Below are 57,671 nucleotides of genomic sequence, written 5' to 3'. Positions count from 1 at the left end.
CGCAAGTCCAGGTTTCTAACAGGTAAATCAGCTTATTTGTTGCGTCTTGTGATTAATAACACTTTTTTCGATCATTACCTTTATTTCTCGCTGCAAAGACGTATGCAATACGCCATGGACGAAATTGTTCTCGTCTTTTGGCAGTCGCACTTAGCAATAATAATTGCTAAAATGCCGCGAAGTTTAACCAATAGAGGCATTTGTATGTCAGTTATTAAAGTAGAAGATTTTATTCAAAGCGTTGCCGATGGATTGCAATTCATTTCCTATTATCACCCTAAAGACTTTGTACAGGCGATGTATCGTGCGTATCAGCACGAGGAATCAAAACCTGCCAAAGATGCTATTGGTCAGATCTTGATAAATTCACGGATGGCTGCCTATGGTCATAGACCCATTTGTCAGGACACAGGTATGGTGTGTGCTTTTGTTAAAGTCGGGATGGAAGCACGGCTTGATCACACCGATCGCACCATTACAGAGCTTGTCAATGAAGGCGTGCGCCGTGCCTATTTAAACACAGAGAATCCATTAAGAGCATCCATGGTGAGTCCACCACATGGTGCGCGCAAAAATACCAAAGATAATACACCAGCCATCGTACATATCGATATGGTGCCTGGGTCAAATATTGATATTGAGCTTGCGGCAAAAGGCGGCGGTTCTGAATTTAAATCTAAATTTAAGGTGTTAAACCCAAGTGACAGCATTGTTGATTGGGTAATTGAAACGGTACCAACAATGGGTGCTGGATGGTGTCCGCCTGGTATTGTTGGCATTGGGATTGGAGGTACAGCAGAAAAAGCAATGCTTTTGGCAAAAGAGTCTTTGGGCGAAGAAATCAACATGCACGAGATTCTTGAACGTGGCGCACAAACCGAGCTTGAGAAACTGCGTGTTGAGCTTTATCACAGGATTAATGCCTTGGGTATCGGTGCGCAAGGCTTGGGTGGGCTAACAACCGTGTTAGATGTGAAAATTCATGAATACCCAACCCATGCAGCATGTAAGCCCGTTGCGTTAATTCCAAACTGTGCTGCCACAAGGCATGTTCGCTTTAGCCTGGATGGCTCAGGCATCGCGAAATTACCTGTGCCGAAACTAGAAGACTGGCCAGTCATCACAGAAACAGATAAATCACAAGTCAGAAGAATTGATTTAAACACGATTACCCAAAAGGAGATTGAAAACTTAAAACCAGGGGAAACGTTGTTGCTCAATGGCAAATTATTAACGGGGCGAGATGCCGCACATAACCGTATCGTAGATATGGTGCAAAATGGCGAGCCATTAGCTGTCGATTTAAAAGGTAAGTTTATCTATTATGTGGGTCCTGTTGATCCCGTTGGTGATGAGGTTGCGGGTCCTGCTGGTCCCACAACGGCGACACGTATGGATAAGTTCACCGATTTTATGTTAGGCAGTGTTGGTATTGCTGGCATGGTAGGTAAAGCAGAACGCGGGCAAACAACCATTGATTCGATTAAAAAACACAAAGCTGTTTATTTAATGGCAGTGGGAGGTGCTGCCTATCTGATTTCTAAATCAATTCGCCAGGCAAAAGTCGTGGGGTTTGAGGATTTGGGCATGGAAGCAATTTATGAGTTTGAAGTAGAAGATATGCCTGTTACCGTTGCAGTTGACAGCCAGGGAATATCAGTACACCACACAGGACCCATGGAATGGAAGACGAAAATTGCTGAAATGAGCGCCAAGAAATGACAATCTTTCAGTCCATTGTCGGACTTTAGTGCCATTAGGACTTAGGGTTCTCCAACTTAATGACTGGGGTTATTCAATAAAAACAAGCATTTCATTTGTCAAGTTTCTCAAAAATCTTTAACATGCTAGCTTAATTAGCAAAGTAAGGAATTTCAGTGAACCATAACATTGTTATCTTAGGTAGCCAGTGGGGTGATGAGGGTAAGGGCAAAATTGTTGATTTTTTAACAGACAAAGCGGATGCCGTTGTGCGTTTCCAAGGTGGGCACAACGCAGGACACACTCTGGTGATCAATGGTGAGGTAACAAAATTGCGTCTTATTCCCTCAGGCATATTGCACGACGGCGTCAAAAGCTTTATTGGTAATGGGGTTGTGGTGTCGCTTGATGCCTTACATACAGAAATGGAAGAATTACTGGTGCGTGGAGTGCCCGTTTTTGAGCGCTTACGTATCAGTGAAGCCTGTCCTTTGGTCTTGCCCATACATGTGGCGTTAGATGAGATCCGAGAGAATGCCTTAGGAGACCAAAAAATTGGAACCACTAAACGCGGAATCGGTCCTGCCTATGAAGACAAAATTGCGCGTCGTGCCGTTCGCATTGGTGATTTGGCACACCCGCAAAAACTTAAGGCAAAACTTAAAGCTTTGCTGGATTTACATAACTTCACCCTTAAAAACTACTACAAAATCGAAACATATTTTGATTTAGATGAAACTTATGCAGCCCTCTTGAACTATGCAAAAACCATCTTACCGATGGTAACAGATGTTTCGGCAGATCTTAATGCGATCCGTTTGCGTCACGGCAAGATCATTTTTGAAGGCGCACAGGGTACGCTTTTAGACATAGATCATGGAACCTATCCTTTTGTTACCTCATCCAATACCATCTCAGGTACAGTTGCCTCAGGTGCAGGCTTTGGACCTTGTTATATTGATGCGGTAGTGGGTATTACCAAAGCCTACACAACACGTGTTGGCAGTGGCGCATATCCTACGGAACTGTTTGATGAAATCGGCGAACACTTAGGGACTAAAGGCTGTGAATTTGGTACGGTAACAGGTAGAAAGCGCCGCACGGGATGGCTTGATTTGGTAGCCTTGCGTCGCGCGATTGAGATCAATAGCATCACGTCGATTTGTTTAACCAAACTCGATGTATTAGATGGTTTAAAAGAAATAAAAGTATGCGTTGCCTATGAGCTCGATGGCAAAGAGGTATTTTATCCTCCTTATGGCAATGCCGATTACATTCGCTGTAAGCCAGTTTATAAAACATTTAACGGATGGTCGGAAGCAACCTTTAATCAAACCGATTACAATAGATTGCCTCAAGCAGCGCGTGATTATGTGAGGTTTATTGAGAAGACATTGAATGTGCCGATAGATATTATTTCCACGGGTCCTGAGCGCAATCAGAATGTGATTGTGAAGGGTATTTTCTAATACGACAAAAAATGAAGATAAAATTGTATTTGAATGCTGAAAAAATCACTCATAGCGCGTACAATGTGCCAAATTTTAAGATTCAAAATATAAAGTAAATGACATTATCTAACTCCTCTGACTCCCCAGCTAAAAAACAGTACAAGGCTGTTTCGCTTATTTCAGGGGGCTTAGACTCTATGCTTGCGACCAAAGTGGTTCTTGATCAAGGCATTCACGTTGAAGGTATTAATTTTTTCACCGGATTTTGTGTCGAGGGGCACACACATGCCATTCGTAAAAAAGATCACGCGAGACAAAAGCGCAATAATGCGTTGTGGGTTGCCGAACAGTTGGGTATAAAGCTTCACATTATTGACGTCATCGAAGAATATAAGGATGTGCTGTTAAATCCAAAATATGGCTATGGCGCCAATATGAATCCATGCCTGGATTGCAAAATATTTATGGTCAAAAAAGCCAAAGAGTGGGCGCTTGAAAACGGCTTTGATTTTATTATCACAGGTGAGGTAATTGGGCAACGCCCCATGTCACAGCGCAAAGATACGATGCCAGTTATTCAAAAACAATCGGGCATTGATGATTTATTACTGCGTCCTTTATGTGCTAAGAATCTGCCAGAGACAAAACCTGAACGTGAAGGCTGGGTTAAGCGTGAGCAATTATTTGGTTTTCATGGCAGAAGTCGCACACCTCAATTTGAGTTAGCCAAAGATTATGGTTTTGTGGATTACGCGACCCGAGCTGGTGGCTGCTGCTTTTTAACCGATAAGCAATACTCGGATAAACTGGTGGATTTATGGAAAGGACGTAATGGCGAGCGCGACTATGATTTTGATGATATTATGCTATTGAAAATAGGCAGGCACCTGCGTCCAAAGCCTGAGTTTAAACTCATTATTGCGCGTGAAGAAGGTGAGAGTAATTTCTTAAATGGCTATAAGCATCAGTTCCCAAGCGCCACGGTTGAAAGCCATGGAGGACCACTGACTTTGATCGACGGTCAGTTTACTTCCAAAGATGAGGCTTTTGTAGCTAAAATTATTGCCCGCTTCTCACAAGGACGTGATGCGGATGAGGTGAGCTTACGCTTTAGTTATCCTGACGGTGTCATGCGCGATCATACAGTCAAACCTTTTACAGTCGATGAAATCGACGAAACGTGGTATATCTAATGAGCATTGAGATTGAGTTAGATTTACGGCGCTTATTGTGCCCAATGCCCGTGATTAAGACGCAGAATGCGTTGAAGAAAATGAATACAGGTGAACATTTAAGGGTCATTTGTACCGACCCTGGGGTGAAACACGATATTCCTGCCTGGTGCAGGATTAATGAATACGTTATTGTGGAGCAATTTGAAGAAAACAACGAGTTTATCTTTATCATTAAGGCCTAAGAGTATGGATCAAAATCTATTGAGTATTTTAGTATGTCCTGTGTGTCAATCTCATGTAATTTATGACAAGAAAAACAGGCAGCTTGTGTGTAAAGCGGATAAGTTGGCTTACCCCATTATCGATGAGGTTCCAAGAATGCTGATTGAAGAAGCCAGAAAATTAACGCTTGAAGAAGTAAAACAATATGATTAAGCGACACATTATTATTCCAGCACGCCTGAAATCCACAAGACTTGCCAATAAATTACTGCTTGATTTGGCGGGAAAACCCATTATTGAGCATGTCTATCATCGGGCAGTCCAATGTCAGTTCGACCAGGTTGTCATTGCGACAGATAGTGAAGAAATTAGAAAAGTTGCCGAAAGCTTTGGAGCTCAAGTGTGTTTGACACGCGCTGATCATCCGTCAGGCACGGATCGCCTGGCTGAGGCGATCGAAAAACTTTCAATAGCAGATGATGACATTGTCGTGAACATTCAGGGTGATGAGCCATTGATTCCTGTTGCAAATGTCATTCAAGCGACTGATTTACTCATCAATAAGCCTGCGGCAGTCATGTCAACTTTGTGCGAGCAAATCACAGATGAATCAGAAGTGCACGATCCAAATTGTGTTAAGGTGGTATTCAATCACCACGGGTTTGCCCTGTATTTTTCACGCGCGCCCATTCCCTGGCAGAGAGGAGTGTTTGATCAAAACAAAATTAATCCAGGTGATCACTACCGCCATATTGGTTTATATGCCTATCGTGCAGGCTTTTTAAAAACATATACGCAAATGACCAAGAGCCCGCTTGAACAAATTGAGTCTCTAGAGCAGCTACGCGTACTGTGGCATGATCAAAAGATTGCGATCGCCACAGCAAACGCCAAAACTCCCCCAGGAATTGACACTTTGGCAGACTTAGAAAAGATGAGACACGTATATGAACAATTTCAAGCTCGATAGGCGCTTAGCGGAAACCAGTAGCTTAATCAAAGACCTGGGTGACATTGAGCTTCGACTGTCTAACAACGCGCTTGTGCCATGGTTTTTGCTTATCCCAAAAGTTCAGCTGACAGAATGGTTTGAGCTCGAAGAAGTCATGCAAATCAGGCTTAATAAACTGGTCAGTGCCTTATCGGCATTTCTTAAAACAGAACTTAAGGTCGATAAAATTAATATCGCTACGATTGGCAATGTCGTCTCACAAATGCACATTCACGTGGTGGGTCGAAAGCAGGATGATTTTTGCTGGCCTGATGTGGTGTGGGGAAAACAACAGTTTAAGCCTTATACGGATGATCAACGAAATGAAATCATTATGAGTCTGATTAAAAGGTGTTCAGCCTGTGTTCAAGCGTAAAGGACAGCCTCGTATTGCATTCATCGTTTGTTTAATGGAATTTTAATATGGCAGGCGTTCAATACCTTAATGTTGATGAAGATCGAAACGGTCAGCGCATTGATAATTTTCTGATGGGTCAATTCAGCAAACTCCCTAAAACTCTAATCTACCGATGGCTTAGGAAGGGTGAGTTGCGGGTTAATAAAAAACGCGTTAAGCAAACTTATCGTGTGAGTGCTGGAGACATCGTACGCATTCCCCCCTTTACTTTGGAAGAAGACGCCATTATTAGGGTGAGTGACGATCATCTGTCTTTCTTAGAATCTTTAATTCTATTTGAAAACGATGACTATATGATTATCAACAAGCCTTGTGGCATTGCCGTGCATGGCGGCTCTGGAGTCACCTCAGGACTCATTGAACGCCTAAGGCAATTGCGTCCCCACGCCAAGAAACTGGAACTGGCACACCGCTTGGATAAAGAAACCTCGGGTTGCATGATTATCGCCAAAAAATACAGCATTTTAACTTACTTCCATGAAGCACTAAAAAAACGCGAAGTGCAAAAAACCTATCACGCCCTGGTTCATGGCAACTGGTCAAATAAAATCAAACAGATTGACTTACCATTAAAGCGTCATTTACTCCCGCATGGCGAGCGTATCGTGCGCGTTGACAAACTCGATGGGAAAGAAGCATTGACCAGTGTACGCATTTTGCAAAAATTCGACGATTACACCCTGGTTGAAGCCATACCCCATACGGGTAGAACGCATCAGATCCGCGTGCACCTTACGGCATTTGATCACCCGATTGTATGCGATAAAAAATATGGTGTTGAAGCAAAGGATCAAGGACTTATCAGCAAAGGTTTTAATCGCCTGTTTTTACATTCGGCAAGACTCTCCTTCAAAGATCCTAAAACAACAGAAGAGATTTACTTTGAAGCGCCTTATGATCGGGAATGCAGTAAGCTTTTAGATTTACTGTAAATCCACAGGCAAGAAATCGTGGTCCATTAGTTGAGTCACGCTATAAGGACAGTGCTCTGGAAATGCTTTCTTAGCTATGCCTGTTTCCAAAGCGGCAATGTTCACTGCGCGAATATACAACCTATCTTCAGTCATTAATCCTTCAATTAATCGATATAAGCTTGGACTATCTTCCAGCACATCTTCTATCGAGTTACGCTGTTCTCTGATAGTTCCTTGCCAACTTGAGCTTCTTTGATTTTCTTGATATTCCCACCCCAATAAGTGCGCAATAAGCACAATTAAACGATTTTTTTAACTCTCTAAAATCACTCTTACCCATGCTTTCCACTTCCTCAGCTAAGTGGTCTATATCTAGATTATCAAATGCTCTTTCCCGCAATGCCTTTACTGTTTGCATGGTCCAAGCGTAGAAGTCTTTCTCATAAAGTGTACTGGTCATAGATTATTCTCCTAAAATTTAGATCAACCCAATGCAAAAATCAGGCAGGAACCATCCACCCCGTAATTTCTTTGAGGACTTTACCCATCTCAGCTGGGGATTTGCTTACGGCAACGCCCGCAGCTTCAAGGGCTGCAAATTTCTCCGCAGCAGTCCCCTTGCCACCAGAGATGATCGCTCCCGCGTGCCCCATGCGTTTGCCCGCTGGGGCCGTAACACCTGCAATATAAGATACAACAGGTTTTGTTACATGCTTCTTGATGTATGCAGCGGCTTCTTCTTCAGCTGAACCACCGATCTCACCGACCATAATGATCGCCTCAGTTTGCGGATCATTCTGAAACAAGGCAAGTGCATCGATAAAATTAGTGCCTGGAATGGGATCGCCACCAATACCGATACAGGTTGACTGACCAAAGCCCAAAGCGGTCGTTTGATTAACTGCCTCGTAAGTCAAAGTACCAGAACGTGACACGATACCCACTTTTCCTGGCATATGGATATTGCCTGGCATAATACCGATTTTACACTCACCAGGCGTAATCACACCTGGACAGTTTGGACCGATTAAACGAGAACCTGAGCGCTCCACATAAACCTTAGTTTCAAGCATATCCATCACAGGAATCCCTTCGGTAATACACACGATGAGCTTAATGCCCGCATCAGCGGCTTCAATGATTGAGTCCTTACAAAATGGGGCTGGGACATAAATGACCGTTGCATCAGGCTTTACCGCATCAGCGGCTTCTTGTACCGTGTTAAATACAGGCAAATCCAAATGCGTCGTGCCCCCTTTGCCAGGTGTCACACCGCCAACCATTTTTGTGCCATAGGCAATCGCTTGTTCAGAATGAAACGTGCCCTGCTTACCTGTGAAGCCCTGGCAAATAACTTTTGTGTTCTTATTAACTAAAACGCTCATACGTGAGTTACCTCTTTAACTGCTTCAATGATTTTCTTCGCACCATCGGTAAAACCACCTGCTGCAATAATGTTTAAACCACTTTCTTTTAATTTCTTGGCACCCAGTTCCGCATTGGTTCCCGCTAGACGCACAACCACAGGCACCTTAACACCAACTTCTTCAACCGCAGCCATAATTCCTTCAGCAATCATGTCACAACGTACGATTCCACCAAAGATATTCACAAATACACCCTTAACCGCTGAATCAGATAGAATAATTTTAAACGCTTCCGACACACGCTCTTTGGTCGCGCCACCGCCAACATCCAGGAAGTTCGCAGGACGCCCTCCGTGCAGTTTAACGATGTCCATTGTGGCCATTGCAAGCCCCGCGCCATTGACCATGCAGCCGATATCACCCTCTAAGGCAACATAGTTAAGCTCCCATTCGGCAGCGCGCGCCTCACGCTCATCTTCCTGAGTCAAATCACGCCATTCAGCTAATTGCTGCTGACGAAATAAGGCATTATTGTCTACCGAAACCTTAGCATCTAAACAGTGTAAATTACCCTCCTTGGTGATCACCAAAGGGTTGATTTCTAAAAGATCAAGGTCTTTTTCCTCAAACATTCTAGCAAGACCTAAGAAAATCTTAGTAAATTGCTTGATCTGATTACCCTCTAATCCGAGCTTAAATGCGATTTTGCGCGCTTGATAGGGTTGCGCACCGACCACAGGATCAATAATTTCTTTAAAGATTTTGTGCGGCGTGTGAGCGGCTACTTCTTCAATCTCAACACCACCTTCTGTTGAAGCCATAAAAATAATACGGCGTGTACTGCGATCAACAACCGCACTTAGGTATAACTCTTTGGCAATATCAGTACAGCTTTCAATAAGAATTTTACTAACGGGTTGACCATGCTCATCGGTTTGGAAAGTAACAAGACGTGTACCCATCATGTTTTTCACAAATTTAGCAACATCTTCTTTGCTAGAAACAAGTTTAACCCCTCCAGCCTTACCACGACCGCCTGCATGCACTTGTGCCTTAACAACCCACATGTCGCCACCAATTTTATCAACAGCAACCAACGCTTCTTCAACACTTTCAACAGCATAGCCCTTAGAAACAGGCAAGCCATATTCAGCAAAAAGCTGTTTTGCTTGATACTCGTGTAAATTCATATCTTTCTCACTATCTACTTTATGGTTTGTTTAACAATGTTTTCATGCTCTTAGCGACACAAAAACGAAAACATCGGCAAGTATATCTGATAATCTGGTGCTGGTTAAGCGCCAATTGGCAAAGTTTTTGTTTTAGGATTTGAGAATGTGTATATACTCATGTAAAACCAATGACGCCCACTAAAAATTATGGATCTGTTAATTTCCGCAAAGCCAATCCTCTTAACTTTTGCAACCATTATTGCAGTCTGTATCGGCAGTTTTTTGAATGTTGTCATTTTACGCCTGCCTAAAATACTGGAGGATCAATACAAACGTGAGGCACAAGAATTACCTGGCGTAAATAATGGCGAAGGTCTTGCAACTCAACAACAAGAAAATATTCACCGAAGCTCCGCTTGCCCAAACTGCCACACCACTTTAAAAGCCTGGCATAACATCCCTGTGCTCAGCTTTATTTTTCTACGTGGGAAATGCGCCTTTTGCCAGCATAAAATATCCCCTATTTATCCAATTATTGAAATACTTAGTGGTGCTCTCATATTGTTCATCTTGTGGTTTTTTGGTATTAACGCTTTTAGCCTCTTACTTTGTGTACTGTGTTTCTTTCTTATCCCCCTTGTCGTGATTGACCTTAAGCATTTCATGTTGCCTGATGTGCTAACGCTGCCACTACTATGGCTTGGACTCTTGGCAAATTGTGCTTTTGTTTTCACCACCCCCACAATGGCGATACTAGGTGCAAGCGCAGGCTATGGCATATTATGGCTGGTGTTTTGGGTTTTTAAATGGATAATCAAAAAGGAAGGAATGGGCTATGGAGATTTTAAGCTTATGGCAGCACTTGGCGCCTGGTTTGGTCTTCAGAGTTTATTATTTCTCATTTTTGTGAGTGCTGTGTTAGGCATTGTTTTTGCTTTATGCGCAAGCCTTATTCGTAAACAACAACAAAACCTGATTCCTTTTGGACCTGCAATTGCACTTACTGGGATTCTTTATCCGTTTATAGGGCAAGCGATAACAGCCACATATTTTCAAGTGACCCTAGCCTTGTTTTAGGGTAGTACAACTACAGCCCGCAGCCATAATCCCAACTACAGGTCTTGGCAAACTCGTCATAATAGTTAGTATTTTTTTTGATAGCGCTTAAATATTCGCCAAAGTCCTGATCGAACATTGGCAGTGCAATTTCATGCTCTAAAGCCGTGATACGTTTAATGTCTCTTGCTGAAAAAGTCAGCACGTCTCTTTGGGTTAAATGAATACACGGCTGGCATTCCAGTGAGCGGTGGTTTAATGGCGTTTTAAAAGGGGTCTTGGCAATCAACTGATTACGCTCGTCTTCACCCATATCCGCCAGAAGATAGCGCACCTTGCGATCATCATAGCGCTGTGATTCCTCTATCTCATAAGGCAAATCGGCTTGCGCCTTACTCATTGATCGGCGGTTTGCCAAAAGTATGATAGCCTCTAAATTTTCATCATTTTTCTCAAGCCAATTAAGTATTGCCATGCCTTTTAAAAACCCTGCACACCAGTGAAATTGTTGAGAAGGAAATTGCTTACGTGCCTTAACTAACGCACTAAAATCATGCTCTGGCTTTAAGTGATAATGCGTAAATCCAAGCGCTTTAATCCAGCTACTAGCCTTATCCACACGAGCTTGCCATATGCTTGCCTGCCACCCTGTGTCCACTGATAGCACAATAACGTCTGACAAGCTAAGCTCATACGCACGCTGTATGAGAGCAATGCTGTCATCACCAAAATTAGCGACAATACAATACATGCTATAGACCGATTTGTTGCTTTAGTTTGACTAGTAGCTGTTGTGCCTCTATGCGAACCTTCGCCGCACCTTCTGCTAAATACTCATCAATAATCTGTTTATTTTCCAAAAGATATTCATACCTTTCACGCATAGGAGTTAGCACAACATCCATTTTTTCAAATAAAATTTGTTTCGCCTCACCCCAGCCAATCCCAGTTTGATAGCGTTCAGCAAGGATAGAAACTTCAGTCTCATCGGCAAAATGTTTGTAGAGCGCGAAAACCATACAGTCTTTTACTTCCTTAGGTTCTTCTGGCAGCTGTGAATTGGTGACAATTTTCATCACCAGTTTTTTAAGCAACTTACTTGGCGCAAATAATGGGATGGTGTTGTTATAACTCTTAGACATCTTGCGCCCATCTAACCCCAGAATGGTTTGCGTACTTTTATCGACCAACGCCTCTGGAGCCTTCAACAGGTTACATCCATAAATGTGGTTTAAACGATTGGCAATATCACGCGCAATTTCAATGTGCTGAATCTGATCTTTCCCCACAGGAACAAGATCCGCACTCAACATAATAATATCCGCTGCCATAAGCATCGGATAATTAAAAAGCCCCATCGTGACACCTGCATCTTCATCCTTTTCACCCTCGGCGATATTAGCATCCACCGCTGCTTTATAAGCATGAGCACGATTTAAAAGCCCCTTGGCAGTGACCGAGGTTAATATCCAATTAAGTTCCATAATCTCAGGAATATCTGACTGGCGATAAAACATCACTTTTTTTGGATCCAACCCTGCAGCGAGCCAAGTCGCTGCGATCTCGTAAATATATTGCTGCCTTAATTGACCATCCCATAGTTTGATGAGTGAATGATAATCCGCAATGAAGAAATAAGCATCAAAATCAGGATTTTTTGCCATTTCCAACGCAGGTTTAATGGCACCAATGTAATTACCGATATGTGGCGTACCAGAAGGAGTGATGCCTGTTAAAACAATTTTTTTATGGATTTCTTTCGCTATTTTTACTGCTTTCGTCATTTTTGTGGATGATACCTCATGGCTTTTAATGAGGTTCGCCAGTGTAACAGAAAAGCACTCATATACGTAACGCCTAAATTTGTGCTTTCGCGCAAGAAAGATTGTGAAAATGATTTTTGAGTGTTATACAATGGCGAGCTATGTGTATTCACCAAAGTGATCGATTTAACCGATGAGCTGGCTCACCAAAATTATTCCGCAATTACGCTCTGACTCCCAGAAAAAAGAACTTCCTGAAGGGGTCTGGCACAAGTGTCCATCTTGCAGTGCCGTGTTGTATCTTCCTGATTTAGTTGAAAACATGATGGTTTGTTCTAACTGTGATCATCATATGCGCTTAAATGCACGCCAGCGTGCGGGCTATTTTTTCGATAAGGATTCTGCTGTTGAATATTTCAGTGACGTAAAACCAAAAGATATTCTCAAGTTTAAAGACACCAAATCCTATAAAGACCGCTTAAGTGCCGCGCAAAAGAAAACCAAAGAAAATGATGCTCTTCTTGTATTTGATGGCTTAATCAATGCCAAAGCTGTGGTTGCAGCTATCTTTGATTTTAGCTTTTTGGGAGGATCAATGGGTGCAGTTGTTGGCGAGAAATTTGTACGTGCTGTGGATCTTGCGATTGAAAAACAGGAACCTCTTATCTGTTTTACCGCAAGTGGAGGGGCTCGAATGCAGGAGTCCCTTTTTTCCCTGATGCAAATGGCAAAAACCAGTGCAGCGCTTGCCAAACTAGCCAAACACAAACTCCCTTACATCGTGGTCTTGACTGATCCGACCACTGGTGGCGTCTCTGCATCTTTGGCAATGCTCGGAGACATCCATATTGCCGAGCCAAATGCACTAATCGGCTTTGCAGGTCCCAGGGTGATCGAGCAAACCGTGCGTGAAAAACTGCCAGAAGGTTTTCAACGCAGTGAGTTTCTGCTTGAAAAAGGCATGATCGATCGTATTGTGCATCGCCAGCAGCTTGCCAATGATATCAGTCATTTACTCGATAAATTGTTGCCAACGCAGCATAAGCACGTTGGTTAAAACCCCATTATGCCTGCGTTAAGCGTAAGCCCAGGTGACTGCATTGAAAAAATCATCAGTCAGATTAGTGCTTTAGCCTTTCCACAAGCCGCACTTCTGGATTTAAGACTTTTTCTGGATAGGCTTTGCGTTGATTATGAGCCAAAAATCATTACAGTGACGGGCACTAATGGCAAGGGTTCGACCGTTGCACTCATATCCCATATCCTGCAATACAATCACATTGACCATATCTGTCATATTTCGCCACACATTCTCCGATTTAACGAAAGAATCAGTTATAACCAGAAAGATATTAAAGATGCTGATTTGTTATCCTGTCTTAGGCGTATCTACCAAACCTGCCTGCAACTTAAACTCAAGCTCCGTTATCATTTTGTCAGTTTTCTTTGCGCCTGGCTTTATATTCAAAACAAAAAACCCTCCTGGGTAGTACTGGAAGTTGGTGTTGGGGGGCGGTTAGATCCCGCAAACTTATTTGATGCCGAGATTGCCATTATCACCACAGTTGCGCTCGATCATTGCAATCTCCTTGGTAATAGCATTGAGCAAATTGCCCTTGAGAAGGCACATATTGCACGTGCTGACAAGCCTGTTATCATCGGAAAAGTCTTGCCACCAAACGCAATGAATTATCTCAAGCAAATCAAGGCTATTATTGTAGAGACCAAGAATCACCCTGTCATTGACAACCATAACATTCACCCTAACAGCATGATCTGTGCATTAACGGCGATTGAGCAGATCCAGGGAAAGCTCAGCATCCCCAGTGATATAGCAAAATTAAGCGTAACTGGTCGATTTCAGGTCATACAACATAAACCCTTGATCATTGCTGATGTCGCCCATAATCCGCAAGCCGTAAGCAACTTTTTTACGCAAATTCAGGTCTTATTACAAGACGAGCCTAAAGAGCGGGTGATTGCAATCTTTACTGCCAATCAGCACAAGGATATTCACAGCATTATCCAGCATGGACAAGCCGTGGTAACACAGTGGCTTATTCCTGATTTAAGCGCGATTGATTCGCGTTTTACCTCAGTTATAGATGTACAAAAGCAACATCTTTTTCCCCGCAACAGCCTTTTTTTTAACACGCCCGTTGCGGCTTTTGACTACGTAACCCATAATGTTCACGACGATGACCTTGTGATGGTCTTTGGTTCTTTTGTGCTCATTGGTGAGCTGACCAGATACTGCGCGCAAAAACAAAACTCAACACTCACTCTCTGTCAAAAATGATTAGATAGACATCTCTGAGGCAGGGGAAAATGGGACTCTCTACTAATCTATTCAGGATAAATTTCACTAGCTAAGCCAACAATCAGTGAATCGGGTTTGATCGCGATGTTTGGATCCTTATTTTTATAGTCCAGCCTGGATAAAATAAAACGCATGGCATTAATTCTCGCCCGTTTTTTATCATCTGACTTAATCACCGTCCATGGTGCAAGCTCTGTATCAGTATGTAAAAACATGCTTTCCTTAGCCTCGGTGTAATCATCCCATTTATCCAGGCTTGCCCTATCAATAGGACTTAATTTCCATTGCTTTAATGGGTGAACTGAGCGAGATTGAAAACGTATTTTTTGTTCTTTTTGACTGACTGAAAACCAGAGTTTAAAAAGCTTAATCCCACTTTGTACCAACATTTTTTCAAGTTCAGGTGCCTGCTGCAAAAATAGTTCATATTGCTCAGGGGTACAAAAGCCCATGACTTTTTCAACCCCTGCACGGTTATACCAGGAGCGATCAAACATGACAATTTCACCAGCCATCGGTAAATGGCGAATATAGCGTTGAAAATACCACTGCCCCTGTTCAAGCTCTGTCGGTTTCTCTAATGCCACAACACGCGCACCACGAGGATTCAAGTGCTCCATCATCCGTTTGATTGTCCCCCCCTTGCCTGCTGCATCACGTCCTTCAAATATAATCAATACTTTTTGCCCTGTGGATCTTACCCACTGCTGCATTTTCAGAAGCTCAATCTGCAACTGGGTTTTTTGCTGCTCATAGACTTTTATGGGCATTTTTTCCTGGTATGGATAGATATTTTCAGTAAAAAGTTTTCGACGATTTAGTAAATCTAACGGTGCTTGACTCATATCCATTGGTGATCTTAACTTTTTGATTGCTTTATTGTAGGCGACTCCATAAATAACCACAAGCCAGGTACTTAGCCATAAAGCGTTAATCAAGGAAGTTGCGGAAAACTGGCATTTTTTTTGTTAGAATTGCCCCTGTTTGAACATACGGAGAAATGCGATGATTATTGTCACAGGTGGTGCAGGTTTTATTGGTGCTAACATCGTTAAACAACTTAACATTCGTGGACATCAGGATATTCTGGTGGTTGACAACTTAAAAAATGGTCATCAATTTATTAATTTGGTCGATTATGAAATCGCTGATTACTGCGATCAAAATGAATTTCTGCAAGCAATCAACACAGACTTAGCCTACCTAGCCCCGACATCTGGTCTTAGTTACCTCAAGATTGAAAATATCACTGCCATTATCCATCAAGGGGCATGCTCAGCTACTACTGAATGGGATGGGCAATATATAATGGATAATAACTATCAATACAGTAAAACGCTTCTGCACTTTTGTATGCGTCACAAAATTCCCTTTATCTACGCGTCAAGCGCTGCTACTTATGGTAATAACACTACTTTTATTGAAGAACGCCAATACGAAAGACCCGTCAATGTTTACGGCTATTCCAAGTTTTTATTTGATCAATATGTTAGAAAATACTTACCTCATGCACAAAGCCAAATCGTCGGCTTAAAATATTTCAATGTCTATGGACCACACGAAATGCACAAAGGCTCAATGGCGAGTGTTGCATTTCAGCACTATAAGCAATTTAAGGTCGCTAAAAAACTGAAGCTTTTTGGCGCCTATGATGGCTTCCAGGCGGGTGAGCAGTTGCGTGATTTTATCTATGTTGAGGATGCAGCAAAAGTTAATCTATGGTTTCTAGATCATCCCGAAACCTCTGGTATTTTCAACTGCGGCACAGGGACAGCTGAACCGTTTAATCGCATCGCCAATAGTATCCTTGATTTCTACGGCAAAGGTGAGTTGGAATATATCGAATTCCCAGATCACCTAAAGGGACATTACCAAAGTTATACTGAGGCTAATTTAGATAAACTCAGAGAAACAGGCTGTGATGTTGGGTTTAGAGACGTCAAAACAGGAGTAACTGAATACCTTCACTGGTTAGAAAAGAACAAAATATGATCTACAACACCCTGCGTTTTATTTACAGCCTGCTGTTTGGTTTAATTCTACCTTTTGTCACACTCCAAAAACTCATTCGTAGCCGTAAAAATAAAGGTTATCGTCAACGCATCTCTGAGCGCTATGGCTTTGTCCCTTTTAGATTAAAACAAAGCATTTGGATCCATTCAGTCTCCATGGGGGAGAGTATTGCTATTGCACCTTTGGTCAAAAAGCTCGCCAGCACCCGCCCCCAAGACCATTTTATTGTTACCACCATGACGCCAACAGGAAGTGCCCAGGTACAAAAGCTATATGCCACATTTAGCAATATCCATCACAGCTACATTCCTTATGACATTCCATGTTTACTCAAACGTTTTATCAAATGTGTGAAGCCTAAACTGTGCATTATTATGGAAACTGAAATATGGCCAAATCTCTTGGCAGTTTGTACCGCAAAGCAGATTTCAGTCATCCTGTTAAATGCACGATTATCTCAAAGATCTGCTGATGGCTACGCTAGAATCAGGTTTATAACGCGCAAAATGCTTGGTCAACTCACTCATATTAGTGTACAGTCAACCGATGATGCTAAGCGTTTTATTAATCTTGGCATGGTTCGAAACAAAATCAGCGTTGATGGGAATATCAAATACGATTTTCCGATTGCGCACGATCTGGCAAGTAACGCCAAAGCTTTGCGTAATACGTTTAACAAAAAGCATATCTGGATTGCCGCAAGCACTCATCAAGGTGAAGACGAAATAATATTAAAAGCGCATCAAACCCTGTTACAACAGTTACCTGACACACTTTTAATTCTTGTGCCCAGGCACCCCGAGCGTTTTGATCAAGTCGCTGAACTAATACAAAACCGACAATTAAATTGCAGCCGCAGAAGCCTAAACGAATCCACGCATAACATTGACATTTATCTTGCGGATACGATGGGTGAGATGATGCTATTGTACGCAGTAAGTGACGTCGCCTTTGTCGGTGGCAGCCTTGTGAATAAAGGAGGACACAACATGCTGGAGCCCGCAGCCCTTGCCAAACCCATTCTCTCTGGCACATCGGTGTTTAATTTTGCTGAGGTTGCCAGTAAGTTGCAGGCAGCTCACGCACTCACCTTTGTTACTCATAGCAATGAACTAGCCGTAGTCTTGCAAAAACTCTTTATTGAACCACAAATCGCCAAAGAACAAGGTGGTGCTGCCATTGTAGTTTTTAATCAAAACAAAGGAGCACTTGACAAGCAATTTTCAATCGTTGAGGCTTTTCTATGTTGAGCAAGTTCGCACGCATAAAAAATGACTTTGAGGTGTTTGCCAAAGACTATTTTTATCAACAAAATATCAGAAGCTTACGCCTGCAAGAGGCTATGGCATATAGTTTTTTAGAAGGCGGAAAACGCATCCGCGCAATTTTAAGCTATCTCAGTGGCGAGTGTTTCCAATGCAGTGAACACAATATCAAGCATATCGCTTTTGCCTTGGAAGCCATCCATGCGTATTCTCTTATCCACGATGATTTGCCTGCGATGGATGACGATCACCTTCGCCGTGGCAAGCCCACCTGTCACATCCAGTTTGATGAAGCTACCGCCATCCTGGCAGCTGACGCCTTACAAAGTCTGGCATTTCAGGCACTAAGTGAACTTAAAGACTTAAGCTTGGAACAGCTTAAAAAAATACTACACACACTTTCAACCCATGCAGGCAGCCAGGGGATGGTCTCAGGTCAGCAGCTAGATATTGAGGGCGAAGGTAAAAAACAAAGCATTGATGAAATCGAAACCATACATCGCCTTAAAACAGGCAAACTCCTGACTGCCGCAATTCTTTTGCCATTTGTGGCTTCGTCCCATTATCACAATCATTGTATTGAAAACCATTTAATCCAATTTAGCCAATCTATTGGACTGGCATTTCAGATTAAAGATGATCTTTTGGAAGCAACTTCTGATACACAGACTTTAGGCAAAGATAATGACAGTGACCTTAAGCTTAATAAGTCGACTTATCCTTTACTCCTCGGGATTGATGCTACACAAGCGCTTCTTGATGATTTATTTAATCAAGCTGCAGATCAGTTAGATAAACTTCATGCTTTTAACACCATGGGTCTTAAAGCGCTTTCTCAGTATATCATTAGCAGAACACATTAGGTTTTAACGTTTAATAATCGTTGCCTCTCCTGAGGTAAATACGCGTTGCTCATTCTCGCCTATCTTAAGCCTAAGCTGTCCTAATTCATTTACACCATTCCCGACACCTGAAACGACTTCCTTATTTAAAATACTCAAACTAATAGACTTGCCCTTTAAATAATCATAATGGTGATAGTCATCCATAAAATAAGCAAAACCCTCTTTTTCAAACGCTTTCAACGTAGTGATAAGTGCATTACTTACCGTAATTGCCAAAGCATTGCGATCAATATAAGTTTTTAGCTCATTTGCCAACGAGCTCCATGCTTGAGTTACTGTATCGTTTTTACGCATATTCACATTAATACCAATCCCAATAACAATCTGACTCTGTGCATTTGACTCAGCCTTCACTTCAATCAAAATACCTGCCAATTTTTTGCCATTAACATAAATATCATTTGGCCACTTGATTTTAAGATCAAGCTTGGGAAAACTTTGAGATAAAGCTTTGGTAACCCCGACGGCAACGGCTAAGCTTAAGCCTGATAAATCACTAAGTTCCTTGTTTAAGCTCACCTTCAACGAATAATATAAATTCTCAGCAAATGGTGAACTCCACACGCGATCAAAGCGCCCCTTGCCACGAGTTTGTTGTTCTGCGATACAAATATGATAACTGAACTTTAATGACGCATTTTGTAAATACGTATTGGTTGAGTTAATGCTTGGAAAGCATTCAACTAAAACATCTTTATGATTAATAGCTCCTGAAATAAACTGTTGATCAAGCATAATCAAAGGATCAACCAGCCGATAACCATGACTGCGATGCGACTCAATTTCAATATGATATTCACTTTGTAATTTTTGAATGGCTTTCCAAACTGCCGCACGCGTAATTCCAAGCGCATTGCCTATGGTGGTTCCATCGGTGTAACTCACGTGATTCAGTTGACTTAAAATTTTTAAAAATGTCATATTCACAGGCTGGGCTTACTCCACTCAAATAATTTGCTTTACTTTTGATATGTTTCTCATCTGGTTTCTACTAAAAGCTTTCATTTTCTTTATTTTTAGCCTTGTGCACTTTAGCCCAATGGCACTACCTTAGCATAGTTTGCCATCCATGGCAGCTTCGCATTGGCTCCTCACGCCATCCTGGCTCAGGATGACAGACTCCTGCTAACCAGAAGTCCGTCATTGCCGCACGGATGCAAGCAATCCAGTGCCATGGATGGTTGCTTTCCGCGCTCTAAGTATCATTGATTTAAACTCATTTTCTTAAAGTAGCGCCATTGCACTTTAGCCCCTTTGGCAGAACTACCACAGAGGTAGCTGCACTCTCTAAAAAAGAGCTTTTTCCCACCTCTGAATGTTTTTTGCCATCTTACTGAGCCTATTCACAAGCGTTACTAATATAAGCTCATTTTCCAGCAATTCCAATACTACTTTTGGTTTAAACTCCAGCATAACCACTCTTGAAGTTCATGATCAGTGAGTTTGTTGCATCACTCACAGGAACATCCCCATCAGTGGTCCACATAATAGCACCCCCTATTTCTTGTTCGGCGGCATAAGGCACCGCTAGCTAATATCATTGCCAGCGAGGTTGAAAGTAAGGTTTTTTTAATACTCATTTTTATCTCCAGTTGTGTTGTTTTTGAGCAATGCCATTTTATGGCTTAAAATACGATCTATTAAAGAAGAAGATTTATTTAATCCTTGAGGAAAACTTTTCCTGATCCAACTGGAGTTATACCCATCACAAACCATTTTGCGAGGGGTATACAGTTTGTGTTTTTTGACCATTGGGAAAGTGTCTGTCCTATATAAGTAAGGTGTCTCGTATGGTTTTGGCAGCTAGAAACTGTTACACTTCCTCCAGGTTAAATGGCTTGAGCAAAACAGATGAAAAAACTTCCGATTGGCATTTCTGGTTTAGCAGAAATCATCACGGGTGATTATATTTATGTCGATAAAACACCGCATGTTTATCATTTAGTGAATCGCGGCAAGTATTATTTTCTCTCACGTCCTAGACGTTTTGGTAAGTCTTTGTTAATTGATACGATAAAACAGGCATTTCTGGGAAATAAAGATTTGTTTAAAGGTCTATATCTGGAAAACAACTGGGATTGGGAAGTAAAGTATCCCGTGCTCCATTTTACCTTTGGTGAGGGTAATGCTGCAGATCCTGAAGCACTAGACGCTAAAATCAACAGCTTCCTTGATGATCACTACCAATTGTATGGAATTACCAATGTATACGAAGAGGTGAGCACGCGTTTTGCCCATCTTATACGCCAGCTTGCAAGCATCCACCACAAAGTAGTGATTCTGGTCGATGAATATGACAAGCCGATTTTGGATAATATCGATAATACCGAGATTGCCAGGGCAATGCGTCAGCGACTTAGAAACTTTTATAGCGTGATTAAATCTCAGGATGTGAATGTCAAATTTGCGATGCTTACAGGTGTGTCAAGATTCAGTAAAATCAGTATTTTCAGCGAGTTGAATAACTTAAAAGACCTTACCCTGGATAAGCGTTATGCCGATATTTGCGGCTATAACCAGGCAGAGTTGGAGCAGTCATTTGGATCCTACTTGAAAGAGGGGGAGGTTGATTTAGTCCAGCTTAAAAAATGGTATAACGGCTACAACTTTGCGGGCAGTGAAAGCCAGAAGGTCTACAACCCCTTTGACATTTTGTTATTTATCGATGGCGATTATCAGTACCAGTCCTATTGGTTTGAAACGGCAACGCCAACYTTTTTRGTCARGATGATYGAAAAGYAYCGTTAYTTTRTTCCTGATTTAGAGGATATTGTGGTGGGCGAGGAACTCTTAAGAACCTTTGATATCGATAATATGCCGATTGAAGCCTTATTATTTCAAACGGGCTATTTGACGATTAAAGCGGTAACCTCTCGCGGTCAGACAATAGCCTACCGTTTAAGCTATCCTAATTATGAGGTCAAATACAGCCTCAACAATTCTTTAGCTGTGATTGCTTCTAATCAAAGCGCTAAAGACAGGCTGATTGGTTGCCTACTCAATGTCTTGGAGACAGATGATTTTAAACGCCTGGAATTGATATTAAGCAGCCACTTCGCCTCTATCCCCAATGACTGGTATCGCAATAACCATATTGACGAATATGAGGGGTTCTATGCCAGCATTGTGTATAGTTTTCTAACGGCTTTGGGTTACGACACGATTCCTGAGGATGTCACTAATCGCGGCAAGATTGATTTGACGATTATCATGTACGATAAGATCGTGATTATCGAATTTAAACTCGCCAAACTGGGTGATGCCAAGAGTGCCATTCAGCAGATTAAAGACAAAAAATATGCTGAAAAATATCTTAGCAGCAACAAACCTGTTTATTTGATCGGTATCAGCTTTGATTCACAAGAGCGTAATGTGGTTGATTTGATTGCTGAGCCTTTTTAGCCACTTGGGACAAGCAATTGCTTGGGAGATGATCGTGTCAATGGCATATTTGCTCTGGGAGGCACGGTGTATGCAGCCACAGATGGGTGGGGGTTATTGATTTCAGAGGATATTCTAGCCCAAAATACAGCTACTTTTTCTTAGGTGCATAAATGTCAGTCGCAGTTCCTTCATAGACCTCAGTTGCCATCATAAGCGTTTCGGATAAAGTTGGGTGTGGATGAATCGTCAATGAAATATCTTCAGCGTCACAGCCCATCTCAATCGCTAATGCAGCTTCGGCAATGAGCTCTCCTGCATTAGGACCAACAATACCTGCACCAATAATAGTGTGGTTTTCATCATAAAGGATTTTGGTCATGCCTTCATTGCGCCCCATACTTAATGATCTACCGCTTGCTGCCCATGGGAAAACACCTTTGTCATATTTGATGCCTTTTTCCTTGGCTTCTTTCTCGGTCACCCCAACCCATGAAACCTCTGGATCAGTATAAGCGACTGCTGGAATACACTTGGGTTCAAAGTAATGCTTCATCCCAGAGATAACTTCCGCAGCAATGCGTCCTTCAGGCACGGCTTTATGCGCCAACATGGGTTGTCCAACGACATCACCAATCGCAAAGATATGTGATACATTAGTTCTTAGCTGATTATCGACTTTAATAAACCCACGCTCATCAACATTAACCCCTGCTTTTTCGGCATCGATTAACTTGCCATTAGGGGTGCGCCCAACGGCTAAAAGGATGCGATCAAAACGCTCGTTTTGAGCTTCCCTTTTGCCTTCCATCGAAACATAAAGTCCATCTTTCTTCGCTTCTACTTTGGTGACTTTTGTCTCCAAGCGAATATCATAACGCTTAGACATCATCTTTTCATAGGGCTTCACGATATCTTTATCCGCTGCCCCCATGAGTTGATCCATAAATTCAACCACGGTGATCTCAGAACCAAGTTCACTGTAGACCTGTGCCATTTCAAGACCAATGATACCCCCGCCAATCACCAGCATTTTCTTAGGCACTTCTTTCATTTCAAGCGCACCCGTTGAATCGATAATGCGAGGATCCTCAGGGATAAACGGCAGCTTAATTGAGCTTGAGCCTACCGCGATAATGGCATGGTCAAAAGAAATGGTTTTAATGCCATCTTTCGTTTCAACCGCAATTTCGTGACTTGAAGTAAACTTGCCATACCCTTGGACAATGTCGACTTTGCGCTGTTTTGCCAGACCTTTTAGCCCGCCTGTTAATTGGCTTACGATCTTGTCTTTATAACCCAGAATTTTATCTTTATTGAAGGTTAAATTATCAAAACTGATTAAACCCTCTTTTTCCAGATGACGGGCTTCATTGATCACTTTAGCCACATGCAAAAGCGCTTTTGATGGAATACATCCAACATTTAAACACACCCCGCCAATCGAGTCATAACGCTCAATCAGCACCACTCTCTTACCTAAATCTGCCGCACGAAACGCCGCACTATAGCCTCCAGGACCACTACCTAATACCACTAGTTCTGTTTTTATATCACTCATTTTTCTACCTTTCTTGCTAACTTTTACAAACTCCCAATTCAAGAAACACCCCGTCAGCCTACGGCTGCCACCCCTCTACAAAAGAGGGGAATTTTTCAACGGCTTTTCGCCCCCTTCGTTAGCGAAGGGGGCGAAAAGCGCCTTAAAGGAAGCAAACAGTTTTGCTTCCTTAGCTTTGAGCGCTGTAAGCTCCGCGCGCAGCTGGAGGACAACGCGAAGCGGACGGGGTAGTCTTGAAAAACAAAATGCCTTTATAAAAGAATCTCTCTTAAATCCGCCAAAATCGCACAATACCGCGTTAAGAACTGTGCAGCTAACGCACCATCAATCACCCGATGATCTGTCGATAACGACAATGGCAACATGGTTCTTGGCATAAACTCAGCACCATTCCACACGGGTTTTATCGCAGATTTTGACACCCCCATAATCGCCACTTCAGGCATATTGATAATCGGCGTAAATGCAGTACTTCCCAGCACACCCAAACTTGAAACGGTAAAAGTAGCCCCTTGCATATCATCCGAAAGAAGCTTGCCATCACGTGCCTTTTTTGCCAGGATCATAATCTCACGAGAAATCTCAAAAATACCCTTTGTATCGGCATTTTTAACGACAGGAACCATTAATCCCTTTGGCGTATCCGTTGCAAAGCCAATATTAAAATATTTTTTCACAATCAGACTCTCACCATCATTAGATAAGGAACTGTTAAAGCGTGGATATTCTTTTAACGTCACCGCCGCGGCTTTGATGAGGAAAGACAACGGTGTCACTTTAACGCCTGCTTTTTCGGCAGCCGCTTTTTTAGCATTTCTAAAGACTTCAAGATCGGTAATATCCGCCTCATCATAGAAAGTAACATGGGGAATCTTAACCCAGTTACGCGCCAGGTTTTTAGCGCTTAGCTTATTAATGCGCGACAAAGCCTCAACTTCAATATCACCAAATTTAGCAAAATCAATCTGTGGATCGGGTAATAAATCCAATCCCCCACCAGATGAAAGCTGTCCCGTCTGTACTAGCTGAACCGCTTTTTTAATATAGCTTTCGCAGTCTTCTTTACTGATTCGTCCCTTGCGCCCTGTTGCGACAACTTTGGATAAATCCACCCCTAAAATGCGTGCCAAACGGCGAACTGCAGGGGAGGCGTGAGCATTGGCATTATGCACCTCAATCACATCAACACCTTTATAGTTACCAACATCAGAAACCTCTACACTCATGGGTTGCGCTGACACAGCGACTTGCGTCATGGGCGCTTCAGATGGCTTAATGTCTGATTTCACCCCAGCTGAAGCTACTGCATCCGTTTCTACGGATAACACCAAAGTGCCTTTGGAGACCTTATCTCCAAGTTTGACATTAATTTCTTTGACAACGCCACCTACAGGTGCTGGCACTTCCATTGAGGCTTTGTCAGTTTCCAAAGTAATTAATGAGTCTTCTGCTTGAATAACATCACCCACTTTGACATTGACCTCAATCACATCAACATTCTTATAATCACCAATATCTGGTACGGTGACTTGCTGTATTGCCATGCAATTTTCCTCTTGTTAATTTATCTTTCTTTAATACTCACACGGGCGTATGTGATACGCCCCTACTAGTGGTTGATGGGATCAACACGTTCGGGGTCAACCCCATATTTTTTAATCGCATCTTTCACGGTTTTAACAGTAACCACACCTTCGCGTAATAAGCCAGTAAGCGCCGCAATCACCACATGATAACGATCCACTTCAAAAAAACTACGCAAATTCTCACGCGAGTCTGAACGACCATAGCCATCAGTCCCCAACGTAATATAATTCCTGGGCATAAATTCACGCAACTGTTCACTATAAAGTTTGATATAGTCGGTTGATGCGATCACAGGACCTTTACGATCTTTCAAGCACCTCTCAATATGGGTCTCTTTAGCCTTTTTATCAGGATGCAACATATTCCAGCGTGCAACGCACCGACTATCACGGTACAACTCATTGGCAGAAGTCATGCTCCAGACATCACTCGTTACACCAAAGTCTTTCTCTAAAAGCTCGGCTGCAGCTTCCACTTCACGTAAAATAGTGCCTGACCCCATCAACTGCACATGCTTTTTAGCCTCTGCCTTTTTAGCTTCTCTTAACAAATATAGCCCTTTGATAATGCCTTCCTCTGAGCCTTCTGGCATCGCACCATGCACATAATTTTCATTCATGACAGTGACATAGTAGAAAACCTGCTCACCTTCAACATACATACGACGCATGCCATCCCAAAGAATAACAGCAAGCTCATAGGCATAGGTTGGATCATATGATACACACGATGGAATTAACCCCGCTTGAATATGACTGTGCCCATCCTCATGTTGCAAACCTTCACCGTTAAGTGTTGTGCGCCCAGCAGTTCCACCTAACAAGAAACCCTTAGCATGTGAGTCACCAGCAAGCCAAGCCAAATCACCTATGCGCTGAAAACCAAACATCGAGTAATAAATATAAAAAGGAATCATCGCCACGCGATGCACACTGTATGACGTGGCAGCAGCTAACCATGAACAAAAGCCCCCAGCTTCATTAATACCATCCTGAATAATTTGACCATCAACGGATTCTTTGTAATACATCACCTGTGCCTTATCTTCGGGCACATACTGCTGACCACGATGATTATAAATCCCCAATTGACGGAATAAACCTTCCATACCGAAAGTGCGTGATTCATCCACCGTCACAGGAACTAGGCGATCTTTGAGTTCGTTATGACGCGTTAAATTGACAAACATGCGCACAAACGCGGTTGTCGTCGAAAACTCACGATCACCACTTGCTTCTAAAAACAGCTGAGCAAAATCCTGATAACCTGGAATGGGAAGTGGGGTGTTATTTTCAAATCGGGCTGGGGCATAGCCATCTAAAGTTTTGCGCTGCGCATGTAAATACGCGTGTTCTTTTGAGCCTTCCTGAAATTTAATAAATTCCATTTTCTCAACCTGTTCATCACTTGCCGGCACGTCAAAGCGATCACGAATATATTTCAGCGCGGCGGTATCAAGCTTCTTAATATTATGCGCGATGTTTTTAGATTCGCCCCACTCACCCAAACCATAACCTTTGATCGTCATTGGCAAAATCACGGTTGGTTTGCCCGTGTTATTATTCACCGCGCGCTGATAGGCAGCATAAACCTTAATGGGGTCATGTCCTCCACGCATTAAATTCTGCACATCCTCATCGCTATAACCCTTGCCCATTTCCTGAAGCTCAGGATCTCCGCCAAAAATCGTCTGATGCAGATCTTGTCCGCCACGGGAGCGTGCAAACTGCATTTGTCCATCATTCATTTGCGCCAAACGCTGTTGCAGCTTGCCACTTTTATCCTTGGCGAATAACGGCTCCCAATTGCTGCCCCATAGCACTTTAATAACATTCCAGCCAGCGCCTGTAAAAATTCGCGCAAATTCCTCAACAATCTTACCATTGCCATCGACTAAACCATCTAAGCGCTGCAGGTTACAGTTAATCACAAAAATAAGATTATCCAAGCCTTCACGTGACGCGCGATTAATCGCGCCCAAGGACTCAGGCTCGTCCATTTCACCATCACCACAAAATGCCCATACTTTACGATTTTTGGTATCAGCCAGTTTGCGCGCATGAAGATACTTCATAAAACGCGCCTGGTAAATCGCCTGCAATGGACCCAGCCCCATAGAAACCGTTGGAAACTGCCAATAAGCAGGTTGCAAATAGGGGTGCGGATAAGAAGATAAGCCCTTATCGCGATTAAATGCCTGTTGACGAAAGTTCTTTAACTGCTCTTCGCTTAGGCGACCCTCCAGATAAGATCGCGCATAAATAACAGGAGTCGTATGCCCTTGATAAAGCACAACATCACCTGGCTTTGTTTCACTTGGGGCATGGAAAAAATGATTAAAACCCACCTCATACAGTGTCATAATCGACGCACCAGAACCAATATGTCCGCCAAGGGAGCCATCTTTTTTATTGGCTTTTGCCACCATGACCGCGGCGTTCCAGCGATTTAAGTTCTCAATTTTTTTCTCGATTTCCAGATTCCCAGGATAGGCAGGCTGATCTTCCACCTTGATGGTATTCATAAATGAAATACTTTGGGCAGGCGCATACGCACTCTCAATGCCCATCTGATTCGCGCGATTTAACAATTGATTGACAATGAAACTTGCGCGCTCATTCCCCTCGCGTGCCACCACATCCTCTAAGGCTTCCAGCCACTCTTGTGTTTCCGTTATATCAATATCATGAAACCCTTCAGACATATTGCCTCCATAGACAGTTTAAACTTAAAAAGCTAAGCGCTAAAAATGGGAACAATTATAAACACAAGACTCGTGAAAATATAGGCGAATCAGCATTTTATATGGAATAAGAAAACCTGCGAAAGTACGTAACTTTTGGAGTATTTTATTCATCATTTCGTCCGATTGTGGACTCCTCCATTTGCAACAGACCACAAGCATGATATAAAAGCATTCCTAAACTTAGCAATATGCACAGGAGAAAAAAGATGCCATTGTCAAAAGAACATTATAAAAACTATTTTTTACAACAGTTCAATGAAATTCTGTTTGATCAGACAAAATTAATAGACGCCATCGTGGGAATAAAAGATTTAACTTTAAAAGGTTCACTCATAAAAGTAGAAGAACCTGTAGTCAAAGAGAAGTTACAACAGTACAAACCATTAACATATGATGCAATTTTAAAGGATTTTGATTTTGGCACCACTTTAGGAGAGGAGTCTTTGCGTACTAAGTATTTTTTGGATACTGCCAATTGGTCGAAGGAGCGGCGTTTCTTTATTGGAGCAGCGTACTCACAAGCCGTTGCTAATACCTTTGAAAAATTAACAGCAACCGATATGGTAAATGATAACTTAAGTCCACTTGAAGTAGATGATCTTGAAACTACTGATCCCACAGCCATAAAGTATCGGGAGTTAAAAGAATATGTGAAAGACCAGGGAGACTTATACAACGAATTACAAAATAGCGCGGTTGAAGCGGCACTAACAACTTTTGACTTTTATCATACAATTTCCGCTTTAAAAGCGGTAATGGAGACAAAGTCATTAACCCAGGAAGAGTTTGAAAAAATATTATTTCAGCCAGAGCAAACAGAGGAAGGGGAAAAGCTGCAAAAGCAGGCCTTGAAATCAATTATGCGGGGTACTTATGATACGAAAATAAAGAATCTTCTTGAGCTTATTAAAGCGAACAACATAGAAACCCTGGACGCACTAAATGAGAAAAGAGCACAACTTGTGTTAACAGAGGACGCTCATAAGGTATCTGAGCAATATGGCATTGATCAATCTCCTATAAAATTTGAGCCAAATATCGCCAACTTTAAGGCAATTGATGATATAAATCAATTATCCACTCAGGCAACCAATCTCGAGCTTAAATTCTTAGTTGGAACAATATATCAAAAGTTACGGGATGGTCAGTGGGAGACATCAATCAAAGAGGAGTTATCTCAAAGCATTGAGACATTAGAAAAGACTCTTATGACTATTGATACGAGTTGTGAGCAAATTTCACGCTCAAGTGTATTAAATACACAACAAAAATCAGAGATTAATCGTCACAAAGACGAATTATTTAAGGCAACCGTAGCGTTCGCAGATGATAGTTTGTGGAGCCCAGGCACAGATGATAAAAACAGAACAAAGTATATAGAAAGGATTAAAGAGTCTGAAGCTCAATGCAGGGCAATACTTGATGATTCTACCAGCAGAAAAATATTAAGTGCTTTAACAAATTTTTTAAGCCATGTGACTATCGTTGGAATGATCGCCAATATAGTCAATAAATGTACAACGGGAAACTGGTTGTTGTTTAAGCACACTGAAGAATCAAACAAATTAAAAGAAGTTGATCAAAGTGTAATGGCACTAAGTTAAGCACTGGGCTTTCCACGTCCTCCATAATGCAAAGCAAGTTAAACATGTGTCATATTTCCTTCAAACGCCCTAACACGCGGGCAGATTTACGGCTAATCCGCCTAGAGACGTCTCTTTATACTTGGTTGACATGTCTTTACCTGTCTCTTTCATGGTTTGAATTACCTGATCTAAGCTGACATGATGCTCACCATCTCCAAGTAATGACAGTTTCGCTGCATTAACTGCCTGTACCGCACCCATAGCATTACGCTCAATACAAGGGATTTGCACCAAGCCGCCAATCGGATCACAGGTAAGCCCCAAATTGTGCTCCATCCCCATTTCAGCCGCATTTTCTACTTGTGCTACCGACCCGCCCAAAAGTGCACAAAGTCCCGCAGCTGCCATGGAACAAGCAACACCCACTTCTCCCTGACAACCCACTTCCGCCGCGGAAATAGAAGCTCCTTTCTTAAATAAAATTCCGATCGCGGCAGTAGTCAGTAAATAATCAATGATCTCTTTTGTAGTGGTAAATGGATGACTCAATATATGATGTTTAAGAACAGCAGGGATAACGCCTGCGGCACCGTTAGTTGGTGCAGTAACCACCTTGCCACCTGCGGCATTTTCTTCATTAACTGCTATCGCAAAGACGTTTAGCCAATTCAGATCTTTAATATCCAAACGTGATTCTTCCAGACGCTTTTTAAGCTTATAAGCGCGACGCCTGACTTTGAGTCCCCCTGGCAGCTCACCATCGGTCATAAGACCCTTATCAATCGATTGATCCATCACCTGCCATAGCTGCAATACTCCTTTTTCGACTTCTTCTTTACTTCGCAATGAGCACTCGTTTGCCATCATCAAATCAGCAATATTCATTTGATGCGTTTGACATAAATACAATAAACCCTTGGCCGTTGAAAAAGGAAAAGGCACTTCATGAGCATCCACAGGGGCTGGATCATTTTGCTTACGCATCTCATGCTCATCCAGAATAAATCCCCCTCCTACAGAAAAATATTTTAACGAACTAAGTTTCGCGCCATTTTTATCCCATAAGGTAAAAAGTATACCGTTAGCGTGTTCAGGCAAGGCTTCACTGTAGTGAAAAATCAAGTCTTCTGCGTAGTCAAAATCAATCTCATATTGCCCTAGTAAACGCACCTTTTTGCTTTTGAGTATTTGCTCATAACCTGCCGCTGCCTTGCTAATATCAATACTGCGCGGTTCATAACCTGCTGCACCCAGGATGCAGGCATAGTCGGTCTTATGTCCTTTTCCCGTTAGCGCTAACGAACCAAATAACTCAATACTAAAGCGCGTTGTATTTTTCAGATAGGCTTCATTTCTCTGCAAAAAACGAAACGTCGCCCGCATAGGTCCCACAGTATGCGATGACGAAGGTCCAACCCCAATTGAAAACAGATCGAAAATACTAATATTCATAGAAACACTTGCCCTTAAGGAGTTCAGACCCATTAAAACTCGGGCTATAACCATCTTCCCGCCTATTTTACTTTAAACACTCCGTCCGCACGCCTGACCACTTTGAAGTGGTCAGGCAAGTRYYYWSMAGTGGTCAGGCAAGTGTCCACCCCTCTTGGAAAGAGGGGAATTTAATGCAAGTGGGCAGGAAGATGGTCATAGCCAAAACTCGCTCACAATAAATCAGTGGCTGGCAGAAGTAAAATAATTTACAATGCCCGCCAAAATATATCGCGAAATCACGCATGTTTAAAGATACTTTATTCTTAACCACTCAGAAAATCTTACCACAGGCCTTTTTATCACGCCTGGCAGGCAGACTTGCCAACTGCGAAAACCCTGCGATCAAAAACAAATTAATCTCACTGGCAATCAAACGTTTTAAGATTGACCTAAGCGATGCTTTGATTGAGGATCCTAAAGCCTACACAAGCTTTAATGCTTTCTTCACACGAAGATTAAAACCGCAAGCACGCCCGATTGATCAAAATGATCACAGCATTGTTTCACCTGCCGATGGTAAGATAACTCAGGCTGGAGAAATAACACATGGCAGACTTATTCAGGCAAAAGGCAAAACCTTTTCTTTAAAGGCATTAACTGCAAATACTCATACGGCGGACTATACCGATTTTGCCGTGATTTACTTATCCCCTTCGGATTATCATCGCGTGCATATGCCTCTGGATGGGCAGCTGACACGCATGATTTATATCCCAGGGAAACTGTTCTCTGTGAGTGAGCTCACCGCAGAAAATATCGATGATGTCTTTGCTAAAAATGAGCGCCTTATCTGCTATTTTGATACCGTGATTGGCGAAATCGCCGTAATTTTTGTCGGTGCGATGCTGGTTGCTGGTATTGAAACGGCTTGGCATAAGCTTGTTGCGCCAAACTACTATAACAAAGTGACTCACTTTGATTACAAAGATCAAAATTTACACTTTAACAAGGGGGATGAAATCGGTTTGTTTAACTTTGGCTCAACGATTATCACATTATTTCCTGATCACAAAGTTCATTGGTGTAATGCCATGTTGGGCAGCACCAAAATGGGTGAAATGATTGCAACTCAATCTTTTGGTTAAAAATCAGCCTATGAATATAAAGTTCAGTTCCTATTTATTCTTTGTTTGCCAATGATGTTTGACAACAACGCGCTTATGATTAAAAGCCAGCCCCAACATAAGGATTCGTTTTGCCTGTGGTTGAGCTTTTAATTCAGCAATATAGTTTTTTTGACGAATCTGATCTAAAGCCCTGCTTGCCAGTTTTTCTAAATTCTCACTGCCATCTTCTTTACCATGCTCCCGCGTGGGAATGCGTAATCTTGCACCCTAAGGTAAATTTTAAAAATCTCATTCCCTAAGCATGCAATCTGATCGTGGTATGTTTTATATTTCATGTTACAATAGCGCGCTTGAAGACTAGCTGACTTACTCATCGACCATGAATTTTTTATCTCATTATTTTGAATTTGCAAAATATAACACCACCCTACGCACCGAGCTTATTGCAGGCATCACTACCTTTCTTGCAATGCTCTATATCATCGTGGTGAACGCCAAAATCCTTTCTCAAGCAGGGATGCCTGAAAACGCACTGGTAACAAGTACTGTGATCATTTCAGCCTTTGCTTCCATTGCCATGGGTCTTTATGCCAGAAACCCCTACGCACTTGCCCCTGCTATGGGGATGAATGTATTTTTTACTTATACCATCGTCAAAGCCTGGGGAATTCCATGGGAGGTGGCACTGGGTGCGGCATTCTGGTCAGGGATTATTTTTGCACTTTTGGCCCTTTTTAACATTCGTACTAAAATTCTTGCGGGAATTCCTGATGGCATTAAGCATGGACTCGGTGCAGGTATCGGAATTTTCATTGCTTTGGTTGGTTTTTATAATGCAGGTTTCATTCATCAAGCGCCTTCAGGGCTCTTGGAAATTGCACCTTTGACCGCAGAAACCTTGATATTTTTGATCTGTTTTTTTGCCCTGATCATCTTCCTTGCCTTTCGCTTTAAAGCCGCTATTTTACTGATGATTATTGTAGGCTGTGTACTTTCTTTTCCAGTGGGTCGCTTATTTGGAGATGAAATTATCATGCACACGCCAACACATATATTCTCACCACCCGATTTTTCGCTTTTCTTCTCAATAGATTGGTTGGGAAGCTTTAAAATTGCGATTATTCCAGCCATATTTACCTTTCTATTTATTAACATTTTTGACAGCACAGGCACGCTGATTGGCCTGGCACAAGCCTCAAACTGGTTTGATAAAGATGGTCAGCCAATTCGTATTAAGAAGTCATTAATTGTCGACTCTTTCGCATCAGCATCATCAGGTCTTTTAGGCAGCTCGCCAACCTCGGTATACGTGGAATCAATTACGGGGATCTCCGTTGGTGGACGCACGGGGCTCGTTGCAGTTGTCGCAGGTTTACTATTTTTACCTTTTTTATTTTTAGCACCTCTGGTAATGATGGTACCTATGTTTGTAGTGGCACCTGCCCTCGTTATTGTTGGTAGTTTTATGCTATGCTCGGTCAAACAAATTCACTGGGATGATCTCTCACAAGTGGTTCCTGCTTTTATGACCATTATCTTAATGCCGCTGACACTTTCGATATCTGAGGGCATTGTTTGGGGTATGATCAGCTGGTTTATCATTGTTCTTATCAAGGATAGAACCCAATTAAAACCAATGCCTGTGATTATCACACTATGCTGCTTTTTGATTATGCTTAATTCATTAAAGGTTCTTTAGCAGACTTTCGGTGTTGACCATATTTTGCCCCCAAGGGCGTATTCAATACACCCCTACGTTTATTCAAATAAACCTGAACCACTAACCCTTACAATATAGCGACCAGTCTCAAGAATGGGGGTAGTGGTCAGGTAAAAATGGACAAAAATTCTGGCAAACCCAGGTTTTCCACATTACTCACTGAAAACACTAAGTATTCGTTTCATCTAAACTTAAAATCCCTGTTGCTGCATCGTATTCAATAATTTCGGCATAACGCGCCCAGCCAATAAAAGTACTGAACACGCGCTGAGCCTCATCATCGCTTAGGTGATCCTCCAACTCAGATAAGAAGCGTGATTCAGGCGCTTTTTTATTTGGTCGCTCCTTCAGTACTTTCACCACGTGACGAGCCAGTGGGATATGTTGCACCAGTAGTTTGGAGAAAATAATCTTACGTTCTTCGATATCGGCATTCATAAACTGTTTACCTAAAGCCGTCATCAAAATATCACCATCTAAAACACTTGCCAGATGAAGCACGGATAATGTTTCAATAATCGGAAATAAATCATCAATATCCAAGCGTACATGATCCGCCAAATCAGGCAGGTCAATCGAACCTTTTGCCTGAAGATCGTCCATTTCTGTTAATAAACCCGTTAGCTCTGATACTTCAGCATCTGGCAAACGGTAGCCAATATTAAGCGCTTTACGCTTATTCATCCGCTCGCTTAACTCTCGTGTTTCAGCTGTCGTCATCATGCGATAAACTTCATCGATTAAATCTTCAACCGCTTCATCATTTGAGTTTCTAGGATGGGCTAAATCAACTTTTAGCTCACCACGAATAAATCCAGGGTTACTGCCAAAAATGATAATTCTATCTGCCGTTAAAACCGCTTCTTCAATATTATGGGTAACATATAAAATGCCTTTCATCGCATCGTTTTTTTCCCATAACTTAAGCAAATCTTCGCGTAAGTTTTCGGCTGTCAAGACATCAAGCGCTGAGAAAGGCTCATCCATCAGCAATAAATCAGGCTGTAGCACTAACGCGCGAGCAAAACCAACCCGTTGACGCATGCCTCCTGAAAGCTCCTTTGGATAAGCATTTTCAAAACCATCCAAGCCAATCATATCAATTGCCTTTAACGCTTTTTCCTTACGTTCTTGAGCCCTTATGTTTCTCGCCTCAAGCCCAAGCTCTACATTCTGTAAAACGGTCAACCATGGCATCAAAGCGAAACTTTGAAAAACCATCGAGATGTCAGGCACTGGGCCTGAAACCTTCTTTTCGCGATAAATAACCTCACCAGTAGTAGGTGCCGTCAGTCCTGCAATGATTCTAAGCAGGGTTGACTTGCCCGAACCTGATTTACCCAGAAGGGCAACAATTTCCCCTTCTTTCATCGTAAAATCAACGTGATCCAAAACAATCAGGTCCTGCCTATCCGATTTTTTAAATGCTTTGGAAACTTTATTAACATTTAAAATTGTTTTTGCTGCCATTTGCTTTGTGCCATGGATTATTTCAATTGCCATATTATTTTTTCACCTTCAAGTATGTAAACTCAGTTACATATTCATGCTAAAACGCTTTTCAGCGTAGTTATACAATCTCCGCCAAAATAGCTTATTAGTCAGTACCACCAGAATACACATCACCGCCACACCAAGCGCGATATTGGCAGTGTGATCACCTGGCGCATTATATTGCTGTGAAATATATGCTCCAATGCCAGAAGCCATAATCACGGAGTCTTTACCCCAGTTAATATATTCACAGACAATGCTTGCGTTCCAGGCTCCGCCTGCTGCGGTTATGGCTCCTGTAACATAAAATGGCATAACCGCTGGAAATAAAAACTTAAACCATTTGACCATGCCTTTTAGTTGCATGTTCTTAGCTGCCATCTTCAACTCATGCGGAATTGCTGAAGCGCCAGCGATTACATTAAATACGATATACCACTGAGTTCCCAATGCCATGAGCACGATACACCAGATATTAAAATTTAGATTAAAGGCAATCACAACTGTTCCAAGCAATCCGTAAAGTACGTTGACAGGAAAAGCGGCAAAAATCTGCGCGTATGGCTGGACTCTTTCAGCCACGGCAGGGCGAAGGCCAATCCAGATACCCACAGGAACCCAAATCATTGAAGCAATGACGATGATCACAAATACACGCAGTGCAGTTAATACACCATAACCAAATACTTTAGCTGTTTCCTGAAAGGTAATGGGTTCCTGTGTATTGACGTAAATAAATCGCCATGCCAAATACAAAAACAAAGCAATGCTCATCACAACGCACAACTGCCAAATCGCTGCCTGCAAACGTGAGTCTCCCTTGCCAATTTTTTGATGCACAGCCTGATTATAACTTTTATCAAGATCCTTTTTAAACCAGGAGATATTGACGAGTCGATTGGCTTGCAACGTCATAAAATAACTAAAGCTTTGCAAGATCGTTGAGCGTTGCAGGAGTTTTAAAAACCATGAGTTTGATCCTGTCTCCTGCTGCATTTCACTGACCACGAACTTCTCTGACCATTTAACAATCGGTCTGAAAATCAACTGATCATAAAGAACGATAACCAATAACATGACGATAATCGCTGCAATCACGGCAGTGAAGTTCCTATCATTATTAGCCTGGTCAATAAACGTGCCTATTCCTGGCAAGTTGATTGCGCCTGATGTACTTGCTGAAAAATTCACGACAATGCTTTCAGAAGCCACGACCATAAACCAACTTGCGGACATTGACATCATCGTATTCCAGATGAGTCCTGGCATTGAAAAAGGGACCTCCAGTTTCCAAAAACGCTGCCAACCAGATAGCTGATACATATCGGCAGCTTCGCGCAATTCTTTAGGAATCGTTTTCAGTGATTGATAAAAACTCAACATCATATTCCATGCTTGTGCCGTGAAGAGTCCAAAAGTAACGGCTAATTGCGCACCCCACAATGAGTAGGGAAAAATAGCTAAAAAACCCGTAACTGTAATTGCCAGAAAACCCAGAATGGGAATCGACTGCAAAATATCAATGATTGGGATAATGATGCTCTCAGCCCGTCTGCTTTTGGCAGCCCAGGCGCCAATGGCAAAGCTAAAAATAAACGAACATAAAAGTGCCATAAACATTCGCACCGTCGTATTGGCTGCATATCCAGGCAAATTCCATAAGTCCATGGAAATATGCTGATACTGTGCAACACTTTGTGAACTTCGGTAATCAACTACCCCACCCAAAGAACTGCAAACCCAGGCCACCACAAAAACTATAGACAGCACAAGAAATAAAGAAAAAAGATCCCATCTACTGGGCAATAACCGCGTGGCAGGGATATTATAGAATGACTTTTCCATTGCAAGATTCAGGGGATATCTTCATGGCGTGAGATTCTACCTGAAGAGCCTTCCAAATGAAACCATCGAATATTTTCTTTTATCGTTACTTTTCATTTCCCATTTACTGCCTGCCAACGCTCAGGGGTACCGACATCACACCAGTTGGCGTGAAAAATTTCGCCTGTTATACACTGTTGTTCAATAAAAGGTTGCCAAATACCTGGCAGGGATACTTTTGTGCCTGTTGATACCTTGTTAAATAGCGCTTTTTTATAAGCACTAATCCCTGTATAGGTATAACTCTGGTTGACTTTATTGATAATTGTACCCGCACTATTTAAGCTAAAATCACCTGCTAAATTGTGCTTAGGGTTGGGAACCAGCACCAAATGTGCAAGCGCCGACATTTGCTGACTGTAGCGCATAATATGGGAAAAATCATAATCCGTCATCACATCGGCATTCACAACAACAAAAGGGTCACTCAACCAGGGAATGGCTCTTTTAACACCGCCGCCTGTATCATACTCATCCAAAGGCTCATACAGATAGCAAATATGAATTCCCCAACGCTCACCAAAGCCGACTTCACTGACAATTAAATCAGCAAGATAGGCAACATTGATAACAAGGTTACTTACCCCCGCACTCACCAACCGCTCTATTTGCCATTCAATGAGTGCTTTGCCGTTCACTTTTACGAGTGGTTTGGGAATCTTATTTGTCATATCCCCCATTCTGCGTCCACGTCCCGCAGCCAATATCATTGCACTAATCGCATGGTTTTCTGTTTTTTTGCTCATTTTAGTTGATTGATTTAGGTTAATTTGATACTAAAAAACACGCTTTCTCTCATCGCCAAGGCAGATTAACGCATAGCTGCAATGTAAATATAGATGGCAAAAAAATGAGCCATACTGCCCGCTAAAACAAAAAGATGCCACAAGAAATGGCAAAACTCGATTTTTTCATCCAGCATGTAAAAAATCACACCACTGGTGTACAGGACACCACCCAAAACAATCCACATTAAACAGGCGCCAGGTAAAGCATTAATAATCTGAACAATAAAACCAATTGCTACCCAACCCATGATGACGTATAAAGTCGTTGATAACCAACCATCACCAAAAAACAGGATTTTATAAACCAATCCTGCTAATGCTGCACTCCAAAGCAGCGTGAAAATAATCCATCCATAAACACCAGACAGGGCAATAAGTGCGATGGGCGTATAAGTTCCCGCAATTAAAAAGTAGATATTCAGGTGATCAATTTTACGCAATATTTTTTTCGCTTTCAGGTTAGAAACCCCATGATAAAGACTTGAGGCGCCATACATCGATATCAGCGTCACTCCAAAAACTGTTACCGCAACCACATTCGTCACAAGCCCTGTACCAACGGCTTTCATGATCAGCATAATCAACGCAGCAATGCTAAACATAGCGCCGACGAAATGGGTCAGTGTATTTAACCATTCTTCACGCCTGGAATATAAGACCTGAGCAGACTTAGTCTGCTCTTGTATTTTCTTTTTTACCAACATAGACTTTGACAGCTTTTCATTTTATTTTAAACGCTGCTATTGTGCGTTATATGCAGGTATTAATCAAAAGTTAATCGCATGTTTACGTGTAAAAGCCATAACCGCCTCCAAGAATTTGGTGGTAACCCACTATACTTCGGTGGGGTTGTTCGCTATTTTGTCATCAAGGATGAAAAAAATAATGAAAATGAAAAAGTCTCCATGCCCAACCATCAAGCTCAGTTTCACGTTGTTGACAATATCTTAGCCTTAACAGGGCAGTGGTGTTGGCAAACCATTGACCAAAGGATACTTGCCAAGATCAAAAATATTAAGCAAAAAATCATGAAGATTGATGTAGAGAAGGTTGGAAAACTTGATACTTCTGGCGCTTATTTCATCTATAAAATCCAACAGCTGTTTCCAAATACCACCATTGTGGCAACAAAGATACAACAAAACCTTATTGATCTGATTCATAAGAACTATACCTCCTATGATAGCCGTTTACAGCCTTTAAATACTTACGAGAAGGTTTATCAAATTGGTGAACAAACAACAAATTACATCAAAGACAGTAAGAACCTTATTGCCTTTATAGGTGCCACCGTCATGAGCTACCTGCAAGTCATTCGTACCCCGTTTGCAACTAAATGGCGCCTTTTACTCGACATCATCATTCAAACTGGCGCGAAAGCTGTTCCTATTGTATCACTTCTTTGCTTTCTCATCGGCATTGTGCTTTGTTACCAGATCGGCTCCCAGCTTAAAATCTATGGCGCCAATATTTTTGTCGTCGACTTGTTGGGCATTTCCTTATTACGTGAATTTGCTCCTTTGATTACGGCGATTATCGTTGCGGGAAGATCCGCATCATCTTACGCAGCTGAACTTGGCTCGATGAAAGTCCAACAAGAAATCGATGCGCTTAGAACATTTGGCATAAGCCCGATTAAGCGCCTTATTTTACCACGCATTATTGGCATGATGATTTCTCTGCCACTTCTTATTGTGGTTGCTGATATCATCAGCTGCATTGGGGGCATGCTCATGGCTAAAGCCTCCCTTGGCATCAGCTTCTTCGATTTTTTGCAACGCTTTTCTACAGCTATATCTTTTAACAACTATTTCACAGGCTTAATCAAGGCTCCTTTTTTTGCCATAATCATCGGCACCGTGGGCTGTTATCGAGGCACGGTTGTAAAAAATAATTCTTTAAGCATTGGTCAAGAGACGACAAAAAGCGTTGTTTACTCAATTTTCCTTTTTCCTTGTTATTGTCGCAGATGCCTTATTCTCAATATTATTTAGCGCAATCGGGGTTTAACATGCCAGAGATCGCTGATAGACAGCCAATCATCGACATAAAAGACTTGGGCACCTGTTTTGATGGTGTCTGGGTGCATAAAGATCTCAACCTTACAATTTACCCACATCTGATTACTGCAATTATTGGTGGAAGTGGTTCTGGAAAAACCACCTTAATCCATGAAATCTTAATGCTGCAACCCGTGACTGAAGGCGAAATTTACTTACTAGGGCAAAAGATTTCTGATCTATGTGATGATGAAGTAAAACGTCGGCAATTTGCCAGCCAAATGGGGATGATGTTTCAAGGTGGTGCGCTTTTTAGTGCATTAACCGCACTTGAAAACGTCATGTTTCCCCTGCAGGAATATACCCGCTTTAGTCGCGATGTTGTGATCGACATTGCTCGCTTAAAGCTTAAAATGGTTGGTCTTAAGGAAGATGCCTACCATAAATATCCTTCTCAGTTAAGCGGTGGCATGCTTAAGCGTGTAGCGCTTGCTCGCACATTGGCTCTTGATCCTGAGATTATATTTTTAGATGAGCCATCCGCAGGGCTTGATCCCCATTCAGGTTATGCACTAGATCAGCTCATACTAAGGCTAAAGCATGACTTAAATCTCTCAATAATCATGATAACCCATGATCTAGAGAGTATTTGGCGAATAGTTGATGAAGTTGTTTACCTTGATGATAAGCGAGTGCTTATTCACGACAACGTCAAAAATGCGGCTAAAATGACACAACACAAAAACTTAAATGATTTCTTTAATGGTGGAAAAACCAATAAGGATATCAAACTAACACTAGGATCACAGCCATGAAAAACAATCGTTATTTTGTTGCAGGTTTGTTTATCATTATCACCACGACCTCAATGATTTTTATTGGATTTTGGCTTGCATTTGGATTAAAAGATGTAAAGTATGACACCTATATTGCACGCTTTAATGAATCAGTTACAGGACTAAATGTTAATGCTGCGATTAACTACAATGGTGTAAATGTCGGCAAAGTGAAAAGCATCAGTATTGATAAAGAAAATCCAAGCATTGTGATTGTCGTGATGCAAATCCAACAGGGCATTCCCATTTACAACACGACTTATGCAAGCTTAGTCCCCCAGGGAATTACAGGACAGGTGTTTATTACTTTGTCTTTATCAAAAGAGCTGACCAAGTTTCTTGTTAAGCCTGCCATCTCTCCACCCTACCCTGTCGTCAATACCAAACCTTCCTTTTTGACGGATATTGTTAATCAAATGAGTACCGTAGCGGAACAGGTCTCCCAAATATCAACACGTGTTGCCAGGATTATCAGTGATGACAATGTTCAAAAAATCAACCACATTGTGGCTAATGTCGAAGATATTTCTAATGCTTTAGCAACCAGCAGCCAAAATATTTACCAAAGTATTGAGTCTTTAAACATTATTCTTAAAAATGCAGCTACAAGCTCTCAACAGCTTAATCAAATTGCGGATAATGTTAATCATGGCGCAAAAGCAGTTGCCAAAGCCTCGGAAGATGTGAGTAAAACGCTTACAAGCTTCAACAATCAAACTCTGCAGGGCGTTAATAATATTCTGCTACCCCAGATTACCCAGACATTGGACAGCCTTAACCAAACGTCAGCTCAACTTTCTGAGCTATTCAAAAAGATGAATCAAAACCCTTCGATGCTCATACGAGGCAAGTTGCCAAAAAAACCAGGTCCTGGAGAAAAATAATGCGTAAATACCTTAATCTAAAAACCCTACAACTTATGACAGCTGCCGCAGGCTTTGAACTCATTAGTGGCTGTAGTATTTTATCGCCTGTTGATTTGCCACAGGTCAAACAATATCAAATTCTTTCTCCCAACTTGCAAGTAAATCAAGCCAACACAGCACAAAAAGCTGGAATTCGAACATCAAATAAGCCATTTGATCTGACTTTGTTTGCCACCCCATTAACAGCCGACTCACCTTATAACTCAACCCAAATGTACTATCGCGAACATAATTTTGAGCTATCAAGTTATACCCAAAACGCATGGGCTGCTGAGCCACAGCAAATGCTTGGTAAAAACCTGTTACAAGCTTTGCAACACTACAGAAGCTTTAAAAGCGTTGTTTCAAGCAATTTTATTGGCTATGCCGATTACCGTCTAACGGGCAATCTAAACCAGCTTACTCAAATCATAGAAGGCAATAATAGCAGAGTCATTTTATCTGTAACTTATACCCTGACGGATGCTAACAGCGGACAGGCGGTCTCAGTTAAGACATTTGCTCTGGAACAGGAAACCAGTGCCGACGCCCAAGGCTTCGCGCAAGCTGCAAATAAGTTAGCAGAACAGTTGGCAAAAACGCTTAATGACTGGCTTCTTTCTCAGCCGCTATCTTCGCAGCACAATAACCCTTTGAAAAAAGGATAACTTAGCATTCGAAAAGGAGCAGTAAATGACCATTCAAAACGGTAGTTTTAGTGTAAACCTATTCAAGTACGCACGGGAATTGGTATATTTTAAAGTACTTGTTCAACAGGGTTCACGTAAAAAAGCAGCTGATGCTCTTAACATTGATATTAAAACAGCGCGCCGTTACTTAGCCGAGCTGGAGTTTGCTATCAAAGGTCCTTTATTAAAAAATAGTGAAAGTGGTGTTCAAAATATTGCCTTAACTCCACTTGGACACAAGCTTTATGCAGTGATTTTACCCAAAATAGAACGCCTAGAAATAGATCTCAGCAATTTTGAATCGATTCGTCAAAATATTGTTTACAGGATCTTGGCATTTCCAGCGGGATACCATTATGCTGCCAAGCTGCTACTAGCAAAATTACGAAAAAAATTCCCACAAATAACCTTTGAAATCGGTGTGATAACACCTACAATGATTGCGCGTTTCGGTGCCCACCTACAGGAACTTGCAGATAGTTTTAACATGCTACTTTTACTCAAAGAACATTTACACTTGCTTGATCAGGATAAATGGATAGTGCTTAAAACAGTTAAAGGGAAGTTCGCATTATATACGAGTCAACCATATTTAGACTCACTAACGCATTCAATTTTAAACCCAAATGATCTTACTGGACTCAACTATCTTGGAAGTCCTCTTGAAACAGGGCAAATTCAATTATTGAAAGATGGCACAACAAAACTAATTCAACTGAACATCGTTTGTAAGATGGGCATGGAGTTTGTCATATTGGAACTTATTCAACAGGGATTAGGTATTGGTATTCTTAATGAAACACTTGTCAAAGCAAGTAGTGATCGAGCTCAATTAGTAAAATTACTACCTGACTGGACAATTTCACGAGATCCAGATGTTATCATTTTGTCTCAAAAAGTGAATGCGGAAATAGACAAATATGTTATTCAGTGCCTAGAGGATGATATGCAACAAGGAGCAGGATTTCTCTAATTACTGTGAGCAATGCAACGGTTTAACCACCCGCTTCACAAGTGAATGGGAATATTTGACAGCTTTTTGTTAAACTCCCCTCCGTTAGCCAAGGAGTGGCTTCAAAGAAGGCTTTTGTAGTTTAAAAAAAATCTAAAGTACGTAACTCCAATTAGTGATTTTTCAAGCTTAGCCTCCCCCTGGGAAAAATTCCTTTTATTCAACAAACTTCCCCACTCTTCAAATCTGTTTTCTGGTCATAAAATGCACTCACCAAATCGAGAAGGTCATTATTGAATCTTCTTTGGTGTAAGCGTAAATCACAACTGATGTTAAAAACATCAAAAACCATAAGGAAAACAGAATGAAGATCACTAAAAAACACTTAAGTTCACTGATGTTAGCAACCCTTCTTGGCGGATGTGGTGGCGGCAGCGAAGGAAATGGCGGAAATGTCACGCCTGCAACGCCATTAAATCTGACATCCGTCATTTCTCTTCCTCAAACCATCGCCTCCGATGCCGATGGCGTAATGGAAATTAAACTAAGCAACCCCGTAACATTGTCTTCAATAGTTGGCGCAGGCACGGTAAGTGATAACACGATGATCATTACAGGATTATCTGACCAGACGAATAAAACAGGTAATGCCAGTGTTGAATTTACTTTGGATCAAACAGCACAGGTCGGCGCGAATAAAGCTTGTTGGAATGGTGTAGTTGGTGCTCACTTAAACCCAGGGGAGAGCTGCTCTCAATTTATAGCTGTAAGTGGTAGTGACAACTCAAGCATCACAGGAAACTTAATATTTTCAGCAAAATCTAATAGCGGTGATATTTCTTCTAAAATCGCCATTGATACACACTTTGTACCGGCGGATCAGCTTGCACTGACTTCAGCGGTATCCTCCTCTAAGGCTGCCAGCATACGTCCAAATGCTCAAACAGAATTTATTTTAAATAACACAGCAGACTCAGCAATCAACGGTACGTACATCGATCTTACGCAGCTACCAGATGCGTTAATTAACGCCATAGATTGGAATACATTAGCAGGTGGTATTTATTACGAGAAGAAAAAACGTATTATTGTTCCTAATATTCCTGCTGCAGGAAGTCAAAAGATTACGTTCTTTGTCAAAGGTCAGGCATCAGAGGTATTAAAAGATGCTAACTTACTTAGTAGTTTAGAGAATAATGGTGCTTTGGAAATCAATGAGCTTTATGTGGGGAGCGCGACGGCAGCCAATAAAGTAGCGCCTGCGCTTACTGCCAGCGATAAACCCTTTGATATGAGTAACAAGGCTGTCTCCATCTCTAAGGGAAATAATGACAGTATTATTCTTACGATTCCAAGCAATGCAGGTAAACTGCGTTTCAACTCTTTAGAATTCTCTGTTGATCATCCGCAATATATTAGCATTATTTCTAGTGTTGGCTCAGGAGACCAGGTATTGCCAGGTGATAGCATCGAATTTAAGGTGTCAGCAGCAAAAAACGCCATCTCAGGAGAGTATCCATTTAACGCTATTTTAAGTGATAGCTCAGGGCACATGTATTCCGTCAATTTAACCGCACTCATTGATGCCAGTACCCAGTTAAGTGTAGAGGAAGATAATCCTGTTGTTTTAAGATCAAACAGCTCGACCAACGCCAAAGCAAGCTACCTGAATATCGTCAATAAAGGCAAATATATCGCCTATCTAGCCGATAAACTAAGTGATCAGTTTAGTGTGGCTGGGGGTGATTTGAAAATTGTTGATAGTCCAATGAACTCCTGTAAAGGTGCTCAGTTGCTACCAGGTAACAGTTGTCAGATTGGTATTCAATCAAGCAATAAAGATGCGGCTTTAGGTACATATAAACTCAATGCCATTGCGAAAAACAACGTTAAATCCGCCACGATTGCGATGATTGATTTGCAAGCTTCTCCGGAGGGTGCCAATGTCATTATGATGCAGTCACTTCCTGCTAGAGTAGCGCCAGGCAACCAGGGCTTGATGAGTTTTAAAATCGCTAATCCTGGTGAAACGATATTGACAATATCAGCCGTTGATTTCAGTGATGTCCATAGTGATGGCGCTTCCTGGGATTGTGGAGATCTTAAAGCAGGAGAAATCATTGAACCTGGTAAAACAAAAGTTTATCAATGTCGTGTGACAGCCACAGAAGGTGTCAGTGTCAACGGAATATTGCGCTTAGCATTCAATAATGACAGCGTAATTTATGCAACACCTGCCTTTAATACTCAATTTGTTGCTTCCTCTACACTTGATACAAGCTTGCAAAGCCTCAATGGTATCAATGTTGACGCCAGCACAGGTCTGGATGTAGTGATTGATAACCAGGGCAGTGTACGTGCGCAAAATATTACGCTGGATTTATCCAAATTGGATGCAGCAATTTACCAGAGTTTCTCAGGTAATGGTTATAATCCTGACACGGGTATTTTAACCTTATCAGGGGATTTATTACCAAAAGCACATAAGCATATCCATCTTGATTTCGCCCTTACAAGCGATAATTTGAATGCACTTAAAAATGCACAGGTTGCACTTAACCAAAACGTAACGAACAAAATAATTGCGCTAAAAAGCAACAATCATGCAACGATTTATCCTGCTGTTTCAGTTTCTACCAGTATTGTGCATTTTGAACCCTCAAGTGTTTCGTATATCGCTCCAGGTCAAAAATACTTAAAACTCACGAATCCAACATCCAAACTGGTTACCTTTACGATTAGTGATCTTCCGCTAGGGATACAAGCGGATAAGCTAAGCGGCGAAATCATGCCTGACGCGGATCAGATTATCACATTAACTGCGGCTCAAGAAGTACCCAACGGTCAACACACAATGAAAGTATCTTTGAACGTAGAAGGGCTCGAAGGGAATGTTTATGAAAGTGATATATCGCTCAATATTGCATCGGCATCATTAACCGCAAAATCTGCATCGGGTTATATCATCATGCATCTGCCTAAGACTCAGGGTGAAACCAGCACAACGGATGTTATTCTTAGCAATAGTGATGATGGCATAGCCAATAATAGCTTTAGTATTTTTGGAATTACTTCAGTGGCTGATGCCTTTGAAGTACGTGATGCCCAGGGTAATGTTGTATCTTCAGATAAGATTGAAATTACCGATAGCACCAAAGGAAACTCCGTCACCAAAGGAGTTGCCGATGGGGCCCAGGCAACGATTGCGCTTATTGCTCACGACAAAGACCTTCCGTCAGGGAATTATGTTTTAATGAGTAAAAAGGTGGGGAATCTGCAAGAAGCGCCTGTCGGTAGCATTTTGCTTAATCCCGCACTGGATAATATGTTGATGACACCAAAATCGCTGATCCCGCAAACTATTTTAATAGGAAAAACAGCCCTAGCTCAAGCTGAGTTCACCAATATTAATACTCACAGTATCAAGCTGGTCAATGTCACTGCTCCCGCGGGTGCTCTGTTTGATACAAGTGCCCCCATGGTCAATGGTAATTTATGGGATGGCAGTCAGGGTGTTACTTTGCAACCTGGTGAAAAGGCCACACTTCAATTCAATGTCACCTTAAGTGACCTAAGTGCAGAGTTTAAGGGCGAGCTTAAGTTTGAGATTGAAGATCTGGAGACTCAAAACCTTATGACTGAAACGATTATGCAGTTTGATACAACGGCGGTAGATAGTCAGAAATCCATGGACTTTGAGCAAGGAAATGTAACCGTAGATTTTATTCCTGATAATACTTCTGTACTTTCCTTTTCATCCACCACAGGACTCAATAATGCCTATGTGGATTTCAGCAATATGCCCGATGAACTGTATCAGGAGATCGCCTTTGTCAAGTTCAATGGCAATAAACTGGTATTACCCGAACAACCAGGCAAAATCATGTTGAGCTACCAGGCTCCCAATCAAAAGGCAAGACTGGACATTGCGCTTAAGTCATCCGCAGCAGAGGCTCTTACAATGTATAAGGATAATCTCGCAGACAATACAAACTCACATTATTTAGCGTTGGGTGCTGCCAATAGTGATGTTACTCACCCTGCTATTTTTGTGGCGAACCAAGCGATCAGTGTTTCACCCGTCACCATTGCAACAGAACAACATACCATTACCTTTACCAATCAGACCAGTCAGGCACTTGAATTAGTTCAGGCACAGCTTGATGACACCCTTTATGGCATCAGCATTCAAAGCAATCAGTGCACAGGCGTCTTAGCTGCCAAACAAAGCTGTAATATCACGCTTCATGCCGATAAGGATGCCTAGCATACAGGAGAGTCTGCTTATCTTCACCTAAACTATAAGGATAATTCAGGGAAAACCAAGGTAAACTCGGCAGAAGTGATAATTCAAAAGAGCACAGCCACAATACAGATACCAACAGTTATGCCCATTTCAGATACGACCGACCTTGAGTACCCGTTGACGGTTACCAATAATGGACCGTTTACCCTTAGAACTTATCAAGGCGCTACTATTGGCTCATATCTTATGATAAATGGCACACACGAGGGGCTGTCACTAAGCTATTCGGATGCCGATGATTCTTGCAGTGTCAAAGACAGTCTTGCCCCAGGGGAATCATGCACCGCCTATATTAAAGTGGCAAAAGATGCGCCAGTAACGACCAGCGCTGTTGAAGTACGGTTATTGGCTGATGAAGTGGGTAACAACCTGCATGAGAATGCCAAAGCAAGCTTTAATACCATAATAACCTCAGAAGAGTTTACGCTGGTGGATAGTGATGATCAGCCACAGACCAGAGCCCTTGAGCTATATAGTAATCCTGAGTTCAAAACGACTATCTGGGTGAAAAATACAGGAGTGCGTTCTGTTACATTAAAAGCAAATGCACTGGAAACTATTGACGCAATTGGTTCTCCTGGCGTATTACTGTCAAGCAACTGTGACGGTAAAACCTTAGGAGTTGGCGAAAGCTGTGCGGTGACTTTAAGCGGAAACTATCCTGCTAATCCTGCGACAGTCAGCTCTTGGGATGCCAGCTACGAATCCAGGTTAGTGGTTAATGCCGAAAATGCCAGCGCACAAAACATTACCATTAATACTAAGATGGTTTATCCCTGGTTGCAGGTAGCTTCTGGTAACAGTACAACCTGCGCAATTGATTATCGGCATAAATTATATTGCTGGGGTAGTGGTGCGTGGGGAGAATTGGGAGATGGAATAGGAAATAAGTCATACATATCTACCCCCACCGCGGTTGTTGCTGGAGATCAGGGTTTTACTCCAGATAATGTCTTATCTGTTTCAGTTGGTCGCCAAAATACTTGTGCCATTACAGATAATCATCAACTTTATTGTTGGGGCAATAATCAATATGGACAGCTCACAACATCTCTAGATGTCACAAGGCAAGCCACTCCTCAAAAAATAAAGGCAGGCAGCGAGGGTTTTAATCCTGACAATGTTATTAGTGTTGCGATAGGTACAGGAGCAATTTATGCTATTAGTCAACAAGGAGACAAGCAATCACTTTATTACTGGGGCGTGTTTGATGTTAATGATGATTTTGCAATGATAGTTAAAAGCACCCCTGTTAAATTAGAATCAGTGGGTTTTGGTGAAGATAGATTTGATTCTGATCATGTAAAAGAAATAAGTGTAGTTCGAGATAGTATTTGTGCCATAACCCTATCCAATAGTTTATATTGCTGGGGAAATCAACGGAATGCTATCACAGGCACAGAATCTAGCACCTTGGCTTATAATCCTGTTAAAGTACCAAGCAATTTAGCATCAGGTTTTGATAGTAGTCACATTAGCTCAGTAAGTTTAGGTTATAATGCAGCATACGCTATTGACTCCAATCACCAGCTATATAGTTGGGGAAATAATATGCTAGGGGCTTTAGGTCAGGGGGATGCGAACACAGGCATTCACTCTCAGGCAACAAAAATTAGTGATGGAACAGAAGGGTTCACGTCAAATCGCATTGCCACGTTAGGATTTTCTGGTGGAGATAAATCACAATGTGCAATTACCTAGCCAGGAGGATTATACTGCTGGGGTTATAACATGTTTGGACAAATAGGAAATAATCAAAACACCGCCAGTTCTGTTCCTGTAAAAGTCCACCCTGGCGAAGGTTTAAAGGTTGATCAGGTAACTCAGGTAAGTTTAGGTCTCTACCATACATGTGCCATTGATATCACCGGCGGCTTATATTGTTGGGGTGATAATTACTACGGTCAGCTAGGAATTAATAGCAGAGACGAGAAAACAACCCCTGTACGCGTTAAAAACCCTTACGAATCCTGATATTTTATACTTTGTTTCAAGCTAAGCTTCCTCCCAGCCGCATTCTAAACTCACAAGTTTGGAATGTATCCGCCTGCAGGTCTTCTGCTTACATAAAGACGGCACCGATCATCTTCCATCTTCCCGCCCACCTGCCGCTTATTCCCCTCTTTTCAAGGGGCTTGCGAGGTAGGGTGTTTTTCAAAGCGCATGGGGGCTTAGCACCATTAGAGCAGGTGGAAATATGGTCATCGCCCAAAAGACAAAAGCGTGTATTGTAGCTGATGCCAGGTTTGTGGTACCTTACGTAACTTCAGTTACGTAACCGCTGGAGAATATCGGATTTATTTTCAAAAGTTTTGATGATTCCAGTAGGGGAAAAGGGGTTAATGCTTTTCTTAAGGTAATAAATGACAAATAAACATGATCACGTTTTCAAGGATTTAATTAGCAATAGAGACTTCGCCGTTTGCTTTTTAATGACGTATCTGCCGGGCGAACGGATATGGAAACAGAAGAATTTTATGATAGAATCATCCACAGTAAACCAAATTTGAAAGGTGATGTTATGACGGTAGCGGAGAAATGGGAACAGCAAGGAGTACAAAAAGGTATACAGCAAGGTCGCTTTTTAGAAAAAGAGCATACAGCTAAAGCCATGCTTACCAAAGGACTCAGTGATGATTTGGTGGTTGAATGTACAGGTCTTGATCGTGGTGCTGTATTGAAATTGAAAAAAGAGTTAAAAAGTAAAACCCAACACTAAATTTTCATTATTGTTGTGTATCCACTATAACCATCATAATAACATTGCTGTTCATCCAGCAAATCTTGAGTCTTAATCACTTCGTTATCCCTTTACCTGAGCTGTACCAGGTTTGCATTAATTGTCATAAAACTACAATATTTATGGGAATTAAACAACACCGTCATCACTTTTTTTATACCTCCCTGAAACACCAAAAGAGCCTTCTTTAAAACCTTAAATAAAAGCTGTTGCCGAATTTTCGGCTAAACAACACAAACTCCCCCTGGGAAAAATTCCTTTTGTTTCACAAACTTCCCCACTCTTCAATTCTATTTTCTGGTCATAAAATACACTCACCAAATCGATAAGGTCGTTATCCAACCTTCTTTGGTGTAAGTATAAATCACACTTGATATTAAAAACACTAGAAACCATAAGGAAAATAGAATGAAAATCACTAAAAGACACTTAAGTGCACTAATGTTAGCAACACTTCTTACAGGCTGCGGTGGCGGTAGCAGCGGCGAAGAAAATATCAGTACCCCCATCGCAGCTCAGGTTACAGGACAGGTTGCGCGTGATGTGCCTATGACGATTCTTTCAAATATTCCAGGGTATTTTGAGGCAACTATAAGTAATTCGGGTCGAGGTGCATCTATTCCTGTTGGTGCTGTAACTTACAACAGTATTCATGTTAATAACATTACTTATCCTATGGTGGAGGGTGTTCAGTTTAGCCTAACCAACACAAATGGGGTGGGAGCTAACGCCAACTGTTATGATCCTGTGACTCAAACAGGTGCAGTCCTTCAGCCAGGAGAAAGCTGCAATATTGCATTTAATATCACCGATACTTCAGGTTTAGGAAAAAATGTCTCTGGAGAAATTGTTGCCACACTGGATGGCGCGACCAACAGTGTGATTAAATACCCGATTTCAATGACTTTTCTGCCTTCTAATAGGATTATTTCTGCAACAGGTCAAACTAAGTGTTATGGGATGGATGGCGAAATACTTTGTACTGAAGCGGAAGATTTTCCAAGACAAGATGGTGAAATCAAAGCAGGTCAATCTCTAGATATGTCATCACGATTCACCGTGAACAATGATACAACCGTTAGCGATAACCTAACAGGACTTATGTGGCAGCAAGACCCTAGTGTTAATAATGAAGGAAATACAGTGGATTGGACAACCGCACTGACAACCTGCATGGAGCTTAACCAGGGTGAATATAGTGATTGGCGCCTACCAAATCGCAATGAATTGCAAAGTATTATTAACTATGGCGCAAAACCAATGGATATTTTAAATGCCTTAGGATTCTCTAACGTTAACAAAGGCTACTGGAGTAGCACAACAGTCATGGCGAATACGAGTTATGCCTGGGCAATAGGATTAACCGATGGTAATACACTTTATGGATTGTTAGAAAAAGCAAGTGACAGCAGGGTGAGAACCTGGTGTGTCAGAGGTGAAGCGGTACCTGACAGCAGTAGTCCTGTACTGCAAACTGGTCAGAAATTATGTTATGGCATAGATGGTGTTGAAAGATCATGTAGTGGCTCAGGAGAAGATGGCGAGCATCAAACAGGTTTGCAATGGAATATTGCTTCACGCTTCAATGATAATAACGATGGGACCGTTATAGATACCTTATCGGGATTGATATGGCAAAAAGATCCCAGCCTTAATAATGAAGGCAACCCATTAAACTGGCGGGATGCCATAAAAACTTGTGCCAATTTATCCTTGGCAGATAAGGATGACTGGCGTGCTCCCAATGTATTTGAATGGATGAGCTTGCTGGATCTATCAGTTACGAATCAGGCTGATCAGCTGAATCTACATACCCCATTTGAAAATATTTCAGGCGGAAATGATGATATAAAAGGAGAATATTGGACAAGTACTACCCTTGCTAATACCGAAAAAAATTCCAGTTACGGCTGGACAGTACGAACCTGGGATGGTGACTTGCATTATGCTGATAAGACCAGCGTAGAGACTGCATATGGAAGTGCACCAAGGAATTTTTACATTATGTGTGTACGTGGTGGGGTGTAATTAATTTGAATAAATATTTATCTAAACCATTACTATTTTAAAAAAAGTAACTATATTCATGCTCATAGCTTAATGGAAACTGCCATCAGGTTATCAGGAAACCAACAAAGACTAGAAGGAAACTAATAATGAATCACAAAAAAATACTCCCCATATTTCTAGGTTTATTGGCATTTGCCAGTAATATCAACGCTAAAGTCTATACACATAACGAATCATTTTACATTACAGTTAAGGATCATCACGGCAATCAAATGGATGCTCAAGATGTGACTTATGGTATTGCAGGTGAAGCTACCACAAATTACTCCATTCCATCTGACCAAAGAAAAGATGCTAAGGATCCAGGATGTTTCACCTACAATGAGAGTGGAAACGCTCAAAATCCGATCCACTGCTTTTGGGAAGTAGGAAGAAAAGGCAACACAGATGCTGCAAGTTTTTTCAACAAAAAAGTTGGCAATAATTACTCTGCAGTCATGTCAGGAGGACGTGATGCTGATTTTCATCCTGGAAAGCCTTCATCTAAACTCAATTTTGCCTGGTCAAGTGTGCTTGAGTTTAATGTTTATGATGATCAATTTTGTAGCACAGTGCCTACAAATAAATGGAGCGAAGTTCAGGTTCCTGTGAGGCAATATTATCTCAATTATACCTTAGGACAATCAGGCGAAAATCTGACGCAGATAGCACTGAATTTAGGAAAGAGTATCGTTGTCAATAAAATTCACGATGCGTTGTGCGAGGCTGGTTTTGAAGAAGGTGCTGTAAAAGATTGGTCATGCGGTCTATGGGCGGTTTCTGACTGGGTAAATACAGTAGATAGTTTCATTACTGCCTGGGATAACCCCTGGATTTTGGGCTTGCAGACCCTTTCAGGAAACGAGACCTCGAATATACCTCCAAGTCTGAGTGCAGGTTATCTAACAGATTACACCACTGATGGCAGCACGCTAAAAACCGCCTTGGTTGCGCGCCTTGTATCCAGAGACAGCGGTAAAGAGATGCCGCTTTATAGAGCGAATGACCCAGATGGCGATTTCTTAGTATATGCAACGACAAACGAACAGGACATGACCGCAATAGATCTTATACTTTCCAGGAAGCTAACAAAGTATCTATATACAGGACAACCGATGAATTGTGAAAGTTTGAATGAACACCTGGATAGCTTTCACTAGTCTTATCGTCTAAGGAGTAATTCATATGATGCACATTACAAAAGCGTTAACGCTGGTGACTGCTTGCTTAATAGGAAATGTATATGCAAATGACAATGCTATACCATCACAGCATGCTAAGGAGAATACGCAATTACAAACAGTAAAAATGGATAACCAATCGGCACCTCATCAGAAAGTTCCTGCCAGCACTGACTTGCCTCAGGCATATCCAATTAATAGCATCATTATCAAGTTGAAACCAACAGAGGAGCAAAAGCACCTTTTGGAAACTGCTGTTAACCCCTATACAGGGAAAATGACCAAAGCGTCAAAACTCGCTGCACAAATGGCTGCTGTAAAATTACAAATGAATACTCCTGTCTCAACTGAACTATTAGATCAGTTATTTAAGGCTTCTGGGATTCACTTTACAGATAAAGGAACTATGAGTACTGGAGCGCATATTCTGGAATCCAGCACCGAATTAACCATGAAACAGCTAAATCAAATGCGCGAGCTTGAAGGGGTTCTTAGCGTTGAAGCTAATCCAAAACTTATCCCAATGAGCGAACCTGTTGGAGGTGGCAGTGTCACAGCGCCCAATATAATGCAATGGTATATGTATGGAAAATATGAGCATCCCCTAAGAGGGATTAGTTATGGTGCTAATATTTTTAATCAGCAGGATGAGCGACTATTTGCCGCAGAAGGCGAAGGAGTCACCGTTGCCGTACTTGATTCAGGGTATACAGCACATCCTGATTTTATGAGTCAGCTACAGCGATTGAGTAATCATCCAGGAGTTTACGGTTATCGCTTTATGTACGATGCAACACGCCCTGATGCTTTAAGTGACTTAAATGATGGGCAACCCAACATTCATGGAACTCAGGTTATTGGCGTTATTGCAGGGCAAAAAATACAGGGAAATGGGGTACTTGGCGTTGCTCCAAAAGCAATGATTGTGCCTGTTAAAGTCCTTCCTACTTATAGCAGTAATTTCATTGATGGTATGCTATGGGCAGTAGGGATGCACCCGACTATTGACAACCCTAACCCCGCACAAGTATTGAATATGAGCTTTGGAACTTCACCAGTTCCTGAACAAAATCTTTGGGAATGTGATGTAATCTCCCCATCATTAGAACAAGCAGCATTAGCTGTCTTGGATGCCAAAGCAGTTGCTGTAGTTGCTGCTGGCAATCTAGCATTACCTACTAAATATAATCCATTAACGACTTGTTCTGGAGTAATTACCGTATCTGCGCTTGGGCAAAACGGGGATCTTGCAGGCTACTCAGCCTCTGATGATACCGTTGAAATTGCAGCCCCTGGCGGCGATGGAAATAATTTCTACACTACTTTTTATAGCAATGGCAGTTTCACCTATAAAAATACGTCAGGTACTTCATTTGCAACACCCATGATAAGCGGCATTATTGCCGATATGCTATCAATCAATCCTGATTTGACACGTGATCAAATAGTCAAAATTTTACAAGAAACTGCAACTCCTTTTGATAATGACAAACAGCGGTGTCACTTTAGTGGTGAGCAACCACTTCTCTGCCTTGAGACAGGAAGAGTCAATGCCGCTGCCGCGATACAAAAAGTGGAAGAAATAACCCTGGAAGCAGAAAAAATGGAGAGCATCAAATGAATATTGTTAGTGAGGCACCTGCTATAGCATGGGCATTCTTTTGTTATTACCTAAGCACGTTTCTAAAACATGTGCGCTTATTCAATAAGAAAATTGGAAAATGGGGAATAGTCATATTGAGTATTTTTTTTGCTCCGTATGTTGGAATAACTGCAGAGAAAAACAGCTCAAGTGTTGATATTCCAGTCACTCTCACCAATCAAAGTAGTATCGATTTTTATTGTTCAGGTCTAGTGATTGAGAAAGAATTAGCCTCAAAGTACAAACTCGAATCAGGGCAAAATTTGAAAGCAGAAATCTCTCCAGAGAATCATTCAGGCATGTTACTTAATTGTTGGCCACAATTCTTAAATTACCAATTTAAAATATTGGATGAAAATCACACCTATATTAGCTTTGATGTAGGGGAATTTTCCAGACTAGATTACTATACAATAAGCGTTAGCTGTACTGCTCGTAATGGTGAAAGAATTGAGAAGTATGCACTAAAGAAAGGAGGAAAAAACAGCAATCCATCGTGCTTAGAAAAATCTCCCATTCAACTCTTGTTTTCTGATACAGAATAGGAGCGACTAATTACTGTCCCGACAGTCTGTTTTTGTCTTTTCGGCGGTTTAAAGCTCGTCTTAAATTTCACAGAAGCGCTGCCAAGGCATTATCATGCAATCGCATCAATCAATGCTTTGAAATAATGAGGCAAGACGCCGCGATCATACCAGCACAAGGATGTTTCATGATCATAAAACCAATGCGGGTTTGATATGACTACCCTTTTGTGGTCACAATACTGCTGATAAAACTGCTTGGTCACTACCGTATATCCCAAACCCAAACCAACAAGTTGTGCTAGCTGGTCTGGTGAGTTAATAAAATGTCGATCCTTACGTGCATTTTCTAGTAAACAGTATTTTGCCAAATATGAAAAAGTAATATTGTCACTGGGATCAAAATCCACAATATTTTCATTGGCTACCACTTCGAAAATGGATTTACTCTGCCATTCTTTTGGCACAATAAGCACATAGCGCTCAGGCTGAAGTGATTTGGTACACATTTCCTTTGAAACGTGTTTGTTGCTGACAACCGCCAAATCAACCTGCCCCATCCTTAGCATCTCGTGTCGTGCTTCAATATCATGGATTTGCAAATGCAATCTTAATTGTGGATAGATCTTGGCAATTGCTGACGCAGGTTCAACAATCCGTGTCTTCATTAAGGTTGAAGAAGAGACGATTTTAATCGGAATGATATGATTGCTTTCAGTCATATTCAAACTGTGCAAATAACTATTTTCCAGGTTTTGCATGTCATGGCAGTATCTTAATAGTATCTGACCTTCAGCACTCAACTGCATGCCTTTTCTGGAACGAATAAATAATGACACGCCCAGCTTATCCTCAAGCTGTTTGATTCTTTGTGTCACCGCCGTTTGGGTTAAAAAAAGTGTCTCTGCCGCCGCGTGCACGGTCTTATTTTTTTCCACACTTAAAAAAGCTTGTAATAATGGACTTAGCCTAATCATGGTTCAATTTAAAATGCCTTTGGATAAGCCCAGCATATCGCTGATGGGATAAAAACTCCAGGGAGTTAGCGGCAGACATCTTTGAGTGATGACGTAAGCTTCGCCCATTTTTCTGCGGTAGGGTGGATCAGTGTAGCGCATCCACCGACGTGCACCACGGACCCCACCGTCAGTGAAAAACTGTCCGCAAATTACTGGCAGGAGTTTTTGAATGTGTCTAACGCGCTTTGAGCTTGATAAGCTAATTCATGGAATTGCTGTAAGTTTTGCTCAATCTGTGCATCTACGGCATCAGCGATGGCATGCTCTTTTCCTACTTCTTTCGCATGCACTGCCTGCATTGGCGTACGTGCTATGATGTTTTTTAAATCATTGACAATAAACAAAACCATCTCGTGCTTGCCTTGCATAAAGCTTTGCATGGTTTCTTGATAAGTTTCTGCCAGATAGTGCACGCTGATCAGGTGCATTCGCATATTAAAAACAAGATCAAGGCAGATTTCCATCAGCAGCTGTTTTGCTTTACTGAGCTTTTTCTTATTGAGTTCGACCGATTTTTTGAGACTCAACAGTAGGGTGCCTCGGGCCTCATGATAAATTTTGTATATCCATACACAAAATCGAATCGGCTATCCTCGGCGGTATAAATTTTGCCCGGGCCGTCCGCCTCCTCGGCATGTCCTCACAAATTCGCTACGCTCATTCCGAACGGACAACACTCCTCCGATTCTACTCTACGCCTTGGGTAAAAGCTGTTTCACAGACTTCGCTCTGGCGCCTTCGGCACGTCGCTTGCTGATCAACAGCGCAAGGCTACCCGGGTCTACTC

46 protein-coding genes and 3 pseudogenes are annotated in these 57,671 nt (G+C 41.8%); 31 read left to right on the top strand and 18 right to left on the bottom strand.

Features of this window, described 5'->3' with window-relative positions; genetic code table 11:
• Positions 1 to 204 precede the first annotated feature (204 nt).
• The 8 genes from CU053_RS01285 to CU053_RS01250 all read left to right on the top strand — a co-directional run bounded on the left by CU053_RS01285 (position 205) and on the right by CU053_RS01250 (position 6,890).
• Positions 205 to 1,722 (top strand): fumarate hydratase, encoded by a 1,518-nt coding sequence (locus CU053_RS01285; protein ID WP_100551242.1) that lies wholly within the window; start codon positions 205 to 207, stop codon positions 1,720 to 1,722.
• A 155-nt stretch (positions 1,723 to 1,877) separates the two neighbouring features.
• A complete protein-coding gene (locus CU053_RS01280) occupies positions 1,878 to 3,170 on the top strand; it encodes an adenylosuccinate synthase (protein WP_100551241.1) in 1,293 nt (430 codons plus the stop codon).
• 98 nt (positions 3,171 to 3,268) lie between these two features.
• Positions 3,269 to 4,345, top strand: a complete 1,077-nt coding sequence (locus CU053_RS01275; RefSeq protein WP_100551240.1) for a tRNA (5-methylaminomethyl-2-thiouridylate)-methyltransferase — start codon at positions 3,269 to 3,271, stop codon at positions 4,343 to 4,345.
• A complete protein-coding gene (locus CU053_RS01270) occupies positions 4,345 to 4,569 on the top strand; it encodes a sulfurtransferase TusA family protein (RefSeq protein WP_100551239.1) in 225 nt (74 codons plus the stop codon). Before CU053_RS01275 ends, CU053_RS01270 begins: the two co-directional genes overlap by 1 nt.
• Positions 4,570 to 4,573: 4 nt before the next feature.
• Complete coding sequence (locus CU053_RS01265) at positions 4,574 to 4,762, top strand: Trm112 family protein (RefSeq protein WP_100551238.1); 189 nt, start codon at positions 4,574 to 4,576, stop codon at positions 4,760 to 4,762.
• Positions 4,755 to 5,519: a 3-deoxy-manno-octulosonate cytidylyltransferase gene (gene kdsB, locus CU053_RS01260; RefSeq protein ID WP_100551237.1), complete on the top strand. Its 765-nt coding sequence runs from the start codon at positions 4,755 to 4,757 to the stop codon at positions 5,517 to 5,519. Before CU053_RS01265 ends, kdsB begins: the two co-directional genes overlap by 8 nt.
• Positions 5,497 to 5,916: an HIT family protein gene (locus tag CU053_RS01255; protein WP_100551236.1), complete on the top strand. Its 420-nt coding sequence runs from the start codon at positions 5,497 to 5,499 to the stop codon at positions 5,914 to 5,916. The genes kdsB and CU053_RS01255 overlap by 23 nt, the downstream gene beginning before the upstream one ends.
• A gap of 47 nt (positions 5,917 to 5,963) precedes the next feature.
• Positions 5,964 to 6,890, top strand: coding sequence for an RluA family pseudouridine synthase (locus CU053_RS01250; RefSeq protein ID WP_100551235.1), 927 nt, complete (start codon positions 5,964 to 5,966; stop codon positions 6,888 to 6,890).
• Here the strand turns inward: CU053_RS01250 and CU053_RS06435 are convergent.
• The 4 genes and pseudogenes from CU053_RS06435 to sucC all read right to left on the bottom strand — a co-directional run.
• Entirely contained in the window at positions 6,882 to 7,172 is a 291-nt protein-coding gene (locus CU053_RS06435) for a DUF29 domain-containing protein (RefSeq protein WP_325063823.1), read from the bottom strand. The genes CU053_RS01250 and CU053_RS06435 overlap by 9 nt on opposite strands.
• Entirely contained in the window at positions 7,084 to 7,332 is a 249-nt protein-coding gene (locus tag CU053_RS06620; protein ID WP_199244169.1) for a DUF29 domain-containing protein, read from the bottom strand. Before CU053_RS06620 ends, CU053_RS06435 begins: the two co-directional genes overlap by 89 nt.
• A gap of 40 nt (positions 7,333 to 7,372) precedes the next feature.
• Positions 7,373 to 8,257, bottom strand: a complete 885-nt coding sequence (gene sucD / locus CU053_RS01240; protein ID WP_100551234.1) for a succinate--CoA ligase subunit alpha — start codon at positions 8,255 to 8,257, stop codon at positions 7,373 to 7,375.
• Positions 8,254 to 9,432 (bottom strand): annotated as a pseudogene (gene sucC / locus CU053_RS01235) (ADP-forming succinate--CoA ligase subunit beta); the annotation flags it as partial. The pseudogene sucC and the gene sucD, both read right to left, overlap by 4 nt.
• A gap of 186 nt (positions 9,433 to 9,618) precedes the next feature.
• On the opposite strand from sucC, the gene CU053_RS01230 reads away from it, so the two are divergent.
• Positions 9,619 to 10,488: a prepilin peptidase gene (locus CU053_RS01230; RefSeq protein ID WP_100551232.1), complete on the top strand. Its 870-nt coding sequence runs from the start codon at positions 9,619 to 9,621 to the stop codon at positions 10,486 to 10,488.
• Between the two features lie 10 nt (positions 10,489 to 10,498).
• Here CU053_RS01230 and CU053_RS01225 read toward each other — a convergent pair whose 3' ends face one another.
• Together CU053_RS01225 and trpS are read right to left on the bottom strand one after the other, a co-directional pair.
• On the bottom strand, positions 10,499 to 11,218 hold the full coding sequence (locus CU053_RS01225; protein WP_100551231.1) for a phosphoadenosine phosphosulfate reductase domain-containing protein: 720 nt from the start codon (positions 11,216 to 11,218) through the stop codon (positions 10,499 to 10,501).
• 1 nt (position 11,219) lies between these two features.
• Positions 11,220 to 12,221 carry a tryptophan--tRNA ligase gene (trpS, locus tag CU053_RS01220; RefSeq protein ID WP_100551251.1) on the bottom strand — a complete coding sequence of 334 codons (1,002 nt, stop codon included), beginning with the start codon at positions 12,219 to 12,221 and terminating at the stop codon, positions 11,220 to 11,222.
• A 202-nt stretch (positions 12,222 to 12,423) separates the two neighbouring features.
• Here trpS and accD point away from each other — a divergent pair, with 202 nt between their 5' ends.
• The gene (gene accD, locus CU053_RS01215) at positions 12,424 to 13,287 is read left to right on the top strand and encodes an acetyl-CoA carboxylase, carboxyltransferase subunit beta (protein WP_100551230.1); all 864 of its coding nucleotides are present in this window, start codon (positions 12,424 to 12,426) and stop codon (positions 13,285 to 13,287) included.
• Between the two features lie 9 nt (positions 13,288 to 13,296).
• Positions 13,297 to 14,529 carry a bifunctional folylpolyglutamate synthase/dihydrofolate synthase gene (locus CU053_RS01210; protein WP_100551229.1) on the top strand — a complete coding sequence of 411 codons (1,233 nt, stop codon included), beginning with the start codon at positions 13,297 to 13,299 and terminating at the stop codon, positions 14,527 to 14,529.
• Between the two features lie 47 nt (positions 14,530 to 14,576).
• Here CU053_RS01210 and ppk2 read toward each other — a convergent pair whose 3' ends face one another.
• Positions 14,577 to 15,395, bottom strand: coding sequence for a polyphosphate kinase 2 (gene ppk2 / locus CU053_RS01205; RefSeq protein ID WP_100551250.1), 819 nt, complete (start codon positions 15,393 to 15,395; stop codon positions 14,577 to 14,579).
• A 160-nt stretch (positions 15,396 to 15,555) separates the two neighbouring features.
• On the opposite strand from ppk2, the gene rfaD reads away from it, so the two are divergent.
• From rfaD to CU053_RS01190, 3 genes are read left to right on the top strand one after another with little or no spacing between them, the layout of a single operon-like run.
• On the top strand, positions 15,556 to 16,542 hold the full coding sequence (rfaD, locus tag CU053_RS01200) for an ADP-glyceromanno-heptose 6-epimerase (RefSeq protein ID WP_100551228.1): 987 nt from the start codon (positions 15,556 to 15,558) through the stop codon (positions 16,540 to 16,542).
• Positions 16,539 to 17,813, top strand: a complete 1,275-nt coding sequence (waaA, locus tag CU053_RS01195; protein WP_100551227.1) for a lipid IV(A) 3-deoxy-D-manno-octulosonic acid transferase — start codon at positions 16,539 to 16,541, stop codon at positions 17,811 to 17,813. Before rfaD ends, waaA begins: the two co-directional genes overlap by 4 nt.
• Positions 17,807 to 18,691: a polyprenyl synthetase family protein gene (locus CU053_RS01190; RefSeq protein WP_100551226.1), complete on the top strand. Its 885-nt coding sequence runs from the start codon at positions 17,807 to 17,809 to the stop codon at positions 18,689 to 18,691. The genes waaA and CU053_RS01190 overlap by 7 nt, the downstream gene beginning before the upstream one ends.
• Positions 18,692 to 18,694: 3 nt before the next feature.
• Here the strand turns inward: CU053_RS01190 and CU053_RS01185 are convergent, their stop codons facing one another.
• Positions 18,695 to 19,654, bottom strand: a complete 960-nt coding sequence (locus tag CU053_RS01185; protein WP_100551225.1) for a biotin--[acetyl-CoA-carboxylase] ligase — start codon at positions 19,652 to 19,654, stop codon at positions 18,695 to 18,697.
• 930 nt (positions 19,655 to 20,584) lie between these two features.
• Here CU053_RS01185 and CU053_RS01180 point away from each other — a divergent pair.
• Entirely contained in the window at positions 20,585 to 22,135 is a 1,551-nt protein-coding gene (locus CU053_RS01180) for an ATP-binding protein (protein WP_100551223.1), read from the top strand.
• 130 nt (positions 22,136 to 22,265) lie between these two features.
• On the opposite strand, the gene lpdA is transcribed toward CU053_RS01180, so the two are convergent.
• The 3 genes and pseudogenes from lpdA to aceE all read right to left on the bottom strand — a co-directional run bounded on the left by lpdA (position 22,266) and on the right by aceE (position 27,966).
• A complete protein-coding gene (gene lpdA / locus CU053_RS01175) occupies positions 22,266 to 23,675 on the bottom strand; it encodes a dihydrolipoyl dehydrogenase (RefSeq protein WP_100551222.1) in 1,410 nt (469 codons plus the stop codon).
• Positions 23,676 to 23,926: 251 nt separating this feature from the next.
• A pseudogene (gene aceF, locus CU053_RS01170) lies at positions 23,927 to 25,213 on the bottom strand (dihydrolipoyllysine-residue acetyltransferase); the annotation flags it as partial.
• A gap of 71 nt (positions 25,214 to 25,284) precedes the next feature.
• The gene (aceE, locus tag CU053_RS01165; protein WP_100551220.1) at positions 25,285 to 27,966 is read right to left on the bottom strand and encodes a pyruvate dehydrogenase (acetyl-transferring), homodimeric type; all 2,682 of its coding nucleotides are present in this window, start codon (positions 27,964 to 27,966) and stop codon (positions 25,285 to 25,287) included.
• Positions 27,967 to 28,214: 248 nt separating this feature from the next.
• Here aceE and CU053_RS01160 point away from each other — a divergent pair, with 248 nt between their 5' ends.
• A complete protein-coding gene (locus tag CU053_RS01160) occupies positions 28,215 to 29,612 on the top strand; it encodes a hypothetical protein (RefSeq protein ID WP_100551219.1) in 1,398 nt (465 codons plus the stop codon).
• Between the two features lie 69 nt (positions 29,613 to 29,681).
• On the opposite strand, the gene CU053_RS01155 is transcribed toward CU053_RS01160, so the two are convergent.
• Positions 29,682 to 31,046 carry an L-serine ammonia-lyase gene (locus CU053_RS01155; protein WP_100551249.1) on the bottom strand — a complete coding sequence of 455 codons (1,365 nt, stop codon included), beginning with the start codon at positions 31,044 to 31,046 and terminating at the stop codon, positions 29,682 to 29,684.
• A 284-nt stretch (positions 31,047 to 31,330) separates the two neighbouring features.
• Between CU053_RS01155 and asd the strand changes: the two genes are divergently transcribed.
• Positions 31,331 to 32,173 carry an archaetidylserine decarboxylase gene (gene asd, locus CU053_RS01150; protein WP_100551218.1) on the top strand — a complete coding sequence of 281 codons (843 nt, stop codon included), beginning with the start codon at positions 31,331 to 31,333 and terminating at the stop codon, positions 32,171 to 32,173.
• Between the two features lie 361 nt (positions 32,174 to 32,534).
• Entirely contained in the window at positions 32,535 to 33,854 is a 1,320-nt protein-coding gene (locus tag CU053_RS01145; protein WP_233263302.1) for an NCS2 family permease, read from the top strand.
• A 189-nt stretch (positions 33,855 to 34,043) separates the two neighbouring features.
• On the opposite strand, the gene CU053_RS01140 is transcribed toward CU053_RS01145, so the two are convergent.
• The 4 genes from CU053_RS01140 to trhA form a co-directional block, all read right to left on the bottom strand.
• Entirely contained in the window at positions 34,044 to 35,345 is a 1,302-nt protein-coding gene (locus CU053_RS01140) for an ABC transporter ATP-binding protein (protein ID WP_100551247.1), read from the bottom strand.
• 66 nt (positions 35,346 to 35,411) lie between these two features.
• Positions 35,412 to 37,214: an ABC transporter permease gene (locus CU053_RS01135; RefSeq protein ID WP_100551217.1), complete on the bottom strand. Its 1,803-nt coding sequence runs from the start codon at positions 37,212 to 37,214 to the stop codon at positions 35,412 to 35,414.
• A gap of 92 nt (positions 37,215 to 37,306) precedes the next feature.
• A complete protein-coding gene (locus CU053_RS01130; RefSeq protein WP_100551216.1) occupies positions 37,307 to 37,999 on the bottom strand; it encodes a nucleotidyltransferase family protein in 693 nt (230 codons plus the stop codon).
• Between the two features lie 65 nt (positions 38,000 to 38,064).
• Positions 38,065 to 38,745 (bottom strand): PAQR family membrane homeostasis protein TrhA, encoded by a 681-nt coding sequence (trhA, locus tag CU053_RS01125; protein WP_100551215.1) that lies wholly within the window; start codon positions 38,743 to 38,745, stop codon positions 38,065 to 38,067.
• A gap of 78 nt (positions 38,746 to 38,823) precedes the next feature.
• Here trhA and CU053_RS01120 point away from each other — a divergent pair, with 78 nt between their 5' ends.
• From CU053_RS01120 to CU053_RS01060, 13 genes and pseudogenes are all read left to right on the top strand, one after another.
• Complete coding sequence (locus CU053_RS01120; RefSeq protein WP_100551214.1) at positions 38,824 to 40,035, top strand: MlaE family ABC transporter permease; 1,212 nt, start codon at positions 38,824 to 38,826, stop codon at positions 40,033 to 40,035.
• Positions 40,036 to 40,052: 17 nt separating this feature from the next.
• A complete protein-coding gene (locus CU053_RS01115; RefSeq protein WP_100551246.1) occupies positions 40,053 to 40,856 on the top strand; it encodes an ABC transporter ATP-binding protein in 804 nt (267 codons plus the stop codon).
• Entirely contained in the window at positions 40,853 to 41,761 is a 909-nt protein-coding gene (locus tag CU053_RS01110; protein ID WP_100551213.1) for an MlaD family protein, read from the top strand. The genes CU053_RS01115 and CU053_RS01110 overlap by 4 nt, the downstream gene beginning before the upstream one ends.
• Positions 41,761 to 42,450: an ABC-type transport auxiliary lipoprotein family protein gene (locus tag CU053_RS01105; RefSeq protein WP_100551212.1), complete on the top strand. Its 690-nt coding sequence runs from the start codon at positions 41,761 to 41,763 to the stop codon at positions 42,448 to 42,450. The genes CU053_RS01110 and CU053_RS01105 overlap by 1 nt, the downstream gene beginning before the upstream one ends.
• Positions 42,451 to 42,475: 25 nt before the next feature.
• On the top strand, positions 42,476 to 43,444 hold the full coding sequence (locus CU053_RS01100) for a LysR family transcriptional regulator (protein WP_100551211.1): 969 nt from the start codon (positions 42,476 to 42,478) through the stop codon (positions 43,442 to 43,444).
• Positions 43,445 to 43,787: 343 nt separating this feature from the next.
• The gene (locus CU053_RS01095) at positions 43,788 to 47,690 is read left to right on the top strand and encodes a hypothetical protein (RefSeq protein ID WP_100551210.1); all 3,903 of its coding nucleotides are present in this window, start codon (positions 43,788 to 43,790) and stop codon (positions 47,688 to 47,690) included.
• A 120-nt stretch (positions 47,691 to 47,810) separates the two neighbouring features.
• A complete protein-coding gene (locus CU053_RS01090) occupies positions 47,811 to 49,430 on the top strand; it encodes an RCC1 domain-containing protein (protein WP_100551209.1) in 1,620 nt (539 codons plus the stop codon).
• Between the two features lie 15 nt (positions 49,431 to 49,445).
• Positions 49,446 to 49,703, top strand: a pseudogene (locus tag CU053_RS01085) (hypothetical protein); the annotation flags it as partial.
• Between the two features lie 484 nt (positions 49,704 to 50,187).
• Positions 50,188 to 50,448 (top strand): RpnC/YadD family protein, encoded by a 261-nt coding sequence (locus CU053_RS01080; RefSeq protein ID WP_100551207.1) that lies wholly within the window; start codon positions 50,188 to 50,190, stop codon positions 50,446 to 50,448.
• Between the two features lie 429 nt (positions 50,449 to 50,877).
• Entirely contained in the window at positions 50,878 to 52,497 is a 1,620-nt protein-coding gene (locus tag CU053_RS01075; protein ID WP_100551206.1) for an Lcl C-terminal domain-containing protein, read from the top strand.
• 128 nt (positions 52,498 to 52,625) lie between these two features.
• Positions 52,626 to 53,678, top strand: coding sequence for a hypothetical protein (locus CU053_RS01070; protein ID WP_100551205.1), 1,053 nt, complete (start codon positions 52,626 to 52,628; stop codon positions 53,676 to 53,678).
• A 25-nt stretch (positions 53,679 to 53,703) separates the two neighbouring features.
• On the top strand, positions 53,704 to 55,320 hold the full coding sequence (locus CU053_RS01065) for a S8 family serine peptidase (RefSeq protein ID WP_100551204.1): 1,617 nt from the start codon (positions 53,704 to 53,706) through the stop codon (positions 55,318 to 55,320).
• Positions 55,317 to 55,886 (top strand): hypothetical protein, encoded by a 570-nt coding sequence (locus CU053_RS01060; protein WP_100551203.1) that lies wholly within the window; start codon positions 55,317 to 55,319, stop codon positions 55,884 to 55,886. The genes CU053_RS01065 and CU053_RS01060 overlap by 4 nt, the downstream gene beginning before the upstream one ends.
• 92 nt (positions 55,887 to 55,978) lie before the next feature.
• Here the strand turns inward: CU053_RS01060 and CU053_RS01055 are convergent, their stop codons facing one another.
• Complete coding sequence (locus CU053_RS01055) at positions 55,979 to 56,842, bottom strand: LysR family transcriptional regulator (RefSeq protein WP_100551202.1); 864 nt, start codon at positions 56,840 to 56,842, stop codon at positions 55,979 to 55,981.
• Between the two features lie 191 nt (positions 56,843 to 57,033).
• Positions 57,034 to 57,411, bottom strand: coding sequence for a hypothetical protein (locus tag CU053_RS01050; protein ID WP_100551201.1), 378 nt, complete (start codon positions 57,409 to 57,411; stop codon positions 57,034 to 57,036).
• Positions 57,412 to 57,671: the final 260 nt, after the last annotated feature.

Source organism: Caedibacter taeniospiralis, from assembly GCF_002803295.2.
Lineage (GTDB): Bacteria > Pseudomonadota > Gammaproteobacteria > Francisellales > Francisellaceae > Caedibacter > Caedibacter taeniospiralis.
Note: the sequence above shows the minus strand (reverse complement) of the source record. Positions and strands in the feature narration are given on the sequence as shown.

Excerpts from the sequence above, each read along its gene's own strand:
- CU053_RS01135 (WP_100551217.1), bottom strand. The coding sequence starts at position 37,214 with ATGGAAAAGTCATTCTATAATATCCCTGCCACGCGGTTATTGCCCAGT.
- CU053_RS01270 (WP_100551239.1), top strand. The coding sequence starts at position 4,345 with ATGAGCATTGAGATTGAGTTAGATTTACGGCGCTTATTGTGCCCAATG.
- CU053_RS01095 (WP_100551210.1), top strand. The coding sequence starts at position 43,788 with ATGAAGATCACTAAAAAACACTTAAGTTCACTGATGTTAGCAACCCTT.
- sucD (WP_100551234.1), bottom strand. The coding sequence starts at position 8,257 with ATGAGCGTTTTAGTTAATAAGAACACAAAAGTTATTTGCCAGGGCTTC.
- ppk2 (WP_100551250.1), bottom strand. The coding sequence starts at position 15,395 with ATGAGTCAAGCACCGTTAGATTTACTAAATCGTCGAAAACTTTTTACT.
- aceE (WP_100551220.1), bottom strand. The coding sequence starts at position 27,966 with ATGTCTGAAGGGTTTCATGATATTGATATAACGGAAACACAAGAGTGG.
- CU053_RS01075 (WP_100551206.1), top strand. The coding sequence starts at position 50,878 with ATGAAAATCACTAAAAGACACTTAAGTGCACTAATGTTAGCAACACTT.
- CU053_RS01070 (WP_100551205.1), top strand. The coding sequence starts at position 52,626 with ATGAATCACAAAAAAATACTCCCCATATTTCTAGGTTTATTGGCATTT.
- CU053_RS01065 (WP_100551204.1), top strand. The coding sequence starts at position 53,704 with ATGATGCACATTACAAAAGCGTTAACGCTGGTGACTGCTTGCTTAATA.
- CU053_RS01275 (WP_100551240.1), top strand. The coding sequence starts at position 3,269 with ATGACATTATCTAACTCCTCTGACTCCCCAGCTAAAAAACAGTACAAG.
- CU053_RS01080 (WP_100551207.1), top strand. The coding sequence starts at position 50,188 with ATGGAAACAGAAGAATTTTATGATAGAATCATCCACAGTAAACCAAAT.
- CU053_RS01210 (WP_100551229.1), top strand. The coding sequence starts at position 13,297 with ATGCCTGCGTTAAGCGTAAGCCCAGGTGACTGCATTGAAAAAATCATC.
- CU053_RS01250 (WP_100551235.1), top strand. The coding sequence starts at position 5,964 with ATGGCAGGCGTTCAATACCTTAATGTTGATGAAGATCGAAACGGTCAG.
- CU053_RS01155 (WP_100551249.1), bottom strand. The coding sequence starts at position 31,046 with ATGAATATTAGTATTTTCGATCTGTTTTCAATTGGGGTTGGACCTTCG.
- CU053_RS01190 (WP_100551226.1), top strand. The coding sequence starts at position 17,807 with ATGTTGAGCAAGTTCGCACGCATAAAAAATGACTTTGAGGTGTTTGCC.
- CU053_RS01120 (WP_100551214.1), top strand. The coding sequence starts at position 38,824 with ATGTTTACGTGTAAAAGCCATAACCGCCTCCAAGAATTTGGTGGTAAC.
- CU053_RS01130 (WP_100551216.1), bottom strand. The coding sequence starts at position 37,999 with ATGAGCAAAAAAACAGAAAACCATGCGATTAGTGCAATGATATTGGCT.
- CU053_RS01225 (WP_100551231.1), bottom strand. The coding sequence starts at position 11,218 with ATGTATTGTATTGTCGCTAATTTTGGTGATGACAGCATTGCTCTCATA.
- CU053_RS01115 (WP_100551246.1), top strand. The coding sequence starts at position 40,053 with ATGCCAGAGATCGCTGATAGACAGCCAATCATCGACATAAAAGACTTG.
- lpdA (WP_100551222.1), bottom strand. The coding sequence starts at position 23,675 with ATGAGTGATATAAAAACAGAACTAGTGGTATTAGGTAGTGGTCCTGGA.
- CU053_RS01145 (WP_233263302.1), top strand. The coding sequence starts at position 32,535 with ATGAATTTTTTATCTCATTATTTTGAATTTGCAAAATATAACACCACC.
- accD (WP_100551230.1), top strand. The coding sequence starts at position 12,424 with ATGAGCTGGCTCACCAAAATTATTCCGCAATTACGCTCTGACTCCCAG.
- rfaD (WP_100551228.1), top strand. The coding sequence starts at position 15,556 with ATGATTATTGTCACAGGTGGTGCAGGTTTTATTGGTGCTAACATCGTT.
- kdsB (WP_100551237.1), top strand. The coding sequence starts at position 4,755 with ATGATTAAGCGACACATTATTATTCCAGCACGCCTGAAATCCACAAGA.
- asd (WP_100551218.1), top strand. The coding sequence starts at position 31,331 with ATGTTTAAAGATACTTTATTCTTAACCACTCAGAAAATCTTACCACAG.
- CU053_RS01100 (WP_100551211.1), top strand. The coding sequence starts at position 42,476 with ATGACCATTCAAAACGGTAGTTTTAGTGTAAACCTATTCAAGTACGCA.
- CU053_RS01265 (WP_100551238.1), top strand. The coding sequence starts at position 4,574 with ATGGATCAAAATCTATTGAGTATTTTAGTATGTCCTGTGTGTCAATCT.
- CU053_RS01090 (WP_100551209.1), top strand. The coding sequence starts at position 47,811 with ATGCCCATTTCAGATACGACCGACCTTGAGTACCCGTTGACGGTTACC.
- CU053_RS01160 (WP_100551219.1), top strand. The coding sequence starts at position 28,215 with ATGCCATTGTCAAAAGAACATTATAAAAACTATTTTTTACAACAGTTC.
- CU053_RS01285 (WP_100551242.1), top strand. The coding sequence starts at position 205 with ATGTCAGTTATTAAAGTAGAAGATTTTATTCAAAGCGTTGCCGATGGA.
- CU053_RS01140 (WP_100551247.1), bottom strand. The coding sequence starts at position 35,345 with ATGGCAGCAAAAACAATTTTAAATGTTAATAAAGTTTCCAAAGCATTT.
- CU053_RS01255 (WP_100551236.1), top strand. The coding sequence starts at position 5,497 with ATGAACAATTTCAAGCTCGATAGGCGCTTAGCGGAAACCAGTAGCTTA.
- CU053_RS01185 (WP_100551225.1), bottom strand. The coding sequence starts at position 19,654 with ATGACATTTTTAAAAATTTTAAGTCAACTGAATCACGTGAGTTACACC.
- CU053_RS01110 (WP_100551213.1), top strand. The coding sequence starts at position 40,853 with ATGAAAAACAATCGTTATTTTGTTGCAGGTTTGTTTATCATTATCACC.
- CU053_RS06620 (WP_199244169.1), bottom strand. The coding sequence starts at position 7,332 with ATGACCAGTACACTTTATGAGAAAGACTTCTACGCTTGGACCATGCAA.
- CU053_RS01105 (WP_100551212.1), top strand. The coding sequence starts at position 41,761 with ATGCGTAAATACCTTAATCTAAAAACCCTACAACTTATGACAGCTGCC.
- trhA (WP_100551215.1), bottom strand. The coding sequence starts at position 38,745 with ATGTTGGTAAAAAAGAAAATACAAGAGCAGACTAAGTCTGCTCAGGTC.
- CU053_RS01060 (WP_100551203.1), top strand. The coding sequence starts at position 55,317 with ATGAATATTGTTAGTGAGGCACCTGCTATAGCATGGGCATTCTTTTGT.
- CU053_RS01230 (WP_100551232.1), top strand. The coding sequence starts at position 9,619 with ATGGATCTGTTAATTTCCGCAAAGCCAATCCTCTTAACTTTTGCAACC.
- CU053_RS01055 (WP_100551202.1), bottom strand. The coding sequence starts at position 56,842 with ATGATTAGGCTAAGTCCATTATTACAAGCTTTTTTAAGTGTGGAAAAA.
- waaA (WP_100551227.1), top strand. The coding sequence starts at position 16,539 with ATGATCTACAACACCCTGCGTTTTATTTACAGCCTGCTGTTTGGTTTA.